The organism is Pantoea sp. (assembly GCF_039594315.1).
Taxonomy (GTDB): Bacteria; Pseudomonadota; Gammaproteobacteria; order Enterobacterales; family Enterobacteriaceae; genus Pantoea.
In genome coordinates this window covers 115,043-169,749 of sequence record NZ_JBCNNP010000005.1, presented here as the reverse complement: position 1 = coordinate 169,749, position 54,707 = coordinate 115,043, and the positions used below count along the sequence as shown (strand labels likewise).

Below are 54,707 nucleotides of genomic sequence, written 5' to 3'. Positions count from 1 at the left end.
GAGCCTGACTGAGTAACATAAAAAAATCCGTAATCCCTGATAGATTACGGATTCTTGCAGAACTGCCGGATCGTTCAACCGATCATTTTTGGCTTAACTGATCGGCATTACGCCATTTATGGTGACCAAACGAATTACAGCACTTCCTGGTAGATCACTTCGGCGATGCCCGGCTCCAGATTGGTGCCAATCACCTTTTTGGCGCGCGCTTTAATCGCTTCATCAGCATTGCCCATCGCCACGCCTAAACCGACCTGTTCCAGCATGCTGAGATCGTTATAGTTATCGCCAAACGCCAGCACGTCTTGCATGCTCAATCCCTGGCTCTCAACCCATTGCGCCAGACGTTTACCTTTACTGTTGCCGCCTTTGGCAATATCCACCTGATCGTGCCACGACCATTCACACGCCAGCCCTAATTCCGCTTCGGTGCGCTCGGCAAATTGTTGCAGCGCACGCGTATCGGGATGTGACAGGGCAAACTTCCAGATCGACTTGGCCTCAATCGCCGCCTGCGCCAGACTCGGCACCTGCTGGAACAGGGGACGCTGCGCTTCTGGCAATGATTGCGCCCAATTCAGTGTGCGCGTGACATGGCCAGTTGGCGTTTGATACAGCATCGCATCATCCACATACAGCAGGCCGTGGATGTTTTCTTCATCCAGCATCTCAATCACCCGCGCCGCTTTGCTTGGCTCCAGCGGATCGGATGCCAGCACCTTTTTAGCTGGATAATCATACAAATAAGTACCGTTACAGCAGATTGCGGGTGTATCCAGTTTCAGCGCCTGATAAAAAGGGTGGATGGCGCAATGGTGGCGACCGGTGACGATCAAGATTTTGACGCCCGCCTGTTGCGCGCGGGCCAGCGCTTCGAGGGATTCAGGCAGAATGGTTTTATTCGGGGTCAGCAGGGTGCCGTCGAGGTCAAGGGCGATTACGCGGTAGCTCATTACACTTTCCGTCCGGGAGTTGGCAAAGCATTGAGTCTACACCCGGCAACGGCCCTGAGACAAAAAACAGGGCACAAATGAATCCAGCGCGACAAAATGAAACGCGCTACAGTTATCCCTTTCATCAGGCAGCGAATAAGGAAAACGCATGAAACAAGTCGTGTATACCGCCAGTCCAGAGAGCCAGCAGATCCATGCCTGGCAGTTACAGGAAGATGGCGCACTGACGTTATTGCAGGTGACGGATGTTGCCGGCCAGGTGCAGCCGATGGTGGTCAGCCCGAAAAAAGATTTCCTCTATGTGGGTGTTCGTCCGAATTTCCGTGTGCTGGCGTTCCGCATTGCGGCCGACGGTACCTTGAGCCTGGCCGGTGAAGCACCGTTGCCGGGCAGCCCAACCCACATTTCAACCGATCGCCAAGGCAACTATCTGTTCTGCGGTTCTTATAATGATGCCTGTGTCAGCATCAGCCCAATCAACAGCGACGGATTGCCGCAAGCGCCAAGCCAGGTAATCAGTGGTCTTGATGGCTGCCACTCGGCCAACATCGATCTCGCAAACCAAACGCTGTTTGTCCCGGCATTGAAGCAGGATCGCATCTGTCTGTACCAACTGAATGCCGACGGCACGTTAGCGTCGCGCGAGCAAGCACAAGTCACCACGGTGGAAGGTGCGGGTCCACGTCATATGGCGTTCCATCCGAATGGCGCGTATGGCTATGTGGTGAATGAGTTGGATAGCAGCGTGGATGTGTGGGCACTGAACAATGCACATGGCAAGGTTGAACGGGTGCAAACGCTGGATATGATGCCAAAAGATTTCAGCGACACGCGCTGGGCTGCAGACATCCATATCACGCCAGATGGCAAATTCCTGTATGCCTGCGATCGTACCAGCAGCACCATTACCGTGTTCAGCATCAGTGAAGATGGTTCAGTGCTGGCGATTGAAGGTTATCAGCCGACCGAAACGCAACCGCGTGGTTTCAATATTGATCACAGCGGCCAATATCTGGTGGCGGCGGGGCAGAAATCGCACCATATCGAAGTGTATAAAATTCAGGAACGCGGCCTGCTCAATCCATTAGCGCGATACGCGGTTGGACAAGGCCCGATGTGGGTAGTGATTCACGCATTGTAATCAGCAATAAAAAACGGCGCCGATGGCGCCGTTTAGTGATTACGAATACATCACCGTAATCGACGCACTGGCAAGCGCATGGAAATGCACGTTAAAGCCGACCATGGCACCACTCGCCCCTGCATCGACTTCAATCTTATCCACATCCATCGCATGCACGGTAAAAATGTAGCGATGTGATTCGCCTTGCGGTGGCGCTGCGCCGCCATAGCCGGTTTGACCAAAATCGGTGCGCGTCTGAATGGCGCTCTCCGGCAACTCCGCCACGCCAGATCCTGCACCTTGCGGCAACACAGTCACTTCAGCCGGGATATTCGCCACCACCCAATGCCACCAACCGGAGCCGGTCGGCGCGTCGGGATCGTAGCAGGTCACCACAAAACTTTTGGTGCCCGCTGGAACATCGTCCCACGCCAAATGCGGCGACAGATTATCGCCCTGATATCCCATGCCGTTGAAAACGTGTCGTTCTGGCATTTTGTCGCCATCATTAAAATCCTGGCTAAATACGCGCATGATCTCTCCTTTAGGGTTGTGCAGTGCCCTCAATCATGGTGGAAATGCGCCGCAACATCCAGTGCCGCACTGACCGCTTGCGTCAGTTTCGTCAGTTCAGCAGGTGAAATCAGATAAGGTGGCATCAGATAGATCAAACTGCCAAACGGACGAATCCACACGCCGCGTTCGACAAAGAACTGTTGCAGCGCTGCCATGTTCACCGGTCGATGAGTTTCGATCACGCCAATCGCGCCTAATACGCGTGCATCCGCCACCATACTGTGACTGCGCAGCGGCAGCAATTCTGCTCGCAATTGCTGTTCGATGCGTGGCACCTGCAACTGCCAGTCACCTTCGTTGATCATCGCCAGACTTGCCACCGCCACCGCGCAGGCCAGCGGATTGCCCATAAAGGTTGGGCCATGCATAAAGCAGCCCGCCGCGCTGCGGCTGATGGTATCGGCAACCTCGCGCGTGGTCAACGTGGCGGAGAGCGTCATGGTGCCGCCGGTCAGCGCTTTACCGAGGCACAGAATATCCGGCGTAATGCCCGCATGTTCGCAGGCAAACAGTTTGCCGCTGCGACCAAAACCGGTGGCGATCTCATCAGCAATCAGCAGCAGACCGTAGCGATCGCACAGCTCGCGCACCTTTTGCAGGTAGCGCGGATGATAGAAACGCATGCCGCCGGCACCTTGCACAATCGGTTCTAAAATCACTGCGGCGATGTCGCGATGATGTATTTCCGCCAGTTGCGCGAAATCGGCAAAATCCGCCTCGTTCCATTCATCGTCAAAGCCACATTGCGGCGCGCTGGCAAACAGATGCTCTGGCAGGTAACCGCGCCACAAGCTGTGCATCGAGTTTTCTGGATCGCACACCGACATCGCCGCAAAGGTATCGCCGTGATAGCCACGTTTCAGCGTGAGAAATTTTTGCCGTGTTTGATTACGCCCCAACCAGTATTGCAACGCCATTTTCATCGACACTTCGACGGCGATCGACCCCGAATCGGCGAGGAACACGCACTCCAGTGCTGCTGGCGTCATCGCAATCAGCTGGCGGCTCAATTCCACCGCCGAGGGATGCGTTATCCCGCCAAACATCACGTGCGACATCTGCGCCATTTGCTGCTGTAACGCGTGGTTGAGACGTGGATGGTTATAGCCATGGATCGCCGCCCACCATGACGACATGCCATCCACCAGTTCACGCCCATCGGCCAGTTGCAGCTGACAACCGTGCGCCGCCACTACCGGATAACAGGGCAGGGGATCGCGCATCGACGTATACGGATGCCAGATATGCTGGCGGTCAAAGTTGAGGTCGTCCTGAGTGAACATCTGTCTTGTAAACCATTTTGAAAAGATTTAGTTTACGAGTATAACCACGTTAATCGTCGGGATGAACCCCTTTTTCTGGAGTAAGCAATGGCAAATCGTTGGACACTGTCACAAGCACAGGCACTGTTTGATAAACCTTTCCTTGAGCTGATGTTCGAAGCGCAGCAAGTGCATCGTCAACATTTCGATCCGCGCCAGGTACAAGTCAGTACGCTGCTGTCGATCAAAACCGGCGCCTGCCCGGAAGACTGCAAATATTGCCCGCAGAGCGCGCGTTACAAAACCGGGTTGGAATCGGAACGTTTGATGGAAGTGGATGCGGTGCTGGAATCAGCGCGCAAAGCCAAAGCCGCCGGTTCGAGCCGTTTCTGCATGGGCGCGGCGTGGAAAAACCCACATGAACGCGACATGCCGTATTTGCAGCAGATGGTGCAGGGCGTTAAAGCGATGGGCATGGAAACCTGCATGACCTTGGGCACGCTGGATGGCAGCCAGGCGCAGCGCCTCGCTGAAGCCGGGCTGGATTTCTACAATCATAACCTCGATACCTCGCCAGAGTTTTACGGCAACATCATCACCACGCGCAGTTATCAGGAACGTCTTGATACGCTGGATAAAGTGCGCGGCGCGGGCATTAAAGTTTGCTCCGGCGGCATCGTCGGATTGGGTGAAACGGTGAAAGATCGCGCCGGTTTGCTGGTGCAGTTGGCAAATCTGCCGACGCCGCCGGAAAGCGTACCCATCAACATGCTGGTGAAAGTCAAAGGCACGCCGCTGGCGGATAACGATGACGTCGAGCCGTTTGATTTCATCCGCACCATCGCGGTGGCGCGTATCATGATGCCATCGTCGCATGTGCGCCTTTCGGCCGGTCGCGAGCAGATGAGTGAACAAACGCAGGCGATGTGCTTCATGGCTGGCGCTAACTCGATTTTCTACGGCTGCAAACTGCTGACCACGCCGAACCCGGAAGAGGACAAGGATCTGATCTTGTTCCGCAAGCTGGGCCTCAATCCGGAACATAGCGCCACCAGCGCAGGCGACAACGAGCAGCAATATCAGCTGAGCGAGCAACTGCTGTACGCCGATACCGAGCAGTTCTACAACGCGGCTGTGTAAATGGCCTGGTCACAACGTATCGATCAGGCGCTGGCGCAGCGGCGTGCAGTTGATGGCTGGCGTCAGAGGCGGCGCGTCGATCACAACAGCGTGCGGGAAATCATCCTGGAAGGGCAGCGCTATCGCCACTTCTCCAGCAACGATTATCTCGGCCTCAGCCAACATCCGGCGGTGATCGCCGCATGGCAGCAAGGCGCAGCAGAGGTGGGCGCCGGTGCCGGTGCGTCCGGGCACGTCACCGGTTATAGCCGCTATCACGCACAGCTGGAAGAGCAGTTAGCTGATTGGCTCGGTTATTCGCGGGCGCTGCTGTTTATCTCCGGATTCGCCGCCAATCAGGCGGTGATCCATCTGCTGGCGGAAAAGCAGGATCGCATCCTGGCTGACAAGTTGGCCCATGCATCGTTGCTGGATGCCGCCAGCCACAGCCCGGCCAGCTTGCGCCGCTTTGCCCATAATCAGCCGGCAAGCCTGGCGAAACTGCTGGCGACGCCGTCGGAAGGCGGCACCTTGGTGGTTACCGAAGGCGTGTTCAGCATGGATGGCGACAGTGCGCCGCTGGTGGAGATTGCGGCAGAAACGCGGCGCGGCAACGGCTGGTTGCTGGTGGACGATGCACACGGCATTGGTGTAACCGGCGCGCAAGGTCGCGGAAGTTGCTGGCAGCAGCAAGTGAAACCGGAACTGCTGATTGTGACCTTCGGCAAAGGGTTTGGCGTAAGCGGTGCGGCGTTGCTGTGCGATGACGCCACGGCGGATTACGTCGAGCAATTTTCTCGCCATCTGATCTATTCCACGGCGATGCCGCCAGCACAATGTTGTGCGCTGTTGGCGGCGTTGCAGCAAATCCAACAAGGCGATGCGCTGCGTGAAAAGCTGCACAGCCATATCGCCCGTTTCCGCGCTGGCGCCGCTGATTTGCCGTGGCAATTAATGGCTTCGGAGAGTGCGATTCAGCCGTTGATTGTCGGCGAAAACAGTGCCGCGTTGGCGTTGTCGCAGCAGCTCGCGCAAGCTGGTTGCTGGGTGAGCGCGATTCGTCCACCCACGGTGCCGCCGGGCACGGCGCGATTGCGTATCACGCTGACTGCCGCACATCACACCGATGATATCGATCGTCTGCTGGAGGCGCTGTATGACGCTGCAGGTTAACAAGCAAGCGGTGGCCGACGCTTTCGGGCGTGCGGCTCAGCATTACGAACAGCATGCCGAGTTGCAACGCTTGAGCGGTGACGCATTGTTAGCGCTGGCACCGGCCGGTTTTGGTCCACATCTGCTGGATGCCGGTTGTGGTACGGGTTGGTATAGCCGTTATTGGCGCGATCGCGGGCGCACGCTAACCGCGCTCGATCTGTCACCCAACATGCTGGCAACAGCGCGTGAGCAGCAATCGGCGCAGCATTATCTGTTGGGCGATATCGATGATCTGCCGCTGGCGGATGAGAGCGTCGATGGCGTGTGGAGCAATCTGGCGGTGCAATGGAGCAGTGATTTGCACCTCGCGTTGCAGCATTTTTTGCGCGTGACGCGTCCGGGTGGCAGGGTGCTGTTTTCCACCTTGCTCGAAGGTTCGCTGCATGAAGTGCATCACGCATGGGCGCAATTGGATGGCCGTCGCCACGCTAACCGTTTTCTCAGCCAGGCGCAATTTCATGACGCCACCGTCGCGCTGCCAATCAGTGTTGAGCAGCAAATCATTACGCTGCATTTTCCCAGTGCGCTGAGCGCGATGCGCTCGTTAAAAGGCATTGGCGCCACGCATCTGCATGATGGACGCGGCACCAATGTGTTGACCCGCAGCCAACTCGCAAAGTTAGAGCAGCACTGGCCGCAGGATGAAGCCGGTTATCGGCTGAGTTATCACCTGATGTTTGGAGTTTTACGTAAATGACACGCTGGTTTATTACCGGAACCGATACCGAAGTAGGCAAAACTGTCGCCAGCGGCGCGCTGTTGCAAGCCGCCAGCGCGGCGGGATTACGATCCGCAGGCTACAAACCGGTGGCATCCGGTTGTGACATCACCCCAGCAGGCATTCGCAACAGCGATGCGCTGGCCTTGCAGCGCTACAGCAGCTTGACATTGAGCTACGAGCAAGTGAATCCGCTGGCGTTTGTTGAGCCCACTTCACCGCACATTATCAGCGCGGAAGAGCAGCGGCCGATTGAGTTCGCTCAGTTGTCGGCGGGATTACGCGCGCTGGAACAGCAAGCCGAATGGGTATTAGTCGAAGGCGCGGGCGGTTGGTTTACGCCGTTGTCTGAGACGCAAACTTACGCCGATTGGGTTGAAGTGGAGCAGTTGCCGGTGATTTTGGTGGTTGGCGTGAAGTTAGGCTGCATCAATCACGCGATGTTGACCGCCGAAGCGGTTAAAGCGCGCGGGTTGCGCTTGGCTGGCTGGATCGCCAATGACATTCAACCGCCGGGCAAACGCCATCAGGAATATATCACCTCATTGCGCCAGCGTATTGACGCGCCATTCCTCGGTGAAATTCCCTATCTGAGCGATGAAGCGCAACAGGCCGAATGCGGCCGTTATGTGACGTTGCCGCAATAGTTCAGGCATGCAGCACGCACGATTCGTAGCGGCGCGATTTATCGCGCAAATAATTGGCGGCTCCGTGCCCATCCAACTATTGCGCAATAAATTGCGCCGCTACGGTACGTGCGCTAAGTGGCTGTCAGCCACTTATTCACCGTTAAATCATCCAACTGCGCCACTTTACCGTGCGCCACATTGCGCCCACGATGCAGCAGCAGGAAATAGTCGGCAACGCGGCGCACAAACGATACATGCTGCTCCAGCAACAAAATCGTCAATCCGTATTCGCGATTCAAACGGCGAATCAAATTGCCCATCTCCTCTTCCAGCCACGGCGACATGCCTTCCGTCGGTTCATCGAGGATCACCAGCTTCGGTTGCAGCACCAGCGCACGCGCCAGGGCCAGATGTTGCTGTTGCTCCATCGGTAACTCGCCGCTGCGTTGATGACGCAACGAATAGAGTGCCGGGAACAGGTCAAACACCATCTCCGGAATCGCGCGGCTGCGATCGTCCTGCGCCGCCATCAGCGCAATCAGCAAATTATCTTCCACGCTCATCTGCGAGAAAATATGCCGTCCTTGCGGTACATAGCCGATTCCGGTGCGCGCCCGCATTTCTGCCGGTTGCAGCAGTAAATCTTCCGGTGGTGCGCCATCCTCTTGCCAGGTCATTGAGCCGCTGTTGATCGGCAAACGACCCATAATGCAGTTGACCAAGGTGGTTTTGCCCATGCCCGGACTGCCCAGCACGCCGGTGCAGGTGCCCGGCGGCAGATCGAGATCCACATCCCACAGGATGTGGTTTTGACCGTAAAACTGATTCACCGAACGTAAACTCAGCATCTGACATACTCCTTCCAGATTATTAGCCTGAATGCTCCCGCTCTGTGTCGTCTGGCATACAGTCGTGCACGATTAATGGACACCGCTGTCGTTGGCAGAGAATCTGCCTGGGCGAGCCTATATGGCCTCGTCTTTCCATAGGTCTCGATAGGTTAATCACTGCAATTACCAGGCCAGGTTAGGAATATTGCCGGGTTAAGTGGGGGAATCGCGCAAATAGGCCATTAAAAGTTGAGCAACGCTTAACAATTCCATTGAGTGATAACTTATCTGCACTTTGACGGTGCTGACTGCTTAACGTTTCTGGTGCATTTGATCGTTCACGAGGCAATAACTGCGGAAATAAGTGGCCTTAAGCGCTGGATTTTTTGGCAAACAGCCATGGCTAATAGGCAAAAAGAAGGGTTAATGCGACACGCTGAACGGCAAAAATAAATGCGAAAAAATTTTTTTTCGCCCTTAAGAACACGTTGGGGAAATTTATACACAGCCGATGGGCTTTGGGCTGGATTCACTTATCCACCATTACTGTGGATAACCTTGTGCATTAACGACTGAAAACCGGGCGCAAGCGAGGAAAATCGCGGCCTTCATACATTATGCTGAGAAACTGGACTTTTAAGTCATATTTAATAAAAACAGCAGGTTAGTAAAAAACAAGCATGCGATTTATCTGCCTTGTCATCTCACTGCAATTTAATGACACTCTATTGACAAATGTTAAAAGCATCCTCCGTTTGGGGATAACATTGCGCAACAACAGTTTGCGTTGTGCCGCTTAAATTGCACTGAAGAAATCCACCGCGAAGTTCCATTATCGTGCAAGGTTACTGTGATTATGTCCAGTATTTTTTTCTGGCAAATTCGCCATAGCAGAGTAGAATTACCAGCCTGCCCGCCGACTTCATCTGCTGGAACCGCTAAAACATGAGCAAAGCCTTTAAACTCAACTCCGCTTTCAAGCCTTCAGGTGATCAGCCTGAGGCGATTCGTCGCCTGGAAGAGGGGCTGGAAGATGGACTAGCACATCAAACGCTGTTGGGCGTAACCGGCTCGGGTAAAACTTTCACCATTGCCAATGTGATTGCCGATCTTAATCGCCCCACCATGGTGCTGGCGCCGAACAAAACGCTGGCGGCGCAGCTGTACGGAGAGATGAAAGAGTTCTTCCCGGATAACGCCGTGGAGTTCTTCGTCTCTTACTACGATTACTACCAGCCTGAAGCTTATGTGCCGAGTTCCGATACCTTTATCGAAAAAGATGCATCGGTGAATGAGCACATCGAACAGATGCGTTTGTCGGCGACCAAAGCGTTGTTGGAACGCCGCGATGTCATCGTAGTGGCCTCGGTTTCGGCGATTTATGGCTTGGGCGATCCCGATCTCTATTTGAAAATGATGCTGCATTTGACGCGCGGCATGATTATCGATCAGCGCAGCATTCTGCGACGTCTCGCCGAGCTGCAATACACCCGCAACGATCAGGCATTCCAGCGCGGTACGTTCCGCGTGCGCGGTGAAGTGATCGACGTGTTCCCGGCGGAATCCGATGAGATTGCGCTGCGTATCGAGCTGTTTGATGAAGAAGTTGAACGGCTGTCGCTGTTTGATCCGCTCACCGGGCAAGTCGATTCGGTGATCCCACGCTTTACCGTCTATCCGAAAACGCACTACGTTACGCCGCGCGAACGTATTTTGCAGGCGATGGAAGAGATCAAAGATGAGTTGGTGATCCGCCGTAAAGTGCTGCTGGAGAACAACAAACTGTTGGAAGAGCAGCGCATTTCGCAGCGTACCCAGTTCGATCTCGAAATGATGAACGAGTTGGGCTACTGCTCCGGCATCGAAAACTATTCGCGCTACCTTTCCGGACGCGGACCGGGTGAGCCGCCGCCAACCTTGTTCGACTACTTGCCGGCCGATGGTTTGCTGGTGGTGGACGAATCGCACGTGACCATCCCGCAGATTGGCGGCATGTATCGCGGCGACCGCGCGCGCAAAGAGACGTTGGTGGAATATGGCTTCCGTTTGCCGTCGGCACTGGATAACCGTCCAATGCGCTTCGAAGAGTTTGAAGCTGCGGCACCGCAAACCATTTATGTTTCGGCCACACCGGGCAATTACGAGCTGGAGAAATCCGGTGATGAGGTGATCGATCAGTTGGTGCGTCCAACCGGCTTGCTCGATCCGGTGCTGGAAGTGCGCCCAGTGGCGACGCAGGTGGATGATTTACTCTCCGAAATCCGCAAGCGCGTTGAGATCAATGAGCGTGTGCTGGTAACGGTGCTGACCAAGCGTATGGCGGAAGATCTCACCGAATATCTGGTCGAGCACGGCGAGAAGGTGCGTTATCTGCACTCAGACATTGATACTGTTGAGCGCATGGAAATCATTCGCGATCTGCGTCTCGGTGAGTTTGATGTGCTGGTCGGCATCAACTTGCTGCGTGAAGGTTTGGATATGCCAGAAGTATCGCTGGTGGCGATTCTGGATGCCGATAAAGAAGGTTTCCTGCGCTCCGAACGCTCGCTGATTCAGACCATTGGTCGTGCGGCGCGTAACATCAACGGACGGGCAATTCTGTATGCCGACAAAATTACGCCGTCGATGGAGCGCGCGATGGGCGAAACCGAACGCCGTCGCGAGAAGCAGCAGAAATACAACGAAGATAACGGCATCGTGCCGCAAGGGCTGAATAAGAAAATCACCGATATTCTGGAGCTGGGCCGCAACGTGGTGAAAACACGCGGCAAAGGCAAAACCGCGTCACGTACCGCAGCGGAAGCCGAAGCGAATTATCTGGCGCTTACGCCGCAGGCGATGCAGAAGAAGATTCACGAGCTGGAAGGGCAGATGCAGCAACACGCGCAGAATCTGGAGTTTGAAGAAGCGGCCAGCGTGCGCGATCAGTTGCATCAGTTGCGCGAGCTGTTTATTGCGGCGTCGTGATGCGCGTCCAGGTCACCATAAATGGCGACCCTACGAAACGCAGCGCATGGATGCGCGGCGTAAAATTAAAACGCCTGAATCGCGTGCTCCAGCGCGATGCGCAACAGTTGGCGGTCGTGACGATATTTGATGTCGGCGGCTTCCAGCGGTTCGCGGATAATCACACGTTCTTCAACTCCGCTGATATCGGCAGCCGGACTGACCACAATCGCATCAATCACCCGCTTACCAATGGCTTTCTCCATCATCGCCAATTTATCCGCCACGGTTAATCCGGCGGCGGCTGGGCTTAGCTCTTTCCCCAGATTGCCAATAAACACCATAGTGGCGGGCGTGCGACGCAGCGCGCGTGCCATCTCTTCCATTAGCAGAATTGGCATCAGGCTGGTGTAAAAACTTCCGGGACCGATCAGAATTAAATCCGCTTCGGCAATCGCATCAAGCGCTTCTCGCGTGGGTTGGACGTTAGGATGCAGCATCAATTCTTGCGGCGGCTGCTTCATTTCATCAATCGCGGTTTCGCCGTACACCATATTGCCTTCGTCATCCTGCGCCACTAAATCCACCGGTTGTTCCGACATCGGAATCAAAAAGGCATCGACTTTAAGCAAATTACGAATGATGTTGATGGCTTCCAGCGGGCGCACGCTGAGATGATCCAACGCTTTCAGCATCAGATTGCCTAAATTGTGCCCGGCTAATTCGCCGTTGCCGCTGAAGCGATATTCAAACATCGCCGTGGCGACGCTTGGTTCGGTAATCAGCTGATTGATGCAGTTGCGCATATCGCCCCAGGCAATGCCGCCTTCCGAACGGCGAATACGTCCGGTCGATCCGCCATTATCGGTGGTGGTGACGATGCCAGTTAAGCGCGAACCTAACGGCGCTAACGCTGACATCACGCGGCCCAAACCGTGTCCGCCGCCCAATGCCACCACGCGATCTAAATCTGCCAGGGTACGATTCATGTTGCTCCTTTGTCTCTGACGTCCACGCATTGAGGCGTAGTTGAACTGATATGCATCAATATTTGCGGCGTATTTTAACGTATTCTGACGCGAAAATGCGGTGAAAAACACGTTATGTATCAATATATATAGCGAAATTCACTGATGGATGCCGAATGATAATCGCGCTACCATTCGCGTTAACCGTGTTGTCGATAATGACAACAAACTCCCAAGCCTGAGTTCCTAAGTCATAAAGATACGGAATTCCGGCCGCAGCCTTGAGCTGCCAGGGTGCAGAAAGAAATGACTGCATCTCCCGACTTTGGAAAGGTGTTCAGGTGCCACAATTTACAGATGCCTACGCGCGCAGCTTTTACTATCTGCGCCTGTCGGTGACGGATGTGTGTAACTTCCGTTGTACCTATTGCTTGCCCAACGGCTATCAGCCGAACGGCACGCACAATAAAAGTTTTCTCTCGCTGGACGAGATTCGTCGTGTGACGCGTGCCTTTGCGGCAGCCGGCACCGAAAAAGTGCGCCTGACCGGCGGTGAACCGTCGATGCGGCGCGATTTTACCGACATCATCGCCGCGGTGCGGGAAAATGACGCCATTCGCCAAATCGCCATGACCACCAACGGTTATCGCATGGCGCGCGACGTGCGTGCCTGGCGTGACGCCGGGCTTACGCACATCAACGTCAGCGTCGATAGCCTGGATGCCCGCCAATTCCACGCCATTACGGGGCAGGACAAATTTGCCGACGTGATGGCGGGCATTGATGCCGCCTTTGATGCCGGTTTCGACAAGGTCAAAGTCAACAGCGTGCTGATGCGCGATGTCAACAGCCACAGCCTTAACACCTTCCTCGATTGGCTGCGCGCGCGGCCGATTCAACTACGCTTTATCGAGCTGATGGAAACCGGCGACGGCAGCGATCTGTTCCGCCGTCATCACATTTCCGGTGAAGTGATCCGCGATCAATTGATTATGCAAGGTTGGCAGCGCCAGCCGCGCGGCCGCAGCGATGGCCCGGCGCAGGTGTTTCGTCATCCCGATTATCAGGGCGAAGTCGGCCTGATCATGCCGTACGAAAAAGACTTCTGCGCCAGCTGCAACCGCCTGCGCGTCTCGGCGCTGGGTAATTTGCATCTGTGCCTGTTTGGTGACGGTGGCGTACCGCTGCGTGATTTGCTGGCGTCAGACGATCAGCAAGCCGAGTTGCAGGAACGTATCGCCCACAGTCTGGGACAGAAAAAGCAGACGCATTTCCTGCATCAGGGCAATACCGGCATCACACAAAATCTCTCCTTTATTGGTGGCTAACACAGGAGTTTCGGCCATGGGTAAACCTTCCGGCGAGTTTGTCGCCTTAAATGTGGCGGTGATGACCGTCTCTGATAGCCGCGATGCCAGCAATGACACATCGGGCGATTATCTGCGTGAAGCGCTGACTGAAGCAGGGCATCAGGTGGTGGATCGCGCGCTGGTGCCTGATAACCGTTATCGCATTCGCGCCACGGTCTCGAGCTGGATTGCCAGCGACGATGTGCAGGTAGTGATCGTTAATGGCGGCACCGGTTTTAACAGTAAAAACAGCACGCCTGAAGCGTTGCTGCCGCTGCTGGATCGCGAAATTGAAGGCTTTGGCGAACTGTTCCGCATGATCTCCTATGAAGAGATTGGTAGCTCAACGCTGCAATCGCGTGCGGTGGCCGGTTTGGCCAATCACACGCTGATTTTTGCCGTGCCGGGTTCGACCAACGCCTGCCGCAGCGCGTGGGAACGCATCATTGAAGATCAACTGGATGCGCGTACGCGTCCGTGTAATTTCGTCTCACATTTGAAGAAGTTGTAAGCATGTCATCCTTAACGCATATCAATGCCGCTGGCGAAGCCCACATGGTGGATGTCTCCGGCAAAACCGAAACGGTGCGCGAAGCCCAGGCTGAAGCGCTGGTGCTGATGAGCGCCGAAACGCTGCAAATGATCATTGACGGCAGTCACCACAAAGGTGACGTGTTCGCTACCGCGCGCATTGCTGGCATTCAGGCGGCGAAACGCACCTGGGAACTGATTCCGCTGTGCCATCCGCTGATGCTGAGTAAAGTGGAAGTGACATTGCTGGCTGAGCCTGAGCACAACCGCGTGCGCGTCACGTCGCTGTGCCGCTTAACCGGCAAAACCGGCGTCGAGATGGAAGCGTTAACCGCGGCCTCCGTCGCCGCGCTGACCATCTATGACATGTGCAAAGCGGTGCAGAAAGATATCGTCATCGATCAGCTGCGTTTGCTGAGCAAAAGCGGCGGCAAATCCGGTGATTTCAAGGCGGTGAGCAATGATTAAGGTGCTGTTTTTTGCTCAGGTGCGTGAGCTCACCGGCACCGCTGCGCTCGAACTCGCGCCGGAATATGCCGATGTTGCCACGCTGCGTGCGGCGCTGGCAGAAAAGGGCGAACGCTGGGCGCTGGCGCTGGAATCCGGCAAATTGCTGGCCGCCGTCAACCAAACGCTGGTGCCGATGAATCATCCGCTACAGGCGGGAGATGAAGTCGCTTTCTTCCCGCCGGTTACCGGAGGTTAAGCATGGAAACCCGAATTCGCGTAGGCGTAGAACCGTTTGATGTGGGTGCGGAATATGCGCAACTCGCGGCGCACGACAGCGACGGTGCCGTGGTGACCTTTACCGGCAAAGTGCGCAATCACAATCTTGGCGACAGCGTGGCGGCGCTTACGCTGGAGCATTATCCCGGCATGACCGAAAAAGCGCTGGCCGATATCGTGGTGGAAGCGCGCCAGCGCTGGGCATTGCAGCAAGTCACGGTGATCCATCGCGTCGGCGAACTGTTTCCCGGTGATGAAATCGTGTTTGTTGGCGTCAGCAGCGCCCATCGTGGCAGTGCGTTTGCCGCGACCGAATTCATCATGGATTACCTGAAAACCCGCGCACCGTTCTGGAAGCGCGAAGTCACTGCGCAGGGCGATCGTTGGGTGGACGCGCGCGACAGCGATCATCAAGCCGCTGAGCGCTGGAGCTAGCGCGCAAAATCCTCCGGCTCCGATAGCGGCAGGCCACTGAAAACGTTAAGGTACGGTTTTTGTTGGCGTCAGGGAGCAGGATGAAAAACACTAAGATAATCACAGGCGCAGCGTTACTCGCCGCGCTGGTGCTGGCCGGTTGTAGCACGAAAAAAGAGCCGCAGGCTCCGGCGCGCCAGCCGGCAGATGTGAAAAGCCAAATCCAACAGTTGTTACCCAGCGATGTGAAACAAAAATCCGCCTGGGCCGACGACATTTACACCGCATTCCGCGTGCAGCAAATCGAACCCAGCGCCAGCAACATTTGCGCGGTGATTGCGGTTACCGATCAGGAATCCAACTTCAACGCCGATGCGCCGGTGCCGGGCTTGCCAAAAATCGCCTGGGGCGAAATTGATCGCCGCGCCGCCAAAGTGCATGTTCCCGCTTTCCTGGTACGCACCGCGCTGCTGATCAAATCGCCAACCGGTGAAAGTTATGCGGCGCGCCTCGATAAAGTGCGCAGCGAAAAAGAGTTGAGCGCCATTTTCGATGACTTTATTGATATGGTGCCGATGGGGCAGAAGCTGTTTGGTAATCTCAACCCGATTCACACCGGCGGGCCGATGCAGGTCAGCATTGAATTTGCCGAAGCGCACGCCAAAGGCTATCCGTATGCCATCGATGGCTCGATTCGCCGTGAAGTGTTTACCCGACGCGGCGGCATCTACTTCGGCACGCTGCATTTACTCGGCTATCCCGCCGATTACAGCCAGCCGCTATATCGCTTCGCTGACTTCAACGCCGGTTGGTATGCCAGTCGCAACGCCGCATTCCAGGCGGCGGTGGCGCGCGCCAGTGGCATCAAACTGGAATTGGATGGCGATTTGATTATGTATGGCAGCGAACAAGCCGGTTCAACCGAATTAGCGGTGCGCAGCCTGAGTAAGCAACTGGATATGAGCAACCGCGAAATCCGCCGCGATCTGGAGAAGGGCGACACAGAAGCGTTTGCCAACAGCACGCTGTGGAAACAGACCTTTATCCTTGCCGACAAAATGGCGGGAAAACGGTTGCCGCGTGAAATGCTGCCGGGCATCAAACTCGAAAGTCCGAAAATCACCCGTAATCTCACCACCGCGTGGTTCGCCCAGCGCGTGAATGGTCGCTATCAACAGTGCTTGACGCGCCGTTGACGCAAACGGGTGTACACTCCACACTTACAGGGTTTTCTAACGTTTAAGAATGAGGCGCTTCATGGACCGATATCCACGTAATGATTCAATCGTGCAGCAGGCTTCCACCTCGCTGCAAACCTATATGGCGCAGGTCTATGGTTGGATGACCTGTGGCTTGCTGCTCACCGCATTTGTGTCGTGGTTTGCCGCGCGCACCCCGGCAGTTATGGAGCTGGTGTTCGCCAACCGCATCACCTTCTTCGGCCTGATCATCGCGCAGTTGGCACTGGTATTTGTGCTGTCTGGCATGGTGCATCGCATGAGCGGCGCGGTGGCGACTGGGCTGTTTATGCTCTATTCGGCGCTGACCGGTTTGACGATGGCGAGTATTTTCCTCGTTTACACCTACTCTTCCATCGCCAGTACCTTCTTCGTAACGGCGGGGATGTTCGGTGCGATGAGTTTCTACGGCTACACCACCAAACGCGATTTGAGCCGTTTCGGCAGCCTGCTGTTTATGGCGCTGATTGGGATTTTGCTGGCGTCGCTGGTGAACTTCTGGCTGAAAAGCCCGGCGTTGATGTGGGCGATCACCTATATCGGTGTGGTGGTGTTTGTAGGCTTGACCGCCTATGACACGCAGAAGCTAAAAGCGATTGGCGAGAACATCAATGTGAATGACAAAGAGAACCTGCGTCGCACCTCAATCATGGGCGCGCTGACGTTGTATCTCGATTTCATCAACCTGTTCCTGATGTTGCTGCGCATTTTCGGCAACCGCCGCTAAAATTCTCGTTCCCTCTCCCACTTGTGGGAGAGGGCTAGGGTGAGGGACATCCCGCACCAACTCAGCGCGAAACCGACTTCTCCATCTTCTGCTCATTCTTCTGCCGCAAATGCTTGGCGCGACTCTCCAGCCACAAATACAGCACCAGCGCCACCAACAGCGGCAAGATAAAATAGAGCACGCGATAAGCTAGCAGCGCCGCAATAATCGTCCCGTGCGAAGCATGTTGCCCGCTCAACAGCGCCAGGAAAACCGCCTCCAGCACGCCAATACCCGCCGGAATATGAATAATCACTCCCGCAATGCTGCTGATCAGCAACACGCCTAACACAATCGGATAATCCACCTGACGTGCCAGCAGCAGCCAAATAATTGCGCCCATCACCATCCAGTTGGCGCAGGAAACCGCGAATTGGAACAGCGCCATACGCAGCGAGGGCAACTGCAAATGCTGGCCTTTTACCGTCCAGCGACGCTTTTTCGCAAAGGCGCACGCCCACAGATAAATCGCCACCGTCACCAGCAGCGCCGCGCCAATAATCCGCAATGTGGTTTCACCGATAAACCAGCCCGCCGGAATCGGCACCATGCCAGCGGCAAACACCACGCCAGCCAGCAAAATGTAACCGAGCCAGTTGGTGGCGATGCTGAGCGAGAAAATACGCGTAATGGTATTGCCTGGCAAACCCAGTCGTGAATACAAGCGGTAGCGCATCGCCACGCCGCCAACCCAGGTACTCAACGTCAGATTGAAGGCGTAACAGATAAACGACACCAGCATCACTTGGCGTTTTGCCAGTTTATGCCCGCAATAGGCGCGTCCGATCAGATCGTAGAGGCCGTAAGTGAGATAACTCACCACCACCAACGCGGCGGCGATCAGCACCACATAGCGGTTATAGCCGATGATGACGGTGTAAACGTCATCCCAATTCACCTTGCGCGCGTAGACCACTAACAACACGATCACCGCGATAAAAAACAGCCAGGTGAGAATTTTTTTTGTCAGTTGCCAGCGCTGATTTTTCTTCGACATTAGGGTTTTGCTCCTGGATTATCGACTTCGACCCGATCCTGGGTTTCCATCTCGGGTTGGACGGGCGGAGCAACTTGCGACAGGCGCGGCGTATGCGCAGGCAACCAGCCAGCGATGGCGGGGAAGTGGCGTAAAAAGTGGAACACAATCACACCTTTGGTCAGCTGCCACCAATTGCGTGGCGGCAGTTTGTCCTCTTCCACCCGCACGCAATCCTGCTGAATCAACAGTTCGAGATTATCGCGCAGCGTTTGGTTGAAGGCGCGATCGTGCACCATTAAATTGGCTTCCAAATTGAGCGATAAGCTCAGCGGATCGAGGTTACTGGAGCCGACGGTTGACCATTGCTGATCCTGCACCGCGATTTTGCCGTGCAGCGGGCGGCGGCAGTATTCATACACTTCCACGCCGCCATCGACCAAATAGTTGTAGAGCAGTTCAGCGCCGACTTTGACGATCGGCATATCTGGCTCGCCCTGCACGATCAATCGCACGCGCACGCCGCGTTGTGCCGCACTGCGCATCTCCCGCAGTAGGCGATAGCCGGGGAAGAAATAGGCATTGGCGATCACCACATCCTTTTTTGCCTTACGCAGCATGTCGAGATAATGCTGTTCAATATCATCGCGATGTTCATCGTTGTCGCGATAGACGAATAGCACCTGCGCTTCGCCGGGCATGGCGTTAACCGCCGGACGATGGGATCGTGCGCCCCACCAGCGACGCGTAGGCTGTTCACTGCCGATCTGTTGCTGCACGTAGCGCGCGATGTCCTGCACAATCGGGCCTTTCACTTCCACTGCATAATCCTGTTTCGCCTGGGCACCAAAATCCACGTTGTGTTCAGCGGAGAAGTTAATGCCGCCGACAAAGGCGATCACCTCATCGGCCACCACAATTTTGCGGTGCAAACGGCGGAACACATTGGTGCGCATGCCGAGTACCAGCGGGCGCGGATCGTAGTAAATAAAGCGCACGCCAGCGGCGGTCAAACTCGCGACAAAGGCATCCGACAGTTCATGCGAACCGTAGCCGTCCACCATCATTTCGACCTTCACGCCACGCTGGGCGGCGGCCAGCAATGCATCGTGCAATTCGTTACCGACTTCATCCTCAAACAGGATGAAGGTTTCCAGCAACAGCGTGCGTTCGGCGCGTTGAATCGCGCCCATAACGCGCGGGAAAAACTGGTCACCGTTTTCGAGTAGACGGATCTGATTACCGTCGCGCCAATTGAAATTCATAGGAAAATCTCCACCGCCAACGGCGCATGATCGGACAGGTGCGACCAGGGTTTAACCGGCAACGCCCAAGGTTGACTCACTTTCGCGTTGCGGATGTAGATGCGATCGAGCCTGAGCAGCGGAAAACGCGCCGGGAAGGTGCGAGCAGGGCGACCCGTTTTGATGCTGAACACTTCCTCCAATCCCACCGCGCGTTTGAGGAAGCGATTGGCGCTGACTTGCCAGTCATTAAAATCACCGGCCACCACCAAAGGCGCCTGCGGCGGCAAGGTATCAATGATGTCGCACATCATCTTCATCTGCGCCTGACGATGCTTCTCCTTAAGCCCCAAATGTACGCAGAATACGTGCAGCGGATCGACGCGATCCGGCAGGCGGATTTGGCAGTGCAAGATGCCGCGCTTTTCACTTCCGGCGACAGAAATATCGCGGTTTTCATATTCAACGATCGGAAAACGTGACAATATCGCGTTCCCGTGATGTCCCTCAGGATAAACGGCGTTGCGGCCATAGGCAAAATCGTGCCACATGGTGTCGGCCAAAAACTCGTAATGCGAGGTTTCAGGCCAGTTCTCAATGTGCAGCGAATGGATGGCATGCGTGCCCATCACCTCTTGCAGAAAGACAATATCTGCGGAGGTTGCGCGAACTGCATCGCGCAATTCCGGCAGGATAAAGCGGCGATTGAAGCTGGTAAAACCCTTGTGGGTATTGATCGTCAGGACTTTAAATGAAAATCCTTGCGTATTTTGTGGCATACTTCGACGCGCTCCTTTTCATCTTCAACAGCACAAAGTGTAGTCTTTGTCACAAACGTAAGGTGTTGCGAGCGGAAAATTAGGGCGTAATCCGAAATTTGCTTTACATTGAGGAAGTTCGTCTGGCCTCCAGCCAGATACACTTGGGCGACCTGTTGGGTCTGCCAGGAGATAGAGAATGAAATGGTCTAATCGTGTTCAGATTGTTACCGGACAAACCTGTTTGCATATCGCGATGCACCTGCTGGTGATTGCGGCGCTGGTTTGGGGCTGGAAACATAGGGCGCTGGTTGAAGTGAGCAGTACCCTGGTGGCGGCTTATGCGGTGGTATTTATTGCCATGCTGGTCATGCAGCGTAGTGCCCGTTTACGTAGATTGGGTGATTCCCTCGAAGAGGTGACCACCACGTACTACTTTGGCGCAGCGATGTTAACGCTGTTCCTGATCTCTCGCGTGATCCACAACAACCTGCTGCTTGGTTTGCTCGGCGTGGTGATGTTAGTGGGCCCGGCGCTGGTTTCGCTGCTGGCGAAAGAGCCGGTGCAGCGCATCGAGAAGAAGCGCAGTTGATTGATTGGGGTTCCGCGGAACCCATCAGAGAAGGAGCCGCCTGTGGCTCCTTTTTTATGCCTGTCGCAGTTGCGGCGGAAAGCTGCTAAACTCGCGCCCTTACGCATGGTAGTTTGTGCCCTTTTCACACGTACGCCCCACGGCTTGCGTCATATCCCTCCTGAAAACTACATCGCCCACGGCGATCAGGACGGTTCGGAGTAATACACCTGCATGTCATTTGACTCTCTCGGCTTAAGTGCCGATATTTTGCGTGCGGTAGCAGAACAAGGCTACCAAGAGCCGACGCCAATTCAGCGTCAGGCGATTCCTGTGGTGTTGGCGGGTCGTGACCTGTTAGCCAGCGCCCAAACCGGTACCGGTAAAACCGCCGGCTTTACGCTGCCGCTGTTGCAGCGTCTTACCGCGAAACCGTCGACGGCGCGTGGCCGCCGTCCGGTACGTGCACTGATCCTCACGCCGACCCGCGAACTGGCGGCTCAGGTGGGCGAGAACGTGCGTGAATACAGCCAATATCTCGATATCCGCTCGCTGGTGGTATTCGGCGGCGTGAGCATCAACCCGCAGATGATGAAACTGCGCGGCGGCGTTGACGTGCTGGTGGCGACACCGGGCCGTCTGCTTGATCTGGCGCACCAGAACGCGGTTGATCTGTCGCAAGTTGAAATCCTGGTGCTGGACGAAGCTGACCGCATGCTCGACATGGGTTTCATCCACGACATCCGTCGCGTACTGGCGCGCCTGCCAGCGAAGCGTCAAAACCTGCTGTTCTCCGCGACCTTCTCTGACGAGATCAAAACGCTGGCAGAAAAACTGCTGACCAACCCAGAACAGGTTGAAGTGGCGCGTCGCAACACCGCCTCTGAACAAGTTTCTCAGCAAGTGCATTTCGTTGATAAGAAGCGTAAGCGGGAACTGCTGTCGCTGATGATTGGTCGTGACAACTGGCAGCAAGTGCTGGTGTTCACCCGTACCAAACACGGCGCCAACCATCTGGCAGAACAGCTGAACAAAGACGGCATCACCGCTGCGGCGATCCACGGCAACAAGAGCCAGGGTGCGCGTACGCGTGCATTGGCTGACTTCAAATCCGGCGGTATTCGCGTGCTGGTGGCGACCGACATCGCGGCGCGTGGCCTCGATATCGAAGAACTGCCGCACGTGGTGAACTACGAGCTGCCGAACGTCGCGGAAGATTACGTGCACCGTATTGGTCGTACCGGCCGTGCGGCGGCAACCGGTGCGGCGCTGTCGCTGGTGTGTGTTGATGAACACAAACTGCTGCGCGATATCGAACACCTGCTGAAGCGTGAAATCCCGCGCATCGAAGTGCCAGGTTTCGACGTTGATCCAAGTATCAAAGCTGAGCCGATCCAGAATGGTCGTCAGCAGCAAGGCGGCGGTCGCGGTCAAGGCGGACGTGGTCAAGGTGGACAGGGCCGTGGTCAGGGCGGTAACGTTTCTCGTCCACACAGCGGCAATGCACCACGCCCGCAAGGTGAAGCGCGTTCCGCACGTCGCCCAGCGCAAGGTGCAGGCCAGGCGGCTCCGGCAGCGAACAGCGGTCGTCGTCGCCCAGCACCGAAGAGAAGTGGGAACGCCTAACGTCATGAGGGTTTTACTGGCGCCGATGGAGGGCGTGCTTGATTCGCTGGTGCGTGAGTTGCTCTCCGGAGTGAATGATTATGACTTATGCGTGACCGAGTTCCTGCGCGTGGTCGATCAACTGCTGCCGGTAAAATCCTTTTATCGTTTGTGTCCTGAGCTGCATAACCACAGCCGCACGCCATCTGGCACGCGGGTGCGCATGCAGCTGTTGGGGCAATATCCCGAATGGTTGGCCGAGAACGCCGCGCGTGCGGTGGAACTCGGTTCGTGGGGTGTTGATCTCAACTGCGGTTGTCCGTCAAAGCTGGTTAACGGCAGCGGCGGCGGCGCAACATTGCTGAAAGATCCGGAGCTGATTTATCGCGGCGCAAAAGCAATGCGTGAAGCGGTGCCGGATCATCTGCCGGTCACGGTCAAAGTGCGTTTAGGCTGGGATTCCGGCGATCGACGCTTTGAAATCGCCGATGCGGTGCAGCAAGCCGGTGCCAGCGAATTGGTGGTACACGGTCGCACCAAAGAAGACGGTTATCGCGCCGAGAGTATTAACTGGCAGGCGATTGGCGAAATCCGCCAGCGTCTCACTATTCCGGTGATCGCCAACGGTGAAATCTGGAACTGGCAAGACGCGCAAGATTGCATGCGTATCACCGGTTGCGATGCGGTGATGATCGGGCGCGGTGCGCTCAATGTGCCAAATCTGGCACGCGTGGTGAAATACAACGAAGCGCCGATGGCGTGGCCCGACGTAGTGGCGTTGCTGCTCAAGTACACGCAACTGGAAAAGCAGGGCGATACCGGCATGTATCATGTCGCGCGTATCAAGCAGTGGCTCGGTTATCTGCGCAAAGCGTATAACGAAGCCGACGGCCTGTTCAGCGAAGTTCGCACACTTAAAGTCTCCGCCGACATCGCCACCGCGATTGAACGGCATGCTCAAGCAATCAGCTAAATCCCGCTGGATCGCCATTTATGGTGACCGATTCGAACCATCCCAATTCTGTCGAACTTTATAACTAAAAAAGTCGCGATCTATTAGCAGGCTAAGGTTATAGTTGTGGTTCAATTTCATCACCATTCCCGACGCCACTTTCCATGTCTGACGCCGCTGTACTGAGTAACGCTCAGTTAAATAAACGTATTCTCTCCGTCATCGTTTTCACCTTCTTTTGCTACCTGTCGGTCGGTTTACCGCTGGCGGTGCTGCCGGGCTTTGTGCATAACCAACTGGGTTTCAGCTCGTTTATCGCCGGATTGATCATCAGCCTGCAATACTTCGCCACGCTCTTAAGTCGCCCGCATTCCGGTCGTCTGGCGGATCGTTATGGCCCGAAACGCGTGGTGATGATGGGATTGGTGTTCTGCGGCATGAGCGGCGTGCTGTCGATTATCGCCGCGCTGTCCAGCGGCGTGCCGATGTTGAGTCTGGCGCTGTTAGCGGCGGGGCGTTTGTTCCTCGGCGTCGGCGAAAGCTTTAGCAGCACCGGCTCAACCTTGTGGGGCATGAACATTGTTGGCCCGCTGCAAACTGCCCGCGTGATTTCATGGAACGGCGTGGCAACCTATTTCGCCATGGCGATTGGTGCGCCGCTTGGCGTACTGCTCAATCAATGGTTTGGCATCAGCGGTTTTGCCGGTTTGGTAGCCATCATGGGCATCGTTGGCTTCTGGATGGCGAGCCGCAAAGCCGCGGTCAGCGTCACCGCAGGCGTGCGCATTCCGTTTCATCGCGTGGTCAGCCGCGTATGGCTGTTTGGTTTAGCCCTGGGCTTCGGCACCATTGGCTTCGGCGTGATCTCCACCTTCATCACCTTGTATTTCGCTAGCCGCGACTGGAGCGGCGCTGCCTTTGCGCTGACGTTATTTAGCCTCGGATTTGTCATCGTGCGCCTCGGTTTTGGTCGCTACATCACCCGTTTTGGCGGCTTGAAAGTGGCGTTGGTGTCGTTCGTGCTGGAGTGTGCCGGTTTGCTGTTAATCTGGCAGGCCGACAGCATTTGGCTGGTGGATATCGGTGCGTTCCTCACCGGCGGTGGTTTCTCGCTGGTGTTCCCGGCGTTGGGCGTGGAAGCGGTGAAACGCGTGCAGCAAAAAGATCAGGGATCGGCGCTTGGCACCTATTCGGCATTTCTTGATTTGGGCTTGGGATTAACCGGGCCGGTGGCGGGTTTGCTGATTGGACATTGGGGCATGCAGTCGGTGTATTTCGCGGCGGCGTTGATGGTGCTGGGCGCGTTTGCCATTACGCTGCGCTTGCAACAGCAGCACGGCCGCGAGGCAGCCGTGCAAACTGTCAGCGATTAATACTTATCGGGCACCAGCATGTGCTCTGGCACCGGCGAGCGGCGATAGTCTTCTGAACGCTCGCGCGGTGGCAGCATAATGGTTTTCGATTCGCTCTCTTCGTACGGCATCTGTTGCAGCAAATGGCTGATGCAGTTCAAACGCGCACGTTTCTTATCCACGCCTTGCACCACCCACCAACGCGCTTCTGGAATGTTGGTGCGCTCCAGCATCTCTTCTTTGGCTTCGGTGTAATCTTCCCAGCGGCGACGGCTTTCGAGGTCCATTGGGCTGAGTTTCCACTGCTTAAGCGGATCGTGAATACGACTGAGGAAGCGCAGTTCCTGCTCTTCATCGGTGATCGAGAACCAATATTTAATGATCTGAATCCCACTGCGCGTCAGCATTTTTTCGAATTCCGGCACGCTGCGGTAAAACTCTTCCACTTCATCTTCGCTACAGAAACCCATCACGCGTTCAACGCCCGCGCGGTTGTACCAGCTGCGGTCAAACATCACGATTTCACCGGCTGCTGGCAGATGCGCAATATAGCGCTGGAAATACCATTGGGTTTTCTCGCGGTCGTTCGGTGCAGGCAGCGCTGCTACGCGACAAGTGCGCGGGTTCAGGCGCTGGGTGATACGTTTGATCACGCCGCCTTTACCGGCTGCATCGCGGCCTTCGAACAGAATCACCACGCGATGGCCGGTGCGCATCACCCAATCCTGCAACTTCACCAGCTCGCCTTGCAGATGCAGCAGCTCGCGGAAGTAGTGGCGACGAAACGCTTTATCACCATCGGCGGTTGGCTCGCCGTTATCGTTGAAACGCAGATCGTCCAGCTCCATCTCCAGCTCTTCGTCGTAGCTGTCATAAAACTCCTGCAACAGACGCTGATTAAACGTCTCGCTGTGGAAGCTATTGTCGTGTGTAGCCATTATTTTTCTCCCATTAAAGGTGGATAAACAGGGTGTAAAGCAGCCCCGAAAGCAAAACGGAAACCGGTAATGTCAGCACCCACGCCATCGCCAGATTACGCAGGGTAGAAAGCTGTAAGCCTGAACGGTTGGCGGCCATTGAACCGGCAACGCCCGAAGAGAGCACATGGGTGGTTGAGACCGGCAGGCCAAATACGTCGGCGGCACCGATTGTCGCCATCGCCACCAGTTCGGCGCTGGCACCTTGTGCGTAAGTCAGATGCGTTTTGCCAATTTTTTCACCGACCGTCACCACGATGCGACGCCAACCCACCATGGTGCCGAGACCTAGCGCAATCGCCACTACCACTTTCACCCACATCGGAATAAAGCGCGTGGCGGCATCCAGCTCTTTCTTCACTGCCGTTAGATTGCGCGCGGTCTCTTCCGGCAGCGCGACTTTGGCGGATTGCAGGTGCTTGATCGATTCAGAGGCCAGATACATGTCATTACGCGTGTTGGTCACTGCCTGGGCGGGGATATTTTCCACCGAACCGTAACGACGAATCTGATCGCCGATATCGCCTAGCATCATGCCCAGCGCGGGGATCACCTGCGGGCGATTCTGGCTGGTACGCACAAATTCAGTCAGCACTTCACGCGGCGCAGGCATCGCGGCCGGGGCTGGTTGCAGCGTCAGTAATTGCTGTTCAGTGACTTGGGTTAAAGCCGCCACGCGCGGGATTTGTTCCGGCGGCAGCGAGCGGTTCAGCGCATAAGCAATCGGCATGGTGCCGACCAGAATCAGCATGATTAAGCCCATACCTTTCTGACCGTCGTTCGAGCCGTGCGCGAATGACACGCCGGTGCAGGTCAGAATCAGCAAGCCACGAATCCACACAGGCGGCGGCTGATTACCTTTCGGCGCTTCATACAGCTGGCGATTACGGATAAAGGCTTTCATCGCCAGCAGCAGCAGGGCGGCGCACACGAAGCCGACAATCGGCGACAACAGCAGCGCGTAGCCGACTTTAATCGCCTGATCCCAATCGACGCCGCTGGTGCCGCTGCGACCGTGCAGCAGCGCATTCGCCACGCCAACACCGATGATCGAACCGATCAGCGTATGCGATGAGGAAGCCGGCAGACCGAAATACCAGGTGCCGAGGTTCCAGATAATCGCCGAGAACAGCAGGGCGTAAACCATGGCAAAGCCGTTGCCGCTGCCCGCCTGTAGAATTAACTCCACCGGCAGCAGCGAGATAATGCCAAACGCCACCACGCCGCTGGAGAGCAGCACGCCGAGGAAGTTCCACAAGCCAGACCACACTACCGCCACGCCCGGCGACAGTGAATGGGTGTAAATCACCGTGGCGACCGCGTTGGCGGTATCGTGGAATCCATTCACAAATTCAAAGCCGAGCGCGATGATCAATGCCACGCCCAGCAGCAGGAACGGGGTGTAACTGGTCACCGGCGCGCCAGTCTCTTCGACATCGCTCACCAGGTTAATACCGGCATACACCAATCCCGCTACCAACAGCAGGATAAAGATCAGTCGTGATGCCGGACCGTTGCCTTTGTTAAGATTCGGGCGTCCACTGTGGGACGAGGATGATGACGATGCAGGTAAACTGTTTTCAGCCATAAAACACCTCAGTGTTAGTACACGATGCTCGAATGGCATCCGTTAATGGCAGTGTGATACGTGGTTTGTATGACAGAATGATGATGGCGATCACGCTGTGTCATCGTACTGCAACAAAGCTGTCGCACTCTGTGGACCTGACCGATCCGGGACTTGTTTCTATGCTCCAGCCGGTGTTACCGCTTACCTCATTGCCCGACTTCAATAATGAAGTTGCCGGACTGATTCACGGTTATCTGTTTACTCCTGAAACGCCCCCACAACGGCTTAATGCCCGTGAAGCGGCGCAGCTGGCGCAGCAACAGTTGCCGGAATCCTACTTTCTCTGGTTACACATCAACCTTAACCATGCGCGTGCTGAACGTTGGGTTCAGGACCACTTTGGTGTTGATAGCGATTTTTTCGATGAGATACATTCATCCTCGCCGCGCACTCGATTAGCCCATCAAAACGATGCGCTGCTGGCGGTGCTCAATGACGTGACCTTTAGTAAAGAAGAGCGCAGCACGCAAAACGCCACCTTGTGGATTTGGTGCTGCCCGCACGTGATTGTCACGGCGCGCTTCCGCCCGGTTGGCATGATTGAACGTATGCATCAGCAGATCGATAAACTACCCTTCACCGAATCCGATGCGATGCTGCTGTGGCTGTTGGGCGAACAGGAAGCGCAGTTGGAGCAAGTGGTGCGCCGATCCAGCCAGGCAGTGGATGCGATTGAAGAACGCTTGTTAAGCGCCGCGATTAAAACCAATCGCCACGAATTAGGGCATCTGCGCCGCATGCTGTTACGCGTGCAGCGTTTGCTGGCACCGGAACCGGCGGCGCTGTTTCGTTTGTTGAATCGGCCGCCCAAATGGCTGAAGCGCGAACCGCTCGGCGAGCTGCGTATTTTCACCGAAGAGTTCAGCGTGGCGCTGAATGATTTGGCCGGATTGATGGAACGCATTCGCTTGTTGCAGGAAGAGATCGCTGCACGCTTGATGGAGCAGAGCAACCGCACGCTGTTTTTGCTGACGGTGATTACCGTGCTGGCGCTGCCGATCAATATCGTGGCGGGATTTTTTGGTATGAACGTTGGCGGCATTCCGCTGGCGAATAACCCGCACGGCTTTTTGCTGCTGGTGCTGGTGGTGCTGGCGTTTACGCTGGTGGCCGGTTGGCTGGCGTTTCGCCGACCGCGGGATTAGACATTCACATCAGGTCGCCATTTAGGGTGACCTCATCATCTCCAGACATAAAAAAAGCCAGCCCGCAGGCTGGCTTCTTCTCACCGCTAACCGCGATTACAGGCTAGAAGCAGGCTGAGCCGCTGGTGTTACCGCGCTCGCACCTTGTGGTGTCATCGGCTCTTCTTTTGGCGTTGCATCAGAAGATTCCTGCACTGGCACCGGCGCAGGCTGCGCGTCGCCAGGCTGACCGTTGATCTTGATCGGCATACCGTTACGCGCCTGGATAGCGTTGTTCACCGCATCCTGATTGGTGCTGGCATCAGCCACCACTTTGGTCACGGCAGAGGTCAATGTAATCGGCACCAGCTCACGTGAATTGAACTGCTCTTCAGTGGTCGACAGCGGGTTGTGAACTTCCACATAACGTGAACCGTCTGGCTCAACGGTGGCTTTCACTGGCTGATCGATGAACTGCACGCGCGTACCCACTGGCACGTTGTCGAACAGCCATTTGATGTCGTCAGCACGCAGACGCACACAGCCGTGGCTCACACGCAGGCCGATACCGAAGTTGGCGTTGGTGCCGTGAATCGCATACAGACGACCGATGTACAATGCGTACAAGCCCATTGGGTTGTCCGGACCAGCCGGGAACACCGCAGGAATGGTTTCGCCACGCGCGGCATAATCTGCGTGCATGCCTTTGGTTGGCGTCCAGGTTGGGCCATCTTTCTTACGCTCAACCGCAGTGGTCCAGTTGATTGGCGTGTCTTTACCTAACTCACCGATACCAATTGGCAGCACAACCACCGTTTTGGTGCCTTTCGGGTAGTAATAAAGACGCATCTCAGCGCTGTTGATCACGATGCCTTCACGCGGTGCGTCAGGCAGAATCAGCTGCTGAGGAATGATCATTTTAGTGCCAGCTTTCGGCAAATAGACGTCAACGCCCGGATTGGCTTCCAGCATGTTGCTGAGGCCCATCTGGTACTGTGCAGCAAAGGCTTCCAGCGGAAGTTTGCTGTCATCAGGGACGGTGATTTCAATATTCTCGCCGATCAGACGGCTGTTAGCCGGCGGCAGCGGATAAACAACTGCAAATGCCGACTGGCTGAATGCCGCCAGTGCGAGGGCGAGTGAAGCGAACGCGCGAATGCTCTTTTTCATGTTTTTCAAGTCGTTATGGCCCTGTATCAGGCTTGTCAGTGTGTCGAAACCATCGTGGTCGGGGTGACCCGCTGCGCATTATATGTGCATTGACGCATTGATGGAAATCACGATTTAGCTTGGCTGCAGATACTTTACTCAATTGGCTGTGTTTAACAGACAATTCTCTTCGCATTGCAGCCCAAAATGTGAATTTTCACGGCTGCCACAGCGTCACTTCGTTGCTCAATTTACGATTGAGGAAAAAAGCGGCACTGATCAACGCCAGATGCGACAACGCTTGCGGCATGTTGCCCAGCGCATTGCCGTGCGGCGTGAACTCTTCGGCATACAGGCCCAGTGGATTGGCGTAACTCAGCAGCTTCTCAAACTCGAAATGCGCCTCATGCACCCGACCAGCACGCGCCAGACACTCCACATACCAGAAGGAGCAGGCGGCGAACGATCCTTCTTCGCCTTTTAAAGCATCGGCAGGCGTCTCGTGAATGTTATAGCGCCGCACTAAACCGTCGCTCACTAAATGGGTTTTAATCGCGTCGAGGGTCGAAATCCAATCCGGATCGGTGGAGCTGACAAAGCGCACCAGCGGCATTAATAGCATTGATGCGTCAAGGAAACTGCCGCCGCGCGTGGCGGTGAAGTGGCCCAATTCGGGGTTCCAGAAGTTTTGCCAGATATCATCGCGGATCTCGCTGCGCACCCGATCCCAACGTTCATACGGCATTGGTAAGGAACGTTTTAAACCGAGGCGCAAGGCGCGATCCAGCGCCACCCAGCACATCAAGCGTGAATGCAGGAAATGCTGCGGTTCGCCGCGCATCTCCCAAATACCGGCATCGGGCTGATTCCAGTTCACGCAGACGTAATCGATCATGTCGGATACGTATTTCCAGCCGCGATGTGAAATAGCCTCGCCGTATTTATTGGCGAGATAAATCGCGTCCATTAATTCGCCGTAGATATCCAACTGGGTTTGTCGCCACGCATCATTACCAATGCGCACCGGACGCGAATTGGCGTAGCCAGAAAGATTGAGCAATTCGGTTTCGTGCAATTCGGTGCCGCTGTCGAGGCGATACATCACCTGTAGATGTGGCGTGTCATCGTGGCTGTGCTCGACGCAGCGGCCGACCCATTTGGTGAAATCGCGCGCTTCTTCGGTGTAACCGAGTCGCATCAAGGCGTACATGCTGAACGACGCATCGCGAATCCACGACGCGCGATAATCCCAATTGCGCTCGCCGCCGAGCTCTTCCGGCAAACCAAAGGTGGCGGCAGCGGCAATCGAACCGTGCTGATGCGAGGTCAACAGCTTTAGTGCTAGCGCGGATCGCGTCACCATCTCCTGCCAGCGGCCGCGATACGAACTGTGGCTGCTCCAGCGCCGCCAAAACTCCAGTGTGTCGCGGAAGCACTGTTCGGTGGCAATGTGCGCCACGTTTTCATCGTCATCACTACCAAAAATGAATTCCGCTGATTCGCCCGCTTTAAGCGTGAATTCCGCTACCGCGCTGTGGTTTTCGCGCGTCATCACCACCGTGGCGCTCAGGCGCAACGACGGTTGACCGGCGGCGAGAAAGGCGATGCCGCCGGGCCGCACTTCGGTGGTGGTTTCGGCGCGCGCATAGTCGTGGCGCGGCGCGCACAGCAGATGAAATTTGGCCGTGCCGCGCACCATCTTCACGCGCCGCACCAGGCGCGGCACTTTGCTGTGCTCATCGCAAATCGGCATGTAATCGGTGATCTCGGCTACGCCCGAATCATCCAGCCAGCGAGTTTGCAGAATATTGGTATCGGGCAGGTAAAGTTGCTGCTGACGGGCGTTTTTCCAGTCCGGCGCGAGGGAAAACAGGCCAGCCTCGTCGCTGTCGAGTAGCGCGGCAAACACGGAAGGGCTGTCGAGTTCTGGCCAGCACAAATAATCAATGGTGCCGTCGTTAGCGATCAGCGCGCAGGTGCGTAAATCACCAATCACACCGTGGTCGTCTATTTTGCGTTTTATCTCGCTCATTTTGCCTCCCGTGGCTGCATGTGATTGTTAACTATAGACGAAACGGCTGATTCGGCTGCGCCGAGGCACAGAAGGATAACTTCTATACTGTAAGGACACCCTCAATCAGGAGAATGTTATGAGCGCAGGAAAACAGAAAGTCGCCGTGGTTACCGGATCCAGTTCTGGCATTGGTCGCAGTTGTGCGGTGATGCTGGCGGAAGCCGGTTATACGCTGGGCATCACCTGGAGTGCGGATGAAGAGGGCGCGCAGGAGACCGCACGCATGGTGGAGAGCCGTGGACAGCTGGCGCAGGTGCGCCAGGTCGACCTCTCCGATCCGCAAGCTGGCGGGCAACAACTGGCGCAGTTGATCAACTCGCTCGGGCGCATTGATGTGTTGGTAAGTAACGCGGGCGTGATGACCAAAGCCGATTTTCTCGACGTGACGTTTGAAGACTGGCGCAAGGTGTTTAACGTGGATGTCGATGGCGCGTTTATTTGCGGGCAGATCGCTGCGCGGCATATGGTCGATCAGGGTGACGGCGGGCGCATCATCAATATCACTTCAGTGCACGAACACACGCCGCTGCCGGATGCCAGCGCCTATACCGCCGCGAAACATGCATTGGGCGGCTTAACCAAATCGATGGCGCTGAGTTTGTTGCCGCACCATATTCTGGTGAATGCTGTTGCGCCGGGCGCGATTGCCACCGCCATGAACAGTATGAAAGATGATGAGCAAGGACGACGCATGCCGGAAATCCCGATTGGGCGTCCCGGCGATACGCGTGAAGTGGCGAGTTTAGTGGCGTGGTTGTGTTCGGAGTGGGCCACTTACACCACCGGACAATCCTTTATTGTCGACGGTGGTTTTATGCTGGCGAATCCGCAGTTTAAAGGTTATCACCATTAACTAACCGGCGCGGCGGCGGTTCCAGTGGCGAATGATGTAACGCAGCACGATGCCAAAGATCACCGCTGCCGCTAACCATAACAGCGGTTTCAGATGTTTATCGATGGTGTGCAGCCACGGCGCGACGATCTGTCCGGCGAAGTAGCCGAGCGTGACGAAAATCAGTGACCACAGCGCGGCGCCAATCACATTAAGGATAAAGAAGCGCAGCGGATTCAGTCGGCTGGTGCCAATAATGATCGGCCCAACGATGCGGAAACCGTACATAAAGCGCACGCCTATCACGAACCAGCTGGGTCGTTTTTGGATCAAGCGTTTGGCTTTGCCAATGGTTTCCTGATGTTTACTGAAGCGACGCAAAATTTTGGTGCCCCAGCGACGGCCCAACCAAAACAGCAGTTGATCGCCAATAATGCCGCCGATCATCGCCGCCAGCACCACGCCGCTAAAGTGCAATAAACCTTCATGCGCGGCCACGCCGCCCAGCAATGTGAAGGTTTCTCCTTCGGCGATACAGCCAATCAGCAGCGCCAGATAGCCGTATTGCGTGATTAATCCATTGATATCGAGATGCAAATCATCCTCCCTGCGAATAAAGAACCTGTTAACAGTCTATACGCCAGCGGCTTTTTTTGTGCCGTGGGCCGCAAAAACAGCCGCGCCGATTATACTTGAAGTGACGCTGCCTGAGTCATCCAACTGATTGCTATCGGGGCAGCCCACCGCATCAGAGGAGTGATTTTATGAATCATGTCTGGGGTCTATTGGCGCATCCAAATCAGGAAATGCGCGATATCAAGCAGGAAAATGAGAGCGTTTCGCACCATTACACTCACCATGTGCTGTTGATGGCGGCGATCCCGGTGATCTGCGCCTTCATTGGTACCACGCAACTGGGCTGGAATTTGGGCGAAGGGCAGTTTGTCCAACTCAACATGTTGACCGGCTTCGGTCTCGGCATTCTGTTTTACTTAATCATTCTCGGCGGCGTGATGGTGATGGGCCGCGTCATTCACTGGATGGCGCGTAACTATCCGCAGCGTCCCAGCCTGCAACGGTGCACCGTGTTTGCCGGTTATGTGGCAACGCCGCTGTTCCTGAGCGGGATTGTGGCGCTCTATCCGCTGGTGTGGTTGTGCGTGCTGGTCGGCGCATTTGCGCTGGTGTACACCGGTTATCTGCTGTACGTCGGCATTCCGGTGTTCCTGAATATCGATCGTGACGAGAGCTTACGATTCTCCGGTTCTACCTTGGCGATTGGTGTGCTGGTGTTTGAAGTGCTGCTGGCGCTGACGGTGATTTTGTGGGGCTACGGCCCACGATTGTTCTGATGTTGGGTGACCTTGTTACGAACAAATCTCTTAAGGTCGTCATTTATGACGACCTTTTTAACGCCCAGAAACAATCTCACTAAGAAATTTCTCAGGGAAGTGCGTATGATACTGCTGCCAGCCCGCATCCCGTCTGGCTTGATGCGGGCGGCCTGTGTCTTAAACACAGCGCAAAACTCCTGACCGGATTTTTTTGACACGATGTCTGCAAAAATGCGTATTTCCCTGCTGTCGCTGGCGCTGTTTGTCGCCGCGCCGGCCGCTGTGACACCTGCGCTGGCCGCGCCGGCTGCACTCTCTAATCTGGCGCCGATTGCCCAACCGCAAATCGCCTCCGGCAGTGCGATGATTGTCGATCTGGAAAACAACAAAGTGCTGTTTTCCAGCCATCCGGACCGCGTACGTCCGATTGCGTCGCTGACTAAATTGATGACGGCGATGGTGGTGCTGGACGCCAAATTGCCAATGGACGAACTGCTGTCGGTGGATATCAGCCACACCGCTGAGATGCGCGGCGTGTTCTCGCGCGTCAAACTGAACAGTGAAATCAGCCGCCGCAATATGTTGCTGCTGGCGCTGATGTCCTCGGAAAACCGTGCGGCGGCCAGTTTGGCGCATCATTATCCGGGCGGTTACGATGCCTTTATCCGTGCGATGAACGCTAAAGCGCGTTCGTTAGGCATGACGCACACGCGCTACGTTGAGCCGACCGGTTTGTCGATTCAGAACGTCTCCAGCGCCGAAGACTTGATCAAGCTGGTGAAAGCGACGCGCCAATATCCGTTGATTGGCGAGCTGAGCACCACCAAAGAAGATACTGCGGTGTTCAAGCATCCGAACTATGCGCTGCCGTTCCGTAACACCAATCATCTTGTGTACAAAAACGACTGGCGTATTCAGTTGACCAAAACCGGTTACACCGATGAAGCCGGACATTGTCTGGTGATGCGCACCGTGATTAATAACCGCCCAGTGGCGCTGGTGGTGTTGGATGCCTTCGGCAAATACACCCATTTTGCTGATGCCAATCGCCTGCGCGACTGGTTAGAAACCGGCAAAGCGGCACCGGTTCCGGCGGCAGCGCTGTCGTATAAAAAGCAGAAGTCCGGTTTGACCGCCAGCAACGGCGAATAACCTGTGCATTCGTAGGGTCGCCATTTATGGTGACCTTATTCATCTACGCGCTCCTGCAAAATCTCTTATCGTCAGCGCCAATGTTTTACACCTTCATTCCTATAGTTTCCGCCACGGCATCGTCCTACACTGGCGACCACTCACGACCACATTTGCGTTTATCGGCTGTTATTGCGCTGGAATCACATTGATATGTTCAAGTTTCGAAGCCTGTTTACCCCGTTATTACTGTTATTGGTGTTGTTATCGCCGGTACTGAGCGTTGCTGCGGATACGCCGCCGAACGATCAGGCTGAAGACACGGCACCAAAGGTGAATGCATCGGTTGAATTACCGAAAATGCAGAAAATCCTCGATAAAATTAAAGGCCAGGTCTCCGGCGATACCAATGAAAGCCAGCTTAATCAGCTGAACGAAATGGCGCTGGAGCTATCGGGCAATGCTGAAACGCTGGCACAGGCGCTGATCCCACAAGGTCAGCAGCTGGATGCGCAGTTAGCGGTACTTGGCCCGGCACCGAAAGCGGACAGCGGTGTGAAAGAGACGCCGGAAGTGACGCGCAAGCGTGCCTCGCTGGAGAGCCAAAAAAGTAAGCTCGACGATCAAATCAAGCAGGCCGACGGCATTAAAAACGGCGCGCTGGTGCTGTCATCGCAAATCGTCAATCTGCGCCGTGATCAGCTGAAAAGCCAACTGGCGTTGAATTCCGGCAGTATTTTCGGCCCGCGTTTCTGGGCGCCGGTAGTCAGCAGCCAGGATCTCGACGGCGAGAAAATCAGCGACTTTATTGCGGAATTGCAGGATACCGCCGCGCTATCGTGGGAATCGGGCTGGCGCTTTGGCACCATCGCCTGGGTGATTGCGGCGATGCTGGTGATGACGCTTGGTCGCCGTTACAGCGAAGAGTTTCTGGCGTGGGTCAGCATCCACAAAATGCCGGAAGGGCGTTTACGTCGCAGCTTCCTTGCGGCGGCGATTGCGCTGACAACGTTAGCGGCGGTGGTGCTAACTTTTAATTTCCTCGCGCTGGCCTTTACGCGCCGCGATGAAGTCTCCACCGATGTACAAGATTTCATTGAGCGTTTGGTACAACTCAGCGTCTATTGCGGCTTGATTGCCGGTTTAGGCCGCGCTTTCCTGTCAACGCGTCGGCCAAGCTGGCGTCTACCGGCGATCTCCAATGAAGTGGCGCTGGCGTTGAAGCCGTTCCCGCCGTTTACCGCCGGTTTGGTGTTTATTTTCCAGACAGTGGAAGCCTTTAACTACAGCGTTGGCACCAGCCTCAACACCACCATTTTTGCCAACGGCTTAACCGCGTTGTTGATTGGTTGTACCGGTCTGGCGATCAGCATGCGCACCAATCGCGTGCGTCGTCGCATGGTACAGGAAGGCCAACAGCCGGAAGCGCGTTCCACCATCGTCGGTTTAGTGCAGATGGCGTTAACGCTTACCGCGCTGGCGATCCTGGTTTCGCTGATCATCGGTTACGTCACGCTGGCGCGCTTCCTCAGTTATGAAGTGATTTGGTGCGGTATTCTGTTCGGCTCGTTCTACTTCCTCAGCCATTTAGTCAATGACGGCTGCGAAAGCCTGTTCTCCACCAGTAACGCCACCGGCAAACGTCTGCAAACCTCGCTCAACATCGATGAGCGTCATTTGCAGCAGGCGGCGACGCTGCTGAGCGCGGTGGGTAAAACCTTATTGATTGCCATCCTCGCGCTGGCATTGCTGAACGGCACCTTTGCCTCATCCACACCAATCGAGCTGATTCAGAAAGTGATCGAGTTCTGGGGCGGAAAAGGTCTGGAATCGCTGAACATTGTGCCTGCGCACATGGTGAATGCGATTCTGTGTCTGGTGGTGGGCATTTATGTGCTGCGTTCGGTGCGGCGCTGGCTGGATAAAGATTTCCTGCCAAAAACCACCATGGATATCGGCATGCGCGTGTCGCTGGTGACGCTGTTCAGCAACATCGGTTATGTGCTGATCATCCTGCTGACGCTGTCGATTATGGGCCTGCAGTGGAACAAACTGGCATGGATCGTCAGCGCCTTGTCGGTCGGTATCGGTTTTGGCTTGCAGGAGATCGTGAAGAACTTTATCTCTGGCCTGATTCTGTTAACTGAGCGTCCGGTGAAAGTCGGCGATTTGGTCAGTATCAGCGGCATTGAAGGCGATATTCGCCGCATCAATGTGCGCGCCACCGAGATTCAACTGAGTGACAAGTCCACGGTGATTGTGCCGAACTCGCAGCTGATCTCGCAAAACGTGCGTAACGCGACGATGGGCAACGCGCAAGGCGTGGTGACCATTCTGCTGACTTTCCCGCTGGATATCGATCCGGTGCGAGTGCGTGAAATTCTGTTGGAAGTGTATCAGGAGAACGAGCGCATTCTGGAAACGCCAGAGCCGTCGGTGTCATTCAAAGATCTTACGCCTGCGGGGATAGTGTTGAGCGTCACCGGCAACGTCGCCAGCCAGCGCCAGATTTCGGGCGCGAAAAGTGATTTGCTGTTCGATATTCTGACGCGTCTGCGCAAAGAGGGCATTGTGCTGTCAACGCCGCAAACCATGATTATCGAACGCCGCGCGGTGCAAGCCGCCGCCGCGCAAGAACAGGGAGAGCAGTTACCGTAATCAGATTGATGCACATACCGTAGCGGCGCGATTTATCGCGTTCAGTTGATTTTGAAAGGTCAACACAACGCAATAAATTGCGCCGCTACGGATCGGAAAAGAGGTGGTCCAACATACGACCACCTCTTTGTTTATTTTATGACCGCCCAACCCTTCTGCTTGCTGGTTTTACCAATCCCCGGATTGAAACTGTTAGTCGGATCCAGTTGACGGTAAAACGCCTGCAACTGTGGTTTAGCCTGATACAGATGCCCCACGTTATGCTCCGCCGGATACTCGGCACCGCGCTCGGCTAAAATCGCCAACATCTTCTCCTTCAACGCATGCGCATCCACGCCTTTCTTCACGATGTAATCCTGGTGGAACACATGGCAGAAGAAATGGCCGTAGTAGAGTCGATGGCTTAGCGCTTGATCGAACTCAGCGGGCAGTCGTTCAAACCACTCTTCATCGTTACGACGCAGCGCGATATCCAGCGCCAAAATATCCTCCACTTCATCAGCATGCACTGCGTGATAGCGCACCGCGGCACCCGCAGCGGCAAAGCGATGCAGGAAGGCGTGCGCACCTTCTTTGGCATCGCAGGCGAAGAACGCGCCGCCACCTTCGCGGAAGTATTCGGTCAGATAGGCCTGCGCTTCGGCCACGCCATCGCCGGACATTTTCAGCATTAGGTGATGTTCATACTTATCGCGATACACCTTCAAACGCTTAGGCAGATGCGCGGGCAACCAGCCGCTGACGCGCTGCAACAGGCGATCGCTGAAGTGCGGTTTCACCCAACTGAGTTTTTTCAGCCAGGCATCGACGCGGCCTTTCATCGTGAAGAACAGCGGCATTTTGTCGGTGCCGAGTTTATCAATCATCACAAAGGTGTCTTTGCCATACACCTCGGCGATATCGAAAATATCGCGGTGCATATATTCACCGGCCACCGGCAGGTTTTTAAATTCCGCCAGAATATGACGACGGATGTCGCCCAACTCAGCCGGGTTGTTGGTGCCGATGTAGAACACCTGCTGCTGCGGTTCGGTGGGGAAAGTATCGAGACGCACCGCAAACACCGCCAGCTTACCGGCGCAGCCAGAGGCTTCAAACAGGCGGCGCTCATCGGCATTAAACCGTGCGGGCGTATCAGCGTTGATATCACGCACGCGCTCAGCGTATTCGTGATCGGACGCGTGGCGTGCATCCCAGCGCACATCGTTTTGCTGCCAGCGATCGTCATCCAAACGGCCCAGCATCTCTTCTGGCGAATGGCCGAGTTCGATGCCCAGATGATTGACCAGCTTGAGTTTGCCGCTGGCGTCGATTTGCGCGTACAGCGCCATTTCGCTGTAAGCCGGGCCGCGTTTAATCAGCGAGCCGCCAGAGTTGTTGCAGATGCCGCCCATCACTGACGCGCCGATGCACGACGAACCGATCACCGAATGCGGTTCGCGGCCCAGCGGTTTTAGCGCTTTTTCCAGCTGATACAGCGTGCTGCCGGGGAAGGCGAGGATCTGTTTGCCGCCGTCAATCAGCTGCAATTTATCCAGACGTAAGGTACTAATGATCACCACCGGACGATCGTAATCGTTGCCGTTCGGCGTGGAACCTTCGGTCAAACCGGTATTGGCGGCCTGCATCAAAATAATGGCGTCGGCACTGACCAGCGCTTGCAGCGCACGCCACAGTTCCAGCAGCGCGCCGGGGAAAATCACCGCCAGCGCCTCGCCTTCGCCAGAGCGAAAACCTTTACGGTAGCGCGCGGTTTGTTCCGCGTCGGTTAATACGTTGGTCGATCCAACCAGACGGCGCAATTCGGCGAGCAGAGTAGGGTGCGAAGTGTTGTTATTCATGAGCCTATCCTTGTCTTTAACATGGCGCTTCTACTGTAGCACGCGTCTGCGGAAGGGTCGCGGTGTGACGCCTGCGCTACCTGCTATCCTGAACTTGTGGCAAACTGCCCCGGTTATTTCGATATTGCGCAGTCACTTAAGAGAACCCGACCTGATGAAATGGATTTACTCTGTTAGCCTCGCTGTCTCCTTAGCCATCCAGCCCGCCTTCGCGGATGACCTGTTTGGCCCACATCCGATGACTGAACAGGCGCGCGACGCCTTTGTCAATCAACTGCTCGGCAAAATGACGCTGGATGAAAAAATCGGCCAGATGCGGTTGATCAGCGTGGGGCCAGATACGCCGAAAGAAGCTATTCGCGACATGATTCAACATGGTCAAGTTGGCGCTATTTTCAACACCGTCACGCGGCCTGATATTCGCGCGATGCAAGATCAGGTGATGCAACTCAGCCGCCTGAAAATTCCACTGTTCTTCGCCTACGACGTGGTGCACGGTCAACGCACCATCTTCCCGATTCCGTTGGGATTAGCGGCGAGCTGGGATCTCGATGCCATCGCCGAAGTGGGCCGCGTTTCCGCTTATGAAGCCGCCGACGATGGCTTAAATATGACGTGGGCACCGATGGTGGATGTATCACGTGAACCGCGCTGGGGCCGTGGCTCGGAAGGCTTCGGTGAAGATACCTTCCTGAGTTCGCAAATGGGCAGCAGCATGGTCAAAGCCATGCAGGGCAAAAGCCCGGCTGATCGCTATTCGATCATGACCAGCGTTAAACACTTTGCCGCGTATGGCGCAGTTGAAGGCGGACGCGATTACAACACCGTCGATATGAGCCCGCAGCGCCTGTTCCAGGATTATCTGCCGCCGTATAAAGCTTCACTGGATGCCGGCAGCGGCGGCGTGATGGTGGCGCTGAACTCGCTCAACGGCACGCCAGCCACCGCCGATAGTTGGTTGCTGAAAGATGTCCTGCGCAACGACTGGAAATTCAAGGGCATCACCATCAGCGATCACGGCGCGATCAAAGAACTGCTCAAGCACGGCGTGGCCAGCGATCCGCAAGATGCGGTGCGCATCGCACTGAAATCTGGCGTCGACATGAGCATGAGCGATGAGTACTACAGCAAATATTTGCCGGGTCTGGTGAAAAGCGGTGCAGTCAGCATGGCCGAAATTGACGATGCGGCGCGCCACGTGCTGAACGTCAAATATGACATGGGATTGTTTAACGATCCGTACAGCCATTTAGGGCCGAAAGGCAGCGATCCTCAGGACACCAATGCCGAAAGCCGTTTGCACCGGGCCGAAGCGCGTGATGTGGCGCGCAAAAGCATCGTATTGCTGAAAAACTGGCACGAAACGCTGCCGTTGAAGAAAGACGCTACCGTGGCGCTGATCGGTCCGTTGGCGGATAGCCAGCGCGATATCATGGGCAGCTGGTCGGCTGCGGGCGTGGCGAAACAGTCGATCACCCTGCTGCAAGGCATGCGCAATGCCATGGCCGGAAAAGGCGTGGTGCTGTATGAAAAAGGCGCCAACATCAGCGATAACAAAGGCATTCAGGACTTCCTCAATCTATATGAGCAAGCGGTCAGCGTCGATCAACGTTCGCCGCAGCAACTGATTGATGATGCGGTGGCGCAGGCGAAAAAAGCCGATGTGGTAGTAGCCGCCGTCGGTGAAGCGCAAGGTATGGCGCATGAAGCTTCCAGCCGCAGCGATTTGGTGATTCCGCCAAGCCAGCAAAAACTGATTGCCGCGCTGAAAGCCACCGGCAAACCGTTGGTGATTGTGCTGATGAATGGCCGCCCGTTGACGGTGGTGAACGAAGATAAGCAAGCCGATGCGATGCTGGAAACGTGGTTCAGCGGTACCGAAGGCGGTAATGCGATCGCCGACGTGCTGTTTGGCGATTACAACCCATCGGGCAAACTGCCGGTTTCCTTCCCGCGCTCAGTGGGTCAGATTCCGATTTACTACAACCACCTGCCAACCGGTCGTCCGTATAACTTCGCTAAGCCGAACAAATACACCTCGCATTATTACGATGCGGTCAACGGCCCGCTGTATCCGTTTGGTTACGGTCTGAGCTACACCACCTTTACCGTATCGCCGGTGAAAATGTCCTCGCCGACTATGCCGCGTAACGGTTCGGTGGAAGCGTCAGTGACGGTAACCAACAGCGGCAAACGCGATGGCGCGACCGTGGTGCAGCTGTATCTCAACGATCCGGTGGCGAGCATCAGTCGTCCGGTGCAGGAACTGCGCGGCTTCCAGCGCATCATGCTGAAAGCCGGTGAATCGCAAACTGTGAAGTTTAAGATCGATGTTGATGCGCTGAAGTTCTGGAACCAGAAAATGCAGCACGTCGCCGAACCCGGCAAAATCAACGTGATGATTGGTCTGGATTCGGTGCGCACTCAGAATGCGCAGTTTGATTATCTGTAATTGCTGATGCCCCTCACCCTAACCCTCTCCCGCACGCGGGAGAGGGGACCGATGGGTGCACCGTGTTAAATCTTCGCACGAATCTCTCCCTCTCCCGCGTGCGGGAGAGGGCCGGGGTGAGGGCCATAAACGCATGATCGTAAACCCATGAACATCCGCAATCGCATTCAGCAACAAGTCTTTCGCCTCAACGGCTTAGCACTCAACGAATTTGATATCTCACAACCGCTCGGCGATCCCGGCTTGTTCGGCCCCGATCACGTCATTTGGCGCGTCCACGGCGATTTCCCTTCAATGCTATGCGGCGGCATTAGCGCCTTAATGCTGCAAATGCTGCATCCAGCGGCCTTAGCGGGCGTGTGGGATCACTCCAATTTCCGTCAGGATATGCTCGGCCGCCTGCGTCGTACCAGCCAGTTCATCGCCGTTACCACGTTTGGCAATACGGTGGATGCCAACATCCTGATCGAGCGTGTCAAAAATATTCATCTGCGCGTCACCGGCATCGACAACGCTGGCAAACCTTATGCCGCCAGCGATCCGCACTTGCTCACATGGGTGCACGTCGCCGAAACCAGCCGCTTTTTGGCCGCACATCTGCGTTACAAAAATCCGCAGCTCAGCTTGGCCGAACAGGATCGTTATTATCAGGAAGCGGCGCTGATTGCAGAAGCATTGGGCGCGCAGCAGGTGCCAAAAAGCGTGCAGGCGGTGGAAGCCTATTTACAGCAGATGCGGCCAGAATTGGTGTGCGATGAACGCACGCTGGAAGTGATGCAGCTATTGATCAACGCACCAGCGCCCAGCTGGCAGGCTAAACCGGCGATGCACGTGATGCTGAAAGCGGGCGTGGGATTGTTGCCCGATTGGGCGCAACAGCAGATTCAGCAGCCGATTGGGCCGGTGAATCAGTGGCTGGTGGATCGACAAATTGCGGTGATTGCCGGACTGCTACGTTGGTCAATTCAGCGCGGCGCTTATACGCGTGCCATGCAGCGTATGGGCCGTATCGCGTTATAGATGGAGTTCGTCCTGCTTTTTGGTATAAGTGCGCGGCGTACGCGCCTCACGTTTCAACGCCAGCAAACGTTGCTGATAATGATGCAGCAACATGCCCAATCCCAGCCCGATCAACGCCAGCGGCAACAAGCTGTAGTAGATATCAATCGGCAATAACACCAGCAGCGCCACGCCGCCCAGCATAATCGCCAGCGACGACATCACCCACGTGTAGCGAATAAACAGCCACACCACAATGGCGAAAATCACCACATCACGCAGATTCAAATCGAGGTTTTGCAGCACCATGATGGCAGCTCCGAGCGGACCAATGTGCGGATAATAGCAGGCGCGATGGCAAAAGAATCGCGAAATAATTTGAAGCATGTCAGCGCGTTATGCGCCAATTCATCAGCAACGCTCATCTATTTCCGAACGCACTTTGAGAGTTTTACCCTTGTGTCACATGGCACGAGTGCCGATCCTGCTCTATTCTCGGGGAAAATGGATTCCTCCAGGTAAAATCGAGGCGTTATGACCCACCAACCTCTGATTGCTGAGGTGCCGAATCAGCAAAACACATTGACCGCCATCGTCGAGCAGGATGCGCGTACGGCCTATTTTTACATCTGGCCGAATGATTTGTTTCGCAGCCAATATGCGGTGCGCGGCTGCTGGTTACGCAATCTGCTGCCAGCGCCCGCCAGGGAAGATCGTGAAGCGATGGAGCAGGGCATTGCGCCGCTGTTAAGCGCTGAATTTTGCCGCACGCTGGAAGCTGAGCCGATGCTCGATCCGGCGGGCTTGCAGGTGCTGTGGGAGCCGAGCGACGATGGCGCCGCGCTGTGGTATTACGGCCAACTGTTGGCGGTGATCCCCGGCTGGAGTTTGTATCAGGACAAGCAGGTGAGTTTCTCTGCCGCCTGCATCAAAGAAAATCGTCTCACCGCGCCGCTCGGCTCGGCATCAACCAACGATTATTACGCCCGCGCGGAACAGCAGCGCCATTTTTGGCGTGACTGGCACGATGGCCATTTGTGGGATGTGGTGCAGCGCGAGCTGATGCAGTGTTATCAGGCGCAGTTCGGTGAATCGGTGAAATATTACTCCATCGATCAGGGCAACTGGCCGCCGATGGCGATTTCACAGCACTTGCACAACGGCGTTTGGGTTTTTCTCACGCTCGGCATGAGCATCCGGCCGATGCCGCAAGTGGATCATCTGTTTGATGAACTGGCCCCGCAATATCGTCGTGTTGAGTTGGCGATGGCGGTGGATGGCGAAGTGATGACCGAAGCCAACGCCGTGCAGATGGCCAGCGCGCTGGCGGAGTTTGCGCATCTGCCGTGGGCGCGCCTGACATGGATTGGCGAAGGGCACACATTGGCCTCTGAAGTGGCGCCGGTCGGCTTTGAAAGCTTCCTGATCGCCAATGGCTTAGCGCCAGAATCCTCTCAGTTCCGCCTACCAAAACGCGAAGGCGATCGGGTGAATTTGCTGTGGTCAACGCCGATCACCGAAGCCGAACGCCAGTTCGCGCAAGCCGACGATCGCGGCGGCCAGCAGTTGTTGCAACGTTTGCAGGCCGACGGCAATAACCACGTGTTCCGCCCGCGCCAGGAAGTGGTCGAACCTCCGGCCTAACAGTTCAGGTCGGCAATAATGCCGACCCTACGGTTTTGTAGGGTTGCCATTAATGGCAACCTGGCATCCCTCATACCGATTCCAAAATTAATTATCACCCAAATCAACTATTTCACTGCTTTGTGATCGCGCTCACCTCAAGTTCCCCTTTAACACGCCGTTAACCTCGATCAGGCAACTCGCCAACCAGGGTAAGGGCACACTAATGCTTAAAACAACGCAATCACGTTTTACCGCGACCTTAGTCGCTTTTTTTGTTGGGCTGATGCTGATTACCGTGCTGGTGATCAACCAGTTTGTGGCACCACAACTGACGCAAAATGAGAGCCGTTTAGTGCGCTATGAAGTGGATGGCCTCGCCGGACGCATCGTGGAGCAGATGAACCGCGTACAGGCGCAGCAGCGTGCTATCACTGAAGCGGCAGGTGTGATGGACAGCGCCGCCATCGATACTTTGCTGCCCGCGTTAGTGAACCAATATCAGGACAGCAACGTATTCGGCGGCGGCATCTGGCCGTTACCCAATCGTCGCGATCCGGCCAAAGAGAAAGACAGCTCATTCTTCGCGCGTAACGCCAGCAACCAGTTGCAGGTCAACACCTACTGGAACTCTGATGCCGCCGATAAATACTGGGAGCAACCCTGGTACAAAGACGGTTTGAGCGCGCCAAAAGGCCAATGTGCGTGGGCGAAAGCCTATCAGGATGCCGCCAGTCCGCAGCCGCGTACCAACTGCGCCATGGCGATCTATCGCAATGGCACGGCGTGGGGCGTAGCGACTATCGACGTGACGCTCGGCTTCTTCAACCAACTGGCCAAACAGATGGGCGACGCGATCAAAGGCCGCGTGCTGATCGTTGAAGCCGATGGCAAAGTGGTCGGCAACGCCGCGCTGGTGGATGGCGCGCCGAAGCTGGAAAATCTCGCTGATACCCAATTGCCAATGGCCTCTGCGCTGAAAGGCTTATTAGCCCAAGCCGGCAGCCAGCCGACACAAACCACTTTTAGCGGCGAAGATGGCGAACACACGCTATTCCTGCAAGCGATTGCCGGTAGCCCGTGGTATCTCGCCAGCGATGTGCCGTCGAGCTTGCTGGATGCGCAAACGCACAGCATGTTGACGCGTCTAGGCCTGGTGCAGATTCCGCTGGCGGCGATCCTGCTGTTGGTGCTGCTCGGCTTTGTGCGCGCAATGATGAAACGCCTCGCTTCGCTGCATCGCAACATTGAAGCCCTGTCGACCGGCGGTGCCGATCTGACCCAACGTTTACCGGCCAGCAACAGCCCGGAATTCAACGCGGTAGCGCAGAGCTTCAACCAGTTTATTGCCTATCTGCAAGGCTTGATGCGTCAGGTCGGCGACAGCGCTTTGGCGATCACCGCAGCCTCGCGTGAAATTGCCAGCGGCAACGCCGATCTCTCGGCACGCACCGAATCGCAAGCCAGTTCGATTGTCGAAACCGCCGCCTCAATGGAGCAGCTGACCGGCACGGTACGCCAAAACGCCGACAACGCTACCCACGCCAATCAACTGGCGGATGGCGCTTCGCAAGTCGCCGCGCGCGGATCGGAAGTGGTGCGTCAGGTGGTCAGCACCATGGGCGCGATCAATCACTCGTCGCGCAAAGTGGTGGATATCATCAGCGTGATCGACAGCATCGCCTTCCAGACCAACATTCTGGCGCTTAACGCCGCCGTTGAAGCGGCGCGTGCCGGTGAGCAGGGCCGCGGCTTTGCGGTGGTAGCATCGGAGGTGCGCAATCTGGCGCAGCGTTCAGCCAATTCGGCGCGTGAAATCAAAAAGCTGATTGAGGAATCGGTAGCAAACATCGATACCGGCAGTGATTTGGTCGAGCAAGCCGGGCAAACCATGGATGAACTGATGCAAGGCGTCAGCAGCGTAACCACCTTGATGAGCGAGATCATGTCGGCCAGCCGCGAGCAGAGTTTGGGCATCGATCAGGTCAACGTGGCGATCACCCAACTGGATGGCAGCACGCAGCAGAACGCCGCGCTGGTAGAGCAGGTTTCCGCCGCCGCGCAGTCGATGCAGCAACAAAGCGTGCAACTGGAGCAGGTGGTGCATAGCTTCAAGTTGTAATGTTGCGGTCGCCAAAAATGGCGACCCTACACCAATCCCGCGTAAGGTCGCCATTTTTGGCGACCACCATCAAAACTGATTACGAATCTCTTCGCGTGCGGCATGGCGTGTGGCGTTGGCCACGGTGCCGCAATCCACCAATTTCCCCTGCAACAGCAAATTATAAATCGGCGACTGCGGACGATTCAGCCGATTCTGGATCAACTGCACCGCTTCAAATCCCAACTCACGGCACGGCACCACAAAACCGGTGATCGGTGCTTCCGGCGTATTCTCTAAACGACTGGCTAAATCTATCGTCATCACCGAAATATCGTCGGGCGTGCGCAAGCCGCGTGCCTGTAACACCTGTTGCACGCCGGTAATAATCCCTTTGCCACCGGGCAGAATCACATCCGGCCACGCTTCTTTGGGATGGGCATCCAACCAGCGATTGAGCGCCTGTTCGGTTTCACGCGCCGAATAGGCTTCGAGCACGATCAGATCGTGCTGTGCATCAAACGGCACATGGAAGTGACGATAGGCATCTTTAATCCCTTCAAGGCGCAGAAACAGCGTTTCGCGTCGCAGGCAGGTCACGGTCAAAATGCGCCGGTGGCCTTGCTCGAAAAGATGTTGCATGGCGCTAAAGCCAATCGCGCGATGATCCGGCGACACCGCGTCCAGCTTCATGTCTTTATCGTGCGAATTGATCAATACGCAGGGCTTATTCAGCGAGGCCGCCAGCTTGAAGATGGTGCGATCATCGGTGCCGATAATGATGATCGCGCTGACGCTGCTGGCGCTGGCTTTCTCCAGGAACAGCTTCACATCGGCGCGCTGCTCTTCCAGCGGACAATAACTGAGATGCACATCATGCGGCGCACAGGCTTCAGCCACACCGCGCGTCACTTCAAGATAAAAATGGTCGCCGCGTGGCGCAAAAGTGCGAGCAGGGGCAAACACCACAATGCTGTTAATCAGCAATCGTCCGCTGTTCATCTCATGAAGCACGCCGAGGCGGCGCGCGCAGGCAACAATCGCGTCACGGGCTTTTTCACTGGTGTACGATTTGCCACTTAACACCCGTGAAACGGTGCTAACCGAGTAGCCAGTCAGTGATGAAATTTCGTCCATTCTGAGCTTGCCAGCCATAATGTGATCCCCATCCCAAACAGTCTCTGCAAAAATTTGCAGACGCAGTGCATTGATAGTAATGCCATTTTACATTCCATTCACAACCAGCCACCGACTCTGCAAGCATTCTCACAAAAACAGTTTGTCCGCTTCCCCGCGCTTTTTTATGTTCGCTCTAGGCAAATCAGCAGACCTTGTTAATCACGGAGAATCGGCATGTTGAAAATCGCAATTGTTGGCATGGGCAATATTGCTAACGCGCATATCCAGGCGTTTTTGCAGTTTCCTGAACGCGGCAAAATTGTCGCGGTGGTGGATGTCTATCCGGAAAAAGCGCGCGAGAAATTACAGCGTTACGGCTTGCAGGATGTGCGTGTTTACCGCGATCACCACGCGATGCTGGCCGATGGCGCGGACATTGATGTGGTCGATGTGTGCACGCCGCCCTATGTGCATGCGGAAAACACCATTGCGGCGTTGCAGGCGGGCAAACATGTGCTGTGCGAGAAACCCATGGCCGCCTCGCTGGAAGAGTGCGATGCGATGATTGCCGCCCAGCAAGCGAGCGGCAAAATTCTGTCGGTGGTGGCACAGAATCGTTTTACCGATGCGTTTTGGCGTTTAAAAGCCACGGTGGATTCTGAGCTGGCGGGCAAAATTTGCCATGCGCAAATCGACTCGTTTTGGTGGCGCGGACACGCCTATTACGATTTGTGGTGGCGCGGCACCTGGGAGAAAGAGGGCGGTGGCTGCACGCTGAATCATGCGGTGCATCACATTGATGCGATGCAATGGATGCTCGGCGCGCCGAGTGAAGTGATCGCCATGATCAGTAACGTAGCGCACGACAACGCTGAAGTGGAGGATCTCAGCGCCGCCATCTTCCGTTATGCCAACGGCACGCTGGCGCAGTTGACCGCTTCGGTGGTGCATCATGGCGAAGACCAAAAGATGGTGCTGCAAGGGGAGAAAGCACGCATCTCTGCACCGTGGCTAACTGTGGCAAATCAGGCGGCAGAAAACGGTTTTCCTGTGCCGGAGAACGATGTGGCGCTGGAAAATAGTATCAGTGAGTTCTATCAAAACGTTCCCGCTTTGAAATGGACGCTGCACGCCGGACAGGTCGATGATTTCTTCTCCGCTATCGAGCAGCAACGCGCGCCGTTGATTGATGGCGAGCAGGGCAAGCGCTCGCTGGAATTGATCACCGCCATCTACAAATCCGCGATTACCAAAAATGCCGTTGCACTGCCGCTGGCGCGCGACGATGCGTTTTATCGCACCGGCGGATTGCTGACGCAGGCACCGCACTTCTATGAAAAACAGGCATCGGTGGCGAATTTCTCCGATGTTGACGACATCCCGTTGGGCAAAAAACTTGCGTGAGGACGCCGCCATGAACAAGCAAGATGGAATGAATTACGCGCCGAAAGGCAAGCCGCAGCCGGTGGTGCAGCCCGGCGAATTTATCATTGCCGCCGCGTGTCTCGATCACGGTCATATTTACGGCATGTGCAATGGTTTAACTGAAGCCGGTGCCACGCTGAAATGGGTTTATGATGCGGATCCCGCCAAGGTGGATAAATTCGCCCAACAATTCCCGCAGGTGCAAATTGCCGATTCGCTGGAAACCATTCTGGCGGATTGCGAAGTGCAGCTGGTGGCGGGTGCGGCGATCCCATCGGAACGCTGTGCCTTGGGGCTTAAAGTGATGGCGGCGGGTAAAGACTATTTCACCGACAAAGCGCCGCTTACCACGCTGGATCAGCTTGATGCAGCCAAAGTGATGTGCGCTAAAACCGGGCGTAAATATGCGGTGTATTACAGCGAGCGCCTGCATGTTGAAAGCGCGGTATTTGCCGGGCAACTGGTGGAGCAGGGCGCGATTGGGCAAGTGGTGCAAACCCTTGGCACCGGCCCGCACCGCGAAGGCACCGGACGTCCGGATTGGTTCTATCAACGTCGCTATTTCGGCGGCATTTTGTGCGACATCGGCAGCCATCAAATCGAACAGTTCCTGTTTTACACCGGCAATAGCGACGCGCGCGTGGTCGCCAGCCAGGTGCGCAACTTCCGCCATCCGCACTATCCGCAGTTTGAGGATTTCGGTGATGCGATGCTGGCAGGCGAAAACGGTGCAACCGGCTATTTCCGCTGCGACTGGTTCACGCCCGATGGCTTATCCACCTGGGGTGATGGACGCATGACGTTGCTCGGCACTGACGGTTATATCGAGATTCGCAAATATGCCGATTTAACCCATAACCAACAGGATGTGGTGTATTTGGTGAATAACGACGGCGAATTCCGCTATGCGGTTAATGGGCAGGTGGGATTCCCGTTCTTTGGGCAATTAATTAAGGATTGTCTGCATCGTACTGAACATGCCATGACGCAGGAACATGCATTTAAAGCCGCAGAATTGTGCGTGAAAGCGCAAATGCTGGCGAATGCGCAATAGTAATACTCATAAATAACGTGATTTCCAATTCTGTCTATAACAGCGGCGGCAAGACTTTTATGTCTTGCCGTTATATTACCCTACCAGAACAGGAATCGGATCAATGGTTAAACCTACAGAACGTCGCGTAGGTTATGGCGTCGCTATTGGCTACGGCATAACCGATCTATTTGGTGGCGGCGCCTTTGCCGTTATTGGCACCTGGCTGCTATTTTTCTATACCACCTATTGTGGCTTATCGGTATTTGAAGCCGGTTCGATATTTGCCATTGCCAGAGTGATCGACGCCATATTAAGCCCGATTATGGGTTACATCACCGATAATTTCGGCCAAACCTGGCTGGGGCGTAAATTTGGCCGTCGCCGCTTCTTCTTATTATTGTCGTCACCGCTGATGCTGCTGTATGGCGCATTGTGGGTGACCGATATGGGTTATTGGTATTATCTTGGCACCTATCTGACCATTGAATTGTTGTCGGCGATGGTGCTGGTGCCGTGGGAAACGTTATCGTCAGAGATGACCAACCGTTTCAGTGAGCGCACGCGGCTTTCTGGCGTGCGCATGATGTTCTCTTCGCTGGGCAGCTTTCTTGCCGTATCGGTGCCCGGCATCATCATGCAATTCACCGGCAAAGACAACGCCATTACCTATACGCTGACCGGCGTGATCTTTTCGCTGATTTACTGCGTAGCGGTATTTATTACCTGGCTGACAACCTGGGAAGCCAAAGATATTCAACCCGAAGCTGATCCGGCGTTAACGTCTGCGCGACAAGGCGGCATGATCAGTCACTTCAAATATTTCTTTATGGATTTGGTGTCATCGTTCCGCATTAAAGCCTTTCGCCAGCATCTATTGATTTATATCTTTTCGTTTACCGCCAGTGATGTGTTTATGGCGGTGTTTACCTACTTTATTATTTATGCCTTAAAACAGGATGCGTCGCTGGTTTCATTATTGCTCAGCAATATGATGTTTATGTCCATTCCCGGTACATTCCTGTTTATGATGCTGCTGGGCCGCTTTAATGTCACGCCATCCAGCGCGCTGCGTTATTCCTATGCCAGTATTATCGTGGTGCTGTTTTTCCTGTTTGTGGTCTATCTGCAACAATGGCAGGTGCCAACGTTATTATTTGGCGCAATATTCCTGTTTCTCGGTATCGCCCGCGCCGGGCTGTATTATATTCCGTGGAACATCTACAGCTTTATTCCCGATATTGATGAAATGGTCACCTGTAAACGGCGTGAAGGGATTTTTGCCGGCGTGATGGTGTTAACGCGCAAAAGCTCGGTGGCGATTGCCATCTTTATTATCGGCGTGGTGTTGCAGGAGAGCGGTTTTGTGAAAGGCAACGGCGCGCAGCCGGAGAGCGCGATCCATGCGATTGTCGGGCTGATGGTCTTTGTCGCCAGCGCGATGTTAGCAGTGAGTTTTTGGCTGACATTTAAATTCAAACTAACGCAGCGTAGCCATAAAATCCTGATCAAAGAGGTGGCCCGACGCAAACTCGGTGGTTCAGCTGCGCGCTGCGATGCTGAAACGCGCACGGTGATCAAAGATCTTACCGGTTATGACTACGATGCAGTATGGGGCGCAGCAAGTGAAAAAAATCCCGTACCCGTTAAGGCGAAACCGCAGCTCAATCTAAAAGAGTGACGCTTTACGCTGTTTTACGCTGAATAATTCGCAGCCTGCTACGCTTTATATGACCACCACAGCGCACGGAATGTGCGCGATTTCCTCCATTAACGCGCCGGAGGTTGTGTACAATAGCTGCGAATTTTCCGAAGGAGTTGTCATGTCCGCTATTGAAGTTATCCTCGTCGACCACCTCGATCGTCCCACCGGCAAAATGGAAAAGCTGGAAGTGCATGAGAAAGGATTGCTGCATCGTGCAGTGACGGTTTACGTGTTTAATTCACGACATGAAGTGTTGTTGCAACGCCGTGCGAACGGTAAATACCATTGCGGCGGTTTGTGGAGTAATACCTGCTGCGGCCATCCGTATCCGCAGGAATCCACGCGTGATGCCGCCGAACGCCGCTTGCGTGAAGAGATGGGCATGAACCTCGCGCTGACACCGGTGTTTGAGTTGAGCTACAACTTGCCGCTCAGCAATGGTTTAACCGAGCATGAATACGGTCACGTGTTCTTTGCCATCAGCGATGTGCAGCCGGAACTCAATCCGGAAGAGGCGGATGCCTGGTGCTATCGCTCGATTGCGCAGATTCAGCAGGAAATGCAGGATCAACCGCAACAGTTTACGCCGTGGTTCCTGCACACCTTCCCGCGCATTCCTACCACGCTGGGCGATTTCCGTTTAACGGCCTGAGGTGTAAACCTCAGGCCATTGGCTATTAACCTGCCTTAGCTTCGCGCAGCAGTTGCTGAATGGCTTTCTCCGTTCCGTCGTAATCGCCTTCACCAATATGTTCATAGCGCACATTTCCTTCGGCGTCGGCTAGATAACGTGTTGGCCAGTATTGGTTATCGAAACGTTCCCAAAGCGTGAAATCATTGTCGGTCACTACCGGATAGTTGATGCCTAGGCGTTTGATTGCTTTCAGTACATTGCTCTCTTTGCGCTCATAAGCGAATTCTGGCGAGTGAATGCCAATCACCACTAAACCTTTATCGCGATACTTCTCATCCCAACTTTTCACGTAAGGCAGCGCGCGCTGACAGTTTATGCAGCCGTAAGTCCAGAAATTCACCAACACCACTTTACCCATGAGATTTTCCGGCGTGAGTTCTGGCGAGTTTAACCATTTGGTGGCACCGGCAAGCGAAGGCAGCGGCTTATCGGCAGCGCGCGCGACGTTGCCAAACAGCAACAGTGTCAGTGCTAATGTCGAGAGCAATAGCGACCAAGGTTGGTAACGGTAAATATGTCCTTTCATGAGGTTGATTCCCTATTGATTGATGGATGTGATACTGCGCTTAATGCGCGCCAGATGAAGAAAATAATTGCAGCAGTGAATGCTCGATATCCTGATTCAGCGAGGCGGTGATGCTGGCAAGCAACTCGACATCCGCACCGCTGGCAATGGCAGCAACACCCAATAACATCAGCGCACCCAACAGGCGTTTTAACCACTCGCTGGCCCCCATGCGACGTTTGACGGCACGCATTAAACGATCGCCGGTACGCAGCACCAGCAGCAAGGCGCACGCCGCACCCGCGGCATAGGCAACCAGCAACAGTGAGGTGGTGAGACTGATGCCTTTAGTGGCGGCGGTGGTCAGAATCAGTCCCAGAATGGGGCCTGCACACGGGGTCCAAAGTAAACCGGTTGCAACGCCCAGCAGCATGTGGCCCGCCCAGCCTGGCGGATGGCGATTGGCACAAGCGGATAGGTGATTGCCCAGCGCCACTAACGGCGCGGTCAGGCGCGTCGCGAGGGCGGGAAAAAGCAGCATGGCGCCAAATAGGGCAAAGAAAATCAGGGCGAGGTGACGGCCATAATCATTGGCCTCAATCACCCATTCACCTGCAACGGCGGCGAGTGAAGCGATAACGGCAAACGTCAGCATCATGCCAATCAGCATGGCGAAGGTATGACGCGAAGCGTTGGAATGGTTGCCGGCAAACAGAAACGGCAGCACCGGCAAAATACACGGGCTGAGCAGCGTTAACATGCCAGCGATAAAAGCTAAAAACGGTAAAAACATACGGTATCTCCCTCTCTGGAGAGACACCTTACAGGCGCGATGTTCGCAAGATCCTCACGCCTTTATTACTATTTTGTTATGCCTCAATGTCGGGCGCAGCAGGTTGCGCCCGTGGCATTACTGAAAATCTTCTGCATCCACGTCGTAACCCGACGGCTCCCAGCGAATCGCCAGCAGCGCCAGCAAACCGATTAATGGCGCGAGAAAAATCACCCAGAACACGCCGGTGCCAAACGCTGCGACTAACAGCGGGAAAGCGAACAGCGACACGGTAGAACTGCCGCGCATCAGCGTTTGGTTGAAGCCGACGCCCACGCCGCGCAGTGAAGCCGGATAGCTGAGCGAGGCAAATGTCATGGTGTGTGAACCCGGACCAAAGCCCTGGCCGAACAGGAACAGCGCTAGCATGGCAATCGCGATTGCCGCTTGTTCGCCACCTTCAGGACGACCAATCAGCGCCAGTCCCAGCAGCGCCACGCACTGGCAGGCATAACCGGTCACCGACATCTTCCACGCGCCAAGACGCGGCACCAAACGCACTGCCAGCAAGCCACCGACAAACGCGAACAGCAGATTCAGCGCCAGCGACACCAAAATGGTGGTCAGCATCGATTGGGCAAAGAAGCTGGAAATAATCACCGGCAGGCCAAACGCCACCGCGTTATAGGCAAATGCCGAGGCGATGGA

At 55.5% G+C, this 54,707-nt stretch carries 49 protein-coding genes and 1 riboswitch (1 of these 50 cut by a window edge); of the genes, 30 read left to right on the top strand and 19 right to left on the bottom strand.

Annotated elements, in window-relative coordinates; all coding sequences use genetic code 11:
• Positions 1-134: 134 nt before the first annotated feature.
• A complete protein-coding gene (locus tag ABDW13_RS06125; RefSeq protein WP_343551570.1) occupies positions 135-953 on the bottom strand; it encodes a pyridoxal phosphatase in 819 nt (272 codons plus the stop codon).
• 148 nt (positions 954-1,101) lie between these two features.
• Between ABDW13_RS06125 and pgl the strand changes: the two genes are divergently transcribed.
• Positions 1,102-2,094 (top strand): 6-phosphogluconolactonase, encoded by a 993-nt coding sequence (gene pgl / locus ABDW13_RS06120; RefSeq protein ID WP_343551568.1) that lies wholly within the window; start codon positions 1,102-1,104, stop codon positions 2,092-2,094.
• 39 nt (positions 2,095-2,133) lie between these two features.
• Here pgl and ABDW13_RS06115 read toward each other — a convergent pair whose 3' ends face one another.
• Positions 2,134-2,610 (bottom strand): kinase inhibitor, encoded by a 477-nt coding sequence (locus ABDW13_RS06115; RefSeq protein WP_343551567.1) that lies wholly within the window; start codon positions 2,608-2,610, stop codon positions 2,134-2,136.
• A gap of 29 nt (positions 2,611-2,639) precedes the next feature.
• On the bottom strand, positions 2,640-3,935 hold the full coding sequence (bioA, locus tag ABDW13_RS06110; RefSeq protein ID WP_343551566.1) for an adenosylmethionine--8-amino-7-oxononanoate transaminase: 1,296 nt from the start codon (positions 3,933-3,935) through the stop codon (positions 2,640-2,642).
• Positions 3,936-4,022: 87 nt separating this feature from the next.
• Between bioA and bioB the strand changes: the two genes are divergently transcribed.
• The 4 genes from bioB to bioD are packed head-to-tail and all read left to right on the top strand — an operon-like array spanning position 4,023 to position 7,613.
• Complete coding sequence (bioB, locus tag ABDW13_RS06105) at positions 4,023-5,054, top strand: biotin synthase BioB (protein ID WP_343551565.1); 1,032 nt, start codon at positions 4,023-4,025, stop codon at positions 5,052-5,054.
• Positions 5,055-6,206 carry an 8-amino-7-oxononanoate synthase gene (bioF, locus tag ABDW13_RS06100; RefSeq protein WP_343551563.1) on the top strand — a complete coding sequence of 384 codons (1,152 nt, stop codon included), beginning with the start codon at positions 5,055-5,057 and terminating at the stop codon, positions 6,204-6,206. It abuts the gene before it with no gap.
• Complete coding sequence (gene bioC, locus ABDW13_RS06095) at positions 6,190-6,945, top strand: malonyl-ACP O-methyltransferase BioC (protein WP_343551562.1); 756 nt, start codon at positions 6,190-6,192, stop codon at positions 6,943-6,945. The genes bioF and bioC overlap by 17 nt, the downstream gene beginning before the upstream one ends.
• A complete protein-coding gene (gene bioD, locus ABDW13_RS06090; protein ID WP_343551561.1) occupies positions 6,942-7,613 on the top strand; it encodes a dethiobiotin synthase in 672 nt (223 codons plus the stop codon). The genes bioC and bioD overlap by 4 nt, the downstream gene beginning before the upstream one ends.
• A 113-nt stretch (positions 7,614-7,726) precedes the next feature.
• On the opposite strand, the gene ABDW13_RS06085 is transcribed toward bioD, so the two are convergent.
• The gene (locus ABDW13_RS06085; protein WP_343551560.1) at positions 7,727-8,443 is read right to left on the bottom strand and encodes an ATP-binding cassette domain-containing protein; all 717 of its coding nucleotides are present in this window, start codon (positions 8,441-8,443) and stop codon (positions 7,727-7,729) included.
• A gap of 927 nt (positions 8,444-9,370) precedes the next feature.
• On the opposite strand from ABDW13_RS06085, the gene uvrB reads away from it, so the two are divergent.
• Positions 9,371-11,392, top strand: a complete 2,022-nt coding sequence (uvrB, locus tag ABDW13_RS06080; protein ID WP_343551559.1) for an excinuclease ABC subunit UvrB — start codon at positions 9,371-9,373, stop codon at positions 11,390-11,392.
• A 65-nt stretch (positions 11,393-11,457) separates the two neighbouring features.
• Here uvrB and yvcK read toward each other — a convergent pair whose 3' ends face one another.
• Positions 11,458-12,360 carry a uridine diphosphate-N-acetylglucosamine-binding protein YvcK gene (yvcK, locus tag ABDW13_RS06075; protein ID WP_343551558.1) on the bottom strand — a complete coding sequence of 301 codons (903 nt, stop codon included), beginning with the start codon at positions 12,358-12,360 and terminating at the stop codon, positions 11,458-11,460.
• A 196-nt stretch (positions 12,361-12,556) separates the two neighbouring features.
• Positions 12,557-12,691: riboswitch (molybdenum cofactor riboswitch) on the top strand.
• Here yvcK and moaA point away from each other — a divergent pair.
• From moaA to ABDW13_RS06040, 7 genes are all read left to right on the top strand, one after another.
• The gene (moaA, locus tag ABDW13_RS06070) at positions 12,681-13,667 is read left to right on the top strand and encodes a GTP 3',8-cyclase MoaA (RefSeq protein WP_343551557.1); all 987 of its coding nucleotides are present in this window, start codon (positions 12,681-12,683) and stop codon (positions 13,665-13,667) included. (Overlaps the previous riboswitch by 11 nt.)
• Before the next feature lie 16 nt (positions 13,668-13,683).
• Complete coding sequence (moaB, locus tag ABDW13_RS06065) at positions 13,684-14,199, top strand: molybdenum cofactor biosynthesis protein B (RefSeq protein WP_343551556.1); 516 nt, start codon at positions 13,684-13,686, stop codon at positions 14,197-14,199.
• Between the two features lie 2 nt (positions 14,200-14,201).
• Positions 14,202-14,687: a cyclic pyranopterin monophosphate synthase MoaC gene (gene moaC / locus ABDW13_RS06060; RefSeq protein ID WP_343551555.1), complete on the top strand. Its 486-nt coding sequence runs from the start codon at positions 14,202-14,204 to the stop codon at positions 14,685-14,687.
• Complete coding sequence (gene moaD, locus ABDW13_RS06055; RefSeq protein ID WP_343551554.1) at positions 14,680-14,925, top strand: molybdopterin synthase sulfur carrier subunit; 246 nt, start codon at positions 14,680-14,682, stop codon at positions 14,923-14,925. Before moaC ends, moaD begins: the two co-directional genes overlap by 8 nt.
• A 2-nt stretch (positions 14,926-14,927) precedes the next feature.
• Entirely contained in the window at positions 14,928-15,380 is a 453-nt protein-coding gene (gene moaE / locus ABDW13_RS06050) for a molybdopterin synthase catalytic subunit MoaE (RefSeq protein ID WP_343551553.1), read from the top strand.
• 80 nt (positions 15,381-15,460) lie between these two features.
• The gene (locus tag ABDW13_RS06045; protein WP_343551552.1) at positions 15,461-16,555 is read left to right on the top strand and encodes a DUF1615 domain-containing protein; all 1,095 of its coding nucleotides are present in this window, start codon (positions 15,461-15,463) and stop codon (positions 16,553-16,555) included.
• 61 nt (positions 16,556-16,616) lie between these two features.
• Positions 16,617-17,324, top strand: coding sequence for a Bax inhibitor-1/YccA family protein (locus ABDW13_RS06040; RefSeq protein ID WP_343551551.1), 708 nt, complete (start codon positions 16,617-16,619; stop codon positions 17,322-17,324).
• 61 nt (positions 17,325-17,385) lie between these two features.
• Here ABDW13_RS06040 and ABDW13_RS06035 read toward each other — a convergent pair whose 3' ends face one another.
• From ABDW13_RS06035 to ABDW13_RS06025, 3 genes are read right to left on the bottom strand one after another with little or no spacing between them, the layout of a single operon-like run.
• A complete protein-coding gene (locus ABDW13_RS06035; protein WP_343551550.1) occupies positions 17,386-18,360 on the bottom strand; it encodes a lysylphosphatidylglycerol synthase domain-containing protein in 975 nt (324 codons plus the stop codon).
• Positions 18,360-19,604 carry a cardiolipin synthase ClsB gene (gene clsB / locus ABDW13_RS06030; protein ID WP_343551549.1) on the bottom strand — a complete coding sequence of 415 codons (1,245 nt, stop codon included), beginning with the start codon at positions 19,602-19,604 and terminating at the stop codon, positions 18,360-18,362. The genes ABDW13_RS06035 and clsB overlap by 1 nt, the downstream gene beginning before the upstream one ends.
• The gene (locus ABDW13_RS06025) at positions 19,601-20,362 is read right to left on the bottom strand and encodes an endonuclease/exonuclease/phosphatase family protein (protein ID WP_343551548.1); all 762 of its coding nucleotides are present in this window, start codon (positions 20,360-20,362) and stop codon (positions 19,601-19,603) included. The genes clsB and ABDW13_RS06025 overlap by 4 nt, the downstream gene beginning before the upstream one ends.
• A 178-nt stretch (positions 20,363-20,540) precedes the next feature.
• On the opposite strand from ABDW13_RS06025, the gene ABDW13_RS06020 reads away from it, so the two are divergent.
• The 4 genes from ABDW13_RS06020 to ABDW13_RS06005 all read left to right on the top strand — a co-directional run bounded on the left by ABDW13_RS06020 (position 20,541) and on the right by ABDW13_RS06005 (position 24,842).
• Complete coding sequence (locus ABDW13_RS06020; protein ID WP_343551547.1) at positions 20,541-20,933, top strand: YbhQ family protein; 393 nt, start codon at positions 20,541-20,543, stop codon at positions 20,931-20,933.
• Between the two features lie 213 nt (positions 20,934-21,146).
• The gene (gene rhlE / locus ABDW13_RS06015; protein WP_343551546.1) at positions 21,147-22,538 is read left to right on the top strand and encodes an ATP-dependent RNA helicase RhlE; all 1,392 of its coding nucleotides are present in this window, start codon (positions 21,147-21,149) and stop codon (positions 22,536-22,538) included.
• A 4-nt stretch (positions 22,539-22,542) separates the two neighbouring features.
• Positions 22,543-23,490, top strand: a complete 948-nt coding sequence (gene dusC, locus ABDW13_RS06010) for a tRNA dihydrouridine(16) synthase DusC (RefSeq protein ID WP_343551545.1) — start codon at positions 22,543-22,545, stop codon at positions 23,488-23,490.
• A gap of 143 nt (positions 23,491-23,633) precedes the next feature.
• Positions 23,634-24,842, top strand: coding sequence for an MFS transporter (locus ABDW13_RS06005; RefSeq protein ID WP_343551544.1), 1,209 nt, complete (start codon positions 23,634-23,636; stop codon positions 24,840-24,842).
• On the opposite strand, the gene ppk2 is transcribed toward ABDW13_RS06005, so the two are convergent.
• Positions 24,839-25,759, bottom strand: a complete 921-nt coding sequence (gene ppk2, locus ABDW13_RS06000; RefSeq protein ID WP_343551543.1) for a polyphosphate kinase 2 — start codon at positions 25,757-25,759, stop codon at positions 24,839-24,841. The two genes, ABDW13_RS06005 and ppk2, sit on opposite strands and share 4 nt — an antisense overlap.
• Positions 25,760-25,772: 13 nt before the next feature.
• Complete coding sequence (locus ABDW13_RS05995; protein WP_343551542.1) at positions 25,773-27,386, bottom strand: inorganic phosphate transporter; 1,614 nt, start codon at positions 27,384-27,386, stop codon at positions 25,773-25,775.
• 161 nt (positions 27,387-27,547) lie between these two features.
• On the opposite strand from ABDW13_RS05995, the gene ABDW13_RS05990 reads away from it, so the two are divergent.
• Complete coding sequence (locus ABDW13_RS05990; RefSeq protein WP_343551576.1) at positions 27,548-28,573, top strand: transporter; 1,026 nt, start codon at positions 27,548-27,550, stop codon at positions 28,571-28,573.
• Between the two features lie 96 nt (positions 28,574-28,669).
• On the opposite strand, the gene ABDW13_RS05985 is transcribed toward ABDW13_RS05990, so the two are convergent.
• Both ABDW13_RS05985 and ABDW13_RS05980 read right to left on the bottom strand, forming a co-directional pair.
• A complete protein-coding gene (locus ABDW13_RS05985; RefSeq protein WP_343551541.1) occupies positions 28,670-29,722 on the bottom strand; it encodes a L,D-transpeptidase family protein in 1,053 nt (350 codons plus the stop codon).
• Between the two features lie 196 nt (positions 29,723-29,918).
• Complete coding sequence (locus ABDW13_RS05980; RefSeq protein ID WP_343551540.1) at positions 29,919-31,733, bottom strand: glycoside hydrolase family 15 protein; 1,815 nt, start codon at positions 31,731-31,733, stop codon at positions 29,919-29,921.
• A gap of 118 nt (positions 31,734-31,851) precedes the next feature.
• Between ABDW13_RS05980 and ABDW13_RS05975 the strand changes: the two genes are divergently transcribed.
• A complete protein-coding gene (locus tag ABDW13_RS05975) occupies positions 31,852-32,628 on the top strand; it encodes an SDR family oxidoreductase (RefSeq protein ID WP_343551539.1) in 777 nt (258 codons plus the stop codon).
• Here ABDW13_RS05975 and ABDW13_RS05970 read toward each other — a convergent pair whose 3' ends face one another.
• A complete protein-coding gene (locus ABDW13_RS05970) occupies positions 32,629-33,204 on the bottom strand; it encodes a DedA family protein (protein ID WP_343551538.1) in 576 nt (191 codons plus the stop codon).
• A gap of 167 nt (positions 33,205-33,371) precedes the next feature.
• Between ABDW13_RS05970 and ABDW13_RS05965 the strand changes: the two genes are divergently transcribed.
• The 3 genes from ABDW13_RS05965 (at position 33,372) to ABDW13_RS05955 (ending at position 37,730) form a co-directional block, all read left to right on the top strand.
• Positions 33,372-33,959: a Yip1 family protein gene (locus ABDW13_RS05965; RefSeq protein WP_343551537.1), complete on the top strand. Its 588-nt coding sequence runs from the start codon at positions 33,372-33,374 to the stop codon at positions 33,957-33,959.
• Positions 33,960-34,160: 201 nt separating this feature from the next.
• Positions 34,161-35,093: a D-alanyl-D-alanine endopeptidase gene (gene pbpG, locus ABDW13_RS05960; RefSeq protein WP_343551536.1), complete on the top strand. Its 933-nt coding sequence runs from the start codon at positions 34,161-34,163 to the stop codon at positions 35,091-35,093.
• Positions 35,094-35,285: 192 nt separating this feature from the next.
• Positions 35,286-37,730, top strand: coding sequence for a DUF3772 domain-containing protein (locus tag ABDW13_RS05955; RefSeq protein ID WP_343551535.1), 2,445 nt, complete (start codon positions 35,286-35,288; stop codon positions 37,728-37,730).
• Positions 37,731-37,861: 131 nt separating this feature from the next.
• Here the strand turns inward: ABDW13_RS05955 and dld are convergent, their stop codons facing one another.
• Complete coding sequence (gene dld, locus ABDW13_RS05950) at positions 37,862-39,571, bottom strand: D-lactate dehydrogenase (RefSeq protein ID WP_343551534.1); 1,710 nt, start codon at positions 39,569-39,571, stop codon at positions 37,862-37,864.
• A gap of 154 nt (positions 39,572-39,725) precedes the next feature.
• Here dld and bglX point away from each other — a divergent pair, with 154 nt between their 5' ends.
• Positions 39,726-42,023 (top strand): beta-glucosidase BglX, encoded by a 2,298-nt coding sequence (gene bglX / locus ABDW13_RS05945; protein WP_343551533.1) that lies wholly within the window; start codon positions 39,726-39,728, stop codon positions 42,021-42,023.
• Positions 42,024-42,170: 147 nt separating this feature from the next.
• Entirely contained in the window at positions 42,171-43,043 is an 873-nt protein-coding gene (locus tag ABDW13_RS05940; protein WP_343551532.1) for an oxygenase MpaB family protein, read from the top strand.
• Here the strand turns inward: ABDW13_RS05940 and ABDW13_RS05935 are convergent.
• The gene (locus ABDW13_RS05935) at positions 43,038-43,409 is read right to left on the bottom strand and encodes a hypothetical protein (protein WP_343551531.1); all 372 of its coding nucleotides are present in this window, start codon (positions 43,407-43,409) and stop codon (positions 43,038-43,040) included. The two genes, ABDW13_RS05940 and ABDW13_RS05935, sit on opposite strands and share 6 nt — an antisense overlap.
• A 147-nt stretch (positions 43,410-43,556) precedes the next feature.
• On the opposite strand from ABDW13_RS05935, the gene ABDW13_RS05930 reads away from it, so the two are divergent.
• Both ABDW13_RS05930 and ABDW13_RS05925 read left to right on the top strand, forming a co-directional pair.
• On the top strand, positions 43,557-44,666 hold the full coding sequence (locus ABDW13_RS05930) for a suppressor of fused domain protein (RefSeq protein WP_343551530.1): 1,110 nt from the start codon (positions 43,557-43,559) through the stop codon (positions 44,664-44,666).
• Positions 44,667-44,871: 205 nt separating this feature from the next.
• A complete protein-coding gene (locus ABDW13_RS05925; protein ID WP_343551529.1) occupies positions 44,872-46,767 on the top strand; it encodes a methyl-accepting chemotaxis protein in 1,896 nt (631 codons plus the stop codon).
• 69 nt (positions 46,768-46,836) lie between these two features.
• On the opposite strand, the gene ABDW13_RS05920 is transcribed toward ABDW13_RS05925, so the two are convergent.
• Positions 46,837-47,901 carry a LacI family DNA-binding transcriptional regulator gene (locus ABDW13_RS05920; protein ID WP_343551528.1) on the bottom strand — a complete coding sequence of 355 codons (1,065 nt, stop codon included), beginning with the start codon at positions 47,899-47,901 and terminating at the stop codon, positions 46,837-46,839.
• Between the two features lie 198 nt (positions 47,902-48,099).
• Between ABDW13_RS05920 and ABDW13_RS05915 the strand changes: the two genes are divergently transcribed.
• From ABDW13_RS05915 to idi, 4 genes are all read left to right on the top strand, one after another.
• Positions 48,100-49,269: a Gfo/Idh/MocA family oxidoreductase gene (locus ABDW13_RS05915; protein WP_343551527.1), complete on the top strand. Its 1,170-nt coding sequence runs from the start codon at positions 48,100-48,102 to the stop codon at positions 49,267-49,269.
• Between the two features lie 10 nt (positions 49,270-49,279).
• Entirely contained in the window at positions 49,280-50,344 is a 1,065-nt protein-coding gene (locus tag ABDW13_RS05910) for a Gfo/Idh/MocA family oxidoreductase (RefSeq protein ID WP_343551526.1), read from the top strand.
• 103 nt (positions 50,345-50,447) lie between these two features.
• Positions 50,448-52,004: an MFS transporter gene (locus tag ABDW13_RS05905; protein WP_343551525.1), complete on the top strand. Its 1,557-nt coding sequence runs from the start codon at positions 50,448-50,450 to the stop codon at positions 52,002-52,004.
• Positions 52,005-52,146: 142 nt separating this feature from the next.
• The gene (gene idi / locus ABDW13_RS05900; RefSeq protein WP_343551524.1) at positions 52,147-52,680 is read left to right on the top strand and encodes an isopentenyl-diphosphate Delta-isomerase; all 534 of its coding nucleotides are present in this window, start codon (positions 52,147-52,149) and stop codon (positions 52,678-52,680) included.
• A 25-nt stretch (positions 52,681-52,705) separates the two neighbouring features.
• On the opposite strand, the gene ABDW13_RS05895 is transcribed toward idi, so the two are convergent.
• The 3 genes from ABDW13_RS05895 to ABDW13_RS05885 all read right to left on the bottom strand — a co-directional run.
• The gene (locus ABDW13_RS05895; RefSeq protein WP_343551523.1) at positions 52,706-53,248 is read right to left on the bottom strand and encodes a redoxin family protein; all 543 of its coding nucleotides are present in this window, start codon (positions 53,246-53,248) and stop codon (positions 52,706-52,708) included.
• A gap of 40 nt (positions 53,249-53,288) precedes the next feature.
• Entirely contained in the window at positions 53,289-54,020 is a 732-nt protein-coding gene (locus ABDW13_RS05890) for a cytochrome c biogenesis protein CcdA (protein WP_343551522.1), read from the bottom strand.
• Positions 54,021-54,137: 117 nt separating this feature from the next.
• On the bottom strand, positions 54,138-54,707 hold the 3' portion of the coding sequence (locus tag ABDW13_RS05885) for an MFS transporter (protein WP_343551521.1). 897 nt of this gene lie beyond the right edge of the window; the window shows 570 of its 1,467 coding nt (coding positions 898-1,467); its start codon lies beyond the right edge, outside the window — the gene reads right to left on this strand; it ends in the stop codon at positions 54,138-54,140.

Excerpts from the sequence above, each read along its gene's own strand:
- ABDW13_RS06125 (WP_343551570.1), bottom strand. The coding sequence starts at position 953 with ATGAGCTACCGCGTAATCGCCCTTGACCTCGACGGCACCCTGCTGACC.
- pgl (WP_343551568.1), top strand. The coding sequence starts at position 1,102 with ATGAAACAAGTCGTGTATACCGCCAGTCCAGAGAGCCAGCAGATCCAT.
- ABDW13_RS06115 (WP_343551567.1), bottom strand. The coding sequence starts at position 2,610 with ATGCGCGTATTTAGCCAGGATTTTAATGATGGCGACAAAATGCCAGAA.
- bioA (WP_343551566.1), bottom strand. The coding sequence starts at position 3,935 with ATGTTCACTCAGGACGACCTCAACTTTGACCGCCAGCATATCTGGCAT.
- bioB (WP_343551565.1), top strand. The coding sequence starts at position 4,023 with ATGGCAAATCGTTGGACACTGTCACAAGCACAGGCACTGTTTGATAAA.
- bioF (WP_343551563.1), top strand. The coding sequence starts at position 5,055 with ATGGCCTGGTCACAACGTATCGATCAGGCGCTGGCGCAGCGGCGTGCA.
- bioC (WP_343551562.1), top strand. The coding sequence starts at position 6,190 with ATGACGCTGCAGGTTAACAAGCAAGCGGTGGCCGACGCTTTCGGGCGT.
- bioD (WP_343551561.1), top strand. The coding sequence starts at position 6,942 with ATGACACGCTGGTTTATTACCGGAACCGATACCGAAGTAGGCAAAACT.
- ABDW13_RS06085 (WP_343551560.1), bottom strand. The coding sequence starts at position 8,443 with ATGCTGAGTTTACGTTCGGTGAATCAGTTTTACGGTCAAAACCACATC.
- uvrB (WP_343551559.1), top strand. The coding sequence starts at position 9,371 with ATGAGCAAAGCCTTTAAACTCAACTCCGCTTTCAAGCCTTCAGGTGAT.
- yvcK (WP_343551558.1), bottom strand. The coding sequence starts at position 12,360 with ATGAATCGTACCCTGGCAGATTTAGATCGCGTGGTGGCATTGGGCGGC.
- moaB (WP_343551556.1), top strand. The coding sequence starts at position 13,684 with ATGGGTAAACCTTCCGGCGAGTTTGTCGCCTTAAATGTGGCGGTGATG.
- moaC (WP_343551555.1), top strand. The coding sequence starts at position 14,202 with ATGTCATCCTTAACGCATATCAATGCCGCTGGCGAAGCCCACATGGTG.
- moaD (WP_343551554.1), top strand. The coding sequence starts at position 14,680 with ATGATTAAGGTGCTGTTTTTTGCTCAGGTGCGTGAGCTCACCGGCACC.
- moaE (WP_343551553.1), top strand. The coding sequence starts at position 14,928 with ATGGAAACCCGAATTCGCGTAGGCGTAGAACCGTTTGATGTGGGTGCG.
- ABDW13_RS06045 (WP_343551552.1), top strand. The coding sequence starts at position 15,461 with ATGAAAAACACTAAGATAATCACAGGCGCAGCGTTACTCGCCGCGCTG.
- ABDW13_RS06040 (WP_343551551.1), top strand. The coding sequence starts at position 16,617 with ATGGACCGATATCCACGTAATGATTCAATCGTGCAGCAGGCTTCCACC.
- ABDW13_RS06035 (WP_343551550.1), bottom strand. The coding sequence starts at position 18,360 with ATGTCGAAGAAAAATCAGCGCTGGCAACTGACAAAAAAAATTCTCACC.
- clsB (WP_343551549.1), bottom strand. The coding sequence starts at position 19,604 with ATGAATTTCAATTGGCGCGACGGTAATCAGATCCGTCTACTCGAAAAC.
- ABDW13_RS06025 (WP_343551548.1), bottom strand. The coding sequence starts at position 20,362 with ATGCCACAAAATACGCAAGGATTTTCATTTAAAGTCCTGACGATCAAT.
- ABDW13_RS06020 (WP_343551547.1), top strand. The coding sequence starts at position 20,541 with ATGAAATGGTCTAATCGTGTTCAGATTGTTACCGGACAAACCTGTTTG.
- rhlE (WP_343551546.1), top strand. The coding sequence starts at position 21,147 with ATGTCATTTGACTCTCTCGGCTTAAGTGCCGATATTTTGCGTGCGGTA.
- dusC (WP_343551545.1), top strand. The coding sequence starts at position 22,543 with ATGAGGGTTTTACTGGCGCCGATGGAGGGCGTGCTTGATTCGCTGGTG.
- ABDW13_RS06005 (WP_343551544.1), top strand. The coding sequence starts at position 23,634 with ATGTCTGACGCCGCTGTACTGAGTAACGCTCAGTTAAATAAACGTATT.
- ppk2 (WP_343551543.1), bottom strand. The coding sequence starts at position 25,759 with ATGGCTACACACGACAATAGCTTCCACAGCGAGACGTTTAATCAGCGT.
- ABDW13_RS05995 (WP_343551542.1), bottom strand. The coding sequence starts at position 27,386 with ATGGCTGAAAACAGTTTACCTGCATCGTCATCATCCTCGTCCCACAGT.
- ABDW13_RS05990 (WP_343551576.1), top strand. The coding sequence starts at position 27,548 with ATGCTCCAGCCGGTGTTACCGCTTACCTCATTGCCCGACTTCAATAAT.
- ABDW13_RS05985 (WP_343551541.1), bottom strand. The coding sequence starts at position 29,722 with ATGAAAAAGAGCATTCGCGCGTTCGCTTCACTCGCCCTCGCACTGGCG.
- ABDW13_RS05980 (WP_343551540.1), bottom strand. The coding sequence starts at position 31,733 with ATGAGCGAGATAAAACGCAAAATAGACGACCACGGTGTGATTGGTGAT.
- ABDW13_RS05975 (WP_343551539.1), top strand. The coding sequence starts at position 31,852 with ATGAGCGCAGGAAAACAGAAAGTCGCCGTGGTTACCGGATCCAGTTCT.
- ABDW13_RS05965 (WP_343551537.1), top strand. The coding sequence starts at position 33,372 with ATGAATCATGTCTGGGGTCTATTGGCGCATCCAAATCAGGAAATGCGC.
- pbpG (WP_343551536.1), top strand. The coding sequence starts at position 34,161 with ATGTCTGCAAAAATGCGTATTTCCCTGCTGTCGCTGGCGCTGTTTGTC.
- ABDW13_RS05955 (WP_343551535.1), top strand. The coding sequence starts at position 35,286 with ATGTTCAAGTTTCGAAGCCTGTTTACCCCGTTATTACTGTTATTGGTG.
- dld (WP_343551534.1), bottom strand. The coding sequence starts at position 39,571 with ATGAATAACAACACTTCGCACCCTACTCTGCTCGCCGAATTGCGCCGT.
- bglX (WP_343551533.1), top strand. The coding sequence starts at position 39,726 with ATGAAATGGATTTACTCTGTTAGCCTCGCTGTCTCCTTAGCCATCCAG.
- ABDW13_RS05940 (WP_343551532.1), top strand. The coding sequence starts at position 42,171 with ATGAACATCCGCAATCGCATTCAGCAACAAGTCTTTCGCCTCAACGGC.
- ABDW13_RS05935 (WP_343551531.1), bottom strand. The coding sequence starts at position 43,409 with ATGCTTCAAATTATTTCGCGATTCTTTTGCCATCGCGCCTGCTATTAT.
- ABDW13_RS05930 (WP_343551530.1), top strand. The coding sequence starts at position 43,557 with ATGACCCACCAACCTCTGATTGCTGAGGTGCCGAATCAGCAAAACACA.
- ABDW13_RS05925 (WP_343551529.1), top strand. The coding sequence starts at position 44,872 with ATGCTTAAAACAACGCAATCACGTTTTACCGCGACCTTAGTCGCTTTT.
- ABDW13_RS05920 (WP_343551528.1), bottom strand. The coding sequence starts at position 47,901 with ATGGCTGGCAAGCTCAGAATGGACGAAATTTCATCACTGACTGGCTAC.
- ABDW13_RS05915 (WP_343551527.1), top strand. The coding sequence starts at position 48,100 with ATGTTGAAAATCGCAATTGTTGGCATGGGCAATATTGCTAACGCGCAT.
- ABDW13_RS05910 (WP_343551526.1), top strand. The coding sequence starts at position 49,280 with ATGAACAAGCAAGATGGAATGAATTACGCGCCGAAAGGCAAGCCGCAG.
- ABDW13_RS05905 (WP_343551525.1), top strand. The coding sequence starts at position 50,448 with ATGGTTAAACCTACAGAACGTCGCGTAGGTTATGGCGTCGCTATTGGC.
- idi (WP_343551524.1), top strand. The coding sequence starts at position 52,147 with ATGTCCGCTATTGAAGTTATCCTCGTCGACCACCTCGATCGTCCCACC.
- ABDW13_RS05895 (WP_343551523.1), bottom strand. The coding sequence starts at position 53,248 with ATGAAAGGACATATTTACCGTTACCAACCTTGGTCGCTATTGCTCTCG.
- ABDW13_RS05890 (WP_343551522.1), bottom strand. The coding sequence starts at position 54,020 with ATGTTTTTACCGTTTTTAGCTTTTATCGCTGGCATGTTAACGCTGCTC.